Source organism: Hymenobacter sp. 5516J-16, from assembly GCF_022919335.1.
GTDB classification, from domain to species: Bacteria; Bacteroidota; Bacteroidia; order Cytophagales; family Hymenobacteraceae; genus Hymenobacter; species Hymenobacter sublimis.
This window is the reverse complement of record NZ_CP095058.1, coordinates 2,465,001-2,521,780: the sequence shown is the minus strand read 5'-3', so window position 1 is coordinate 2,521,780 and position 56,780 is coordinate 2,465,001. Positions and strand designations below refer to the sequence as shown.

Annotated in this window: 52 protein-coding genes, 4 tRNA genes and 5 pseudogenes (1 of these 61 only partly in view); 23 read left to right on the top strand and 38 right to left on the bottom strand. The window is 58.8% G+C overall.

Annotation, left to right across the window (positions count from 1 at the left end):
* The first annotated feature begins 71 nt into the window (after positions 1–71).
* Together MUN84_RS23835 and MUN84_RS23830 are read left to right on the top strand one after the other, a co-directional pair.
* Positions 72–833, top strand: a complete 762-nt coding sequence (locus MUN84_RS23835; protein ID WP_317238926.1) for a chromate transporter — start codon at positions 72–74, stop codon at positions 831–833.
* Positions 770–1,300, top strand: coding sequence for a chromate transporter (locus MUN84_RS23830; RefSeq protein ID WP_317238925.1), 531 nt, complete (start codon positions 770–772; stop codon positions 1,298–1,300). The genes MUN84_RS23835 and MUN84_RS23830 overlap by 64 nt, the downstream gene beginning before the upstream one ends.
* A gap of 105 nt (positions 1,301–1,405) precedes the next feature.
* Here the strand turns inward: MUN84_RS23830 and rfbA are convergent, their stop codons facing one another.
* The 7 genes from rfbA to prmC all read right to left on the bottom strand — a co-directional run bounded on the left by rfbA (position 1,406) and on the right by prmC (position 8,646).
* On the bottom strand, positions 1,406–2,284 hold the full coding sequence (gene rfbA, locus MUN84_RS12485) for a glucose-1-phosphate thymidylyltransferase RfbA (protein ID WP_244694385.1): 879 nt from the start codon (positions 2,282–2,284) through the stop codon (positions 1,406–1,408).
* Between the two features lie 48 nt (positions 2,285–2,332).
* A complete protein-coding gene (locus MUN84_RS12480; protein ID WP_244694384.1) occupies positions 2,333–3,340 on the bottom strand; it encodes an SDR family oxidoreductase in 1,008 nt (335 codons plus the stop codon).
* 80 nt (positions 3,341–3,420) lie between these two features.
* Positions 3,421–4,476, bottom strand: a complete 1,056-nt coding sequence (gene rfbB, locus MUN84_RS12475; protein ID WP_244694383.1) for a dTDP-glucose 4,6-dehydratase — start codon at positions 4,474–4,476, stop codon at positions 3,421–3,423.
* An 84-nt stretch (positions 4,477–4,560) separates the two neighbouring features.
* Complete coding sequence (gene galE, locus MUN84_RS12470; RefSeq protein ID WP_244694382.1) at positions 4,561–5,589, bottom strand: UDP-glucose 4-epimerase GalE; 1,029 nt, start codon at positions 5,587–5,589, stop codon at positions 4,561–4,563.
* Positions 5,590–5,682: 93 nt separating this feature from the next.
* On the bottom strand, positions 5,683–6,978 hold the full coding sequence (locus tag MUN84_RS12465; protein WP_244694381.1) for a nucleotide sugar dehydrogenase: 1,296 nt from the start codon (positions 6,976–6,978) through the stop codon (positions 5,683–5,685).
* Between the two features lie 75 nt (positions 6,979–7,053).
* Positions 7,054–7,686, bottom strand: a complete 633-nt coding sequence (locus tag MUN84_RS12460) for an acyltransferase (protein ID WP_317238924.1) — start codon at positions 7,684–7,686, stop codon at positions 7,054–7,056.
* Between the two features lie 96 nt (positions 7,687–7,782).
* Positions 7,783–8,646 (bottom strand): peptide chain release factor N(5)-glutamine methyltransferase, encoded by an 864-nt coding sequence (gene prmC / locus MUN84_RS12455; RefSeq protein ID WP_244694380.1) that lies wholly within the window; start codon positions 8,644–8,646, stop codon positions 7,783–7,785.
* A 102-nt stretch (positions 8,647–8,748) separates the two neighbouring features.
* Here prmC and ribD point away from each other — a divergent pair, with 102 nt between their 5' ends.
* From ribD to MUN84_RS12440, 4 genes and pseudogenes are all read left to right on the top strand, one after another.
* On the top strand, positions 8,749–9,711 hold the full coding sequence (gene ribD, locus MUN84_RS12450) for a bifunctional diaminohydroxyphosphoribosylaminopyrimidine deaminase/5-amino-6-(5-phosphoribosylamino)uracil reductase RibD (RefSeq protein ID WP_317238923.1): 963 nt from the start codon (positions 8,749–8,751) through the stop codon (positions 9,709–9,711).
* Positions 9,712–9,925: 214 nt separating this feature from the next.
* Positions 9,926–10,407 (top strand): annotated as a pseudogene (locus tag MUN84_RS12445) (GAF domain-containing protein).
* A gap of 102 nt (positions 10,408–10,509) precedes the next feature.
* Positions 10,510–10,632 carry a hypothetical protein gene (locus MUN84_RS22990; protein ID WP_262920511.1) on the top strand — a complete coding sequence of 41 codons (123 nt, stop codon included), beginning with the start codon at positions 10,510–10,512 and terminating at the stop codon, positions 10,630–10,632.
* Between the two features lie 44 nt (positions 10,633–10,676).
* Positions 10,677–11,060, top strand: coding sequence for a dihydrofolate reductase family protein (locus MUN84_RS12440; RefSeq protein ID WP_244694379.1), 384 nt, complete (start codon positions 10,677–10,679; stop codon positions 11,058–11,060).
* 96 nt (positions 11,061–11,156) lie between these two features.
* On the opposite strand, the gene MUN84_RS12435 is transcribed toward MUN84_RS12440, so the two are convergent.
* From MUN84_RS12435 to MUN84_RS12415, 5 genes are all read right to left on the bottom strand, one after another.
* Entirely contained in the window at positions 11,157–11,837 is a 681-nt protein-coding gene (locus MUN84_RS12435) for a phosphatidylserine decarboxylase family protein (RefSeq protein WP_244694378.1), read from the bottom strand.
* Between the two features lie 268 nt (positions 11,838–12,105).
* Positions 12,106–13,395 (bottom strand): Glu/Leu/Phe/Val family dehydrogenase, encoded by a 1,290-nt coding sequence (locus MUN84_RS12430; protein ID WP_244694377.1) that lies wholly within the window; start codon positions 13,393–13,395, stop codon positions 12,106–12,108.
* 317 nt (positions 13,396–13,712) lie between these two features.
* Entirely contained in the window at positions 13,713–14,681 is a 969-nt protein-coding gene (locus tag MUN84_RS12425; protein WP_244694376.1) for a phosphatidate cytidylyltransferase, read from the bottom strand.
* Between the two features lie 72 nt (positions 14,682–14,753).
* Entirely contained in the window at positions 14,754–15,611 is an 858-nt protein-coding gene (locus tag MUN84_RS12420; protein WP_244698862.1) for a CPBP family intramembrane glutamic endopeptidase, read from the bottom strand.
* Positions 15,581–15,805 (bottom strand): hypothetical protein, encoded by a 225-nt coding sequence (locus MUN84_RS12415; RefSeq protein ID WP_244694375.1) that lies wholly within the window; start codon positions 15,803–15,805, stop codon positions 15,581–15,583. The genes MUN84_RS12420 and MUN84_RS12415 overlap by 31 nt, the downstream gene beginning before the upstream one ends.
* Before the next feature lie 150 nt (positions 15,806–15,955).
* Here MUN84_RS12415 and dusB point away from each other — a divergent pair, with 150 nt between their 5' ends.
* The 3 genes from dusB to MUN84_RS12400 all read left to right on the top strand — a co-directional run bounded on the left by dusB (position 15,956) and on the right by MUN84_RS12400 (position 18,955).
* On the top strand, positions 15,956–16,945 hold the full coding sequence (dusB, locus tag MUN84_RS12410; RefSeq protein ID WP_244694374.1) for a tRNA dihydrouridine synthase DusB: 990 nt from the start codon (positions 15,956–15,958) through the stop codon (positions 16,943–16,945).
* Between the two features lie 108 nt (positions 16,946–17,053).
* A complete protein-coding gene (locus MUN84_RS12405; protein WP_244694373.1) occupies positions 17,054–18,013 on the top strand; it encodes a DMT family transporter in 960 nt (319 codons plus the stop codon).
* Between the two features lie 567 nt (positions 18,014–18,580).
* Positions 18,581–18,955, top strand: coding sequence for a hypothetical protein (locus tag MUN84_RS12400; RefSeq protein ID WP_244694372.1), 375 nt, complete (start codon positions 18,581–18,583; stop codon positions 18,953–18,955).
* Positions 18,956–19,104: 149 nt separating this feature from the next.
* Here the strand turns inward: MUN84_RS12400 and MUN84_RS12395 are convergent, their stop codons facing one another.
* From MUN84_RS12395 to MUN84_RS12385, 3 genes are all read right to left on the bottom strand, one after another.
* A complete protein-coding gene (locus MUN84_RS12395) occupies positions 19,105–23,214 on the bottom strand; it encodes a DUF3320 domain-containing protein (RefSeq protein ID WP_244694371.1) in 4,110 nt (1,369 codons plus the stop codon).
* Positions 23,215–23,243: 29 nt separating this feature from the next.
* Positions 23,244–23,951: a DUF4011 domain-containing protein gene (locus MUN84_RS12390; protein WP_244694370.1), complete on the bottom strand. Its 708-nt coding sequence runs from the start codon at positions 23,949–23,951 to the stop codon at positions 23,244–23,246.
* Between the two features lie 113 nt (positions 23,952–24,064).
* Positions 24,065–25,840: an amino acid permease gene (locus MUN84_RS12385; RefSeq protein ID WP_410780049.1), complete on the bottom strand. Its 1,776-nt coding sequence runs from the start codon at positions 25,838–25,840 to the stop codon at positions 24,065–24,067.
* Between the two features lie 193 nt (positions 25,841–26,033).
* Here MUN84_RS12385 and MUN84_RS12380 point away from each other — a divergent pair, with 193 nt between their 5' ends.
* The 3 genes and pseudogenes from MUN84_RS12380 (at position 26,034) to MUN84_RS24595 (ending at position 27,972) form a co-directional block, all read left to right on the top strand.
* A complete protein-coding gene (locus MUN84_RS12380; protein WP_244694369.1) occupies positions 26,034–26,807 on the top strand; it encodes a carboxypeptidase-like regulatory domain-containing protein in 774 nt (257 codons plus the stop codon).
* A 37-nt stretch (positions 26,808–26,844) separates the two neighbouring features.
* The gene (locus tag MUN84_RS12375; RefSeq protein ID WP_244694368.1) at positions 26,845–27,417 is read left to right on the top strand and encodes a carotenoid 1,2-hydratase; all 573 of its coding nucleotides are present in this window, start codon (positions 26,845–26,847) and stop codon (positions 27,415–27,417) included.
* Positions 27,418–27,550: 133 nt separating this feature from the next.
* Positions 27,551–27,972, top strand: a pseudogene (locus MUN84_RS24595) (lipocalin family protein).
* Positions 27,973–28,014: 42 nt separating this feature from the next.
* Here the strand turns inward: MUN84_RS24595 and MUN84_RS12360 are convergent.
* Together MUN84_RS12360 and MUN84_RS23825 are read right to left on the bottom strand one after the other, a co-directional pair.
* Positions 28,015–28,803, bottom strand: a complete 789-nt coding sequence (locus MUN84_RS12360) for a HAMP domain-containing sensor histidine kinase (RefSeq protein WP_317238922.1) — start codon at positions 28,801–28,803, stop codon at positions 28,015–28,017.
* A complete protein-coding gene (locus tag MUN84_RS23825) occupies positions 28,764–29,201 on the bottom strand; it encodes a hypothetical protein (RefSeq protein ID WP_317238921.1) in 438 nt (145 codons plus the stop codon). The genes MUN84_RS12360 and MUN84_RS23825 overlap by 40 nt, the downstream gene beginning before the upstream one ends.
* Before the next feature lie 276 nt (positions 29,202–29,477).
* Here MUN84_RS23825 and hemA point away from each other — a divergent pair, with 276 nt between their 5' ends.
* A complete protein-coding gene (gene hemA / locus MUN84_RS12355; protein WP_244694365.1) occupies positions 29,478–30,749 on the top strand; it encodes a glutamyl-tRNA reductase in 1,272 nt (423 codons plus the stop codon).
* 95 nt (positions 30,750–30,844) lie between these two features.
* Here hemA and MUN84_RS12350 read toward each other — a convergent pair whose 3' ends face one another.
* Entirely contained in the window at positions 30,845–31,153 is a 309-nt protein-coding gene (locus MUN84_RS12350) for an ArsR/SmtB family transcription factor (RefSeq protein ID WP_044003755.1), read from the bottom strand.
* A 328-nt stretch (positions 31,154–31,481) separates the two neighbouring features.
* Here MUN84_RS12350 and MUN84_RS12345 point away from each other — a divergent pair, with 328 nt between their 5' ends.
* From MUN84_RS12345 to MUN84_RS12335, 3 genes are all read left to right on the top strand, one after another.
* The gene (locus MUN84_RS12345; RefSeq protein WP_244698851.1) at positions 31,482–32,711 is read left to right on the top strand and encodes a Glu/Leu/Phe/Val dehydrogenase dimerization domain-containing protein; all 1,230 of its coding nucleotides are present in this window, start codon (positions 31,482–31,484) and stop codon (positions 32,709–32,711) included.
* 119 nt (positions 32,712–32,830) lie between these two features.
* Entirely contained in the window at positions 32,831–33,430 is a 600-nt protein-coding gene (locus MUN84_RS12340) for a hypothetical protein (protein ID WP_244694364.1), read from the top strand.
* Positions 33,394–33,939 carry a mechanosensitive ion channel family protein gene (locus MUN84_RS12335; protein ID WP_244694363.1) on the top strand — a complete coding sequence of 182 codons (546 nt, stop codon included), beginning with the start codon at positions 33,394–33,396 and terminating at the stop codon, positions 33,937–33,939. Before MUN84_RS12340 ends, MUN84_RS12335 begins: the two co-directional genes overlap by 37 nt.
* Before the next feature lie 79 nt (positions 33,940–34,018).
* Here the strand turns inward: MUN84_RS12335 and MUN84_RS12330 are convergent, their stop codons facing one another.
* From MUN84_RS12330 to MUN84_RS12315, 4 genes are all read right to left on the bottom strand, one after another.
* Positions 34,019–34,246, bottom strand: a complete 228-nt coding sequence (locus tag MUN84_RS12330) for a hypothetical protein (RefSeq protein ID WP_244694362.1) — start codon at positions 34,244–34,246, stop codon at positions 34,019–34,021.
* Positions 34,243–34,938: a TerB family tellurite resistance protein gene (locus tag MUN84_RS12325; RefSeq protein ID WP_244694361.1), complete on the bottom strand. Its 696-nt coding sequence runs from the start codon at positions 34,936–34,938 to the stop codon at positions 34,243–34,245. Before MUN84_RS12325 ends, MUN84_RS12330 begins: the two co-directional genes overlap by 4 nt.
* Positions 34,939–35,121: 183 nt before the next feature.
* Positions 35,122–36,531, bottom strand: coding sequence for an AsmA-like C-terminal region-containing protein (locus MUN84_RS12320; protein WP_244694360.1), 1,410 nt, complete (start codon positions 36,529–36,531; stop codon positions 35,122–35,124).
* On the bottom strand, positions 36,504–37,625 hold the full coding sequence (locus MUN84_RS12315; RefSeq protein WP_244694359.1) for a hypothetical protein: 1,122 nt from the start codon (positions 37,623–37,625) through the stop codon (positions 36,504–36,506). The genes MUN84_RS12320 and MUN84_RS12315 overlap by 28 nt, the downstream gene beginning before the upstream one ends.
* Before the next feature lie 184 nt (positions 37,626–37,809).
* Here MUN84_RS12315 and MUN84_RS12310 point away from each other — a divergent pair.
* Together MUN84_RS12310 and MUN84_RS12305 are read left to right on the top strand one after the other, a co-directional pair.
* Positions 37,810–37,884: transfer RNA gene (locus MUN84_RS12310), tRNA-Val, on the top strand.
* Between the two features lie 24 nt (positions 37,885–37,908).
* Positions 37,909–37,983 (top strand) — tRNA-Val (locus tag MUN84_RS12305).
* Between the two features lie 80 nt (positions 37,984–38,063).
* Here the strand turns inward: MUN84_RS12305 and MUN84_RS12300 are convergent.
* Positions 38,064–39,356 carry a hypothetical protein gene (locus tag MUN84_RS12300; RefSeq protein WP_244694358.1) on the bottom strand — a complete coding sequence of 431 codons (1,293 nt, stop codon included), beginning with the start codon at positions 39,354–39,356 and terminating at the stop codon, positions 38,064–38,066.
* 75 nt (positions 39,357–39,431) lie between these two features.
* Here MUN84_RS12300 and MUN84_RS12295 point away from each other — a divergent pair, with 75 nt between their 5' ends.
* Positions 39,432–41,075: a hypothetical protein gene (locus tag MUN84_RS12295; RefSeq protein ID WP_244694357.1), complete on the top strand. Its 1,644-nt coding sequence runs from the start codon at positions 39,432–39,434 to the stop codon at positions 41,073–41,075.
* 97 nt (positions 41,076–41,172) lie between these two features.
* Positions 41,173–42,294, top strand: coding sequence for a GNAT family N-acetyltransferase (locus MUN84_RS12290; RefSeq protein WP_244694356.1), 1,122 nt, complete (start codon positions 41,173–41,175; stop codon positions 42,292–42,294).
* Positions 42,295–42,417: 123 nt separating this feature from the next.
* On the opposite strand, the gene coaE is transcribed toward MUN84_RS12290, so the two are convergent.
* The 9 genes and pseudogenes from coaE to MUN84_RS12245 form a co-directional block, all read right to left on the bottom strand.
* Entirely contained in the window at positions 42,418–43,014 is a 597-nt protein-coding gene (coaE, locus tag MUN84_RS12285) for a dephospho-CoA kinase (protein ID WP_244698849.1), read from the bottom strand.
* Positions 43,015–43,046: 32 nt separating this feature from the next.
* Entirely contained in the window at positions 43,047–43,241 is a 195-nt protein-coding gene (locus MUN84_RS12280) for a hypothetical protein (RefSeq protein ID WP_244694355.1), read from the bottom strand.
* A complete protein-coding gene (locus MUN84_RS12275; RefSeq protein WP_244694354.1) occupies positions 43,202–44,011 on the bottom strand; it encodes a hypothetical protein in 810 nt (269 codons plus the stop codon). The genes MUN84_RS12280 and MUN84_RS12275 overlap by 40 nt, the downstream gene beginning before the upstream one ends.
* 144 nt (positions 44,012–44,155) lie before the next feature.
* Complete coding sequence (gene yajC / locus MUN84_RS12270) at positions 44,156–44,509, bottom strand: preprotein translocase subunit YajC (protein ID WP_317238920.1); 354 nt, start codon at positions 44,507–44,509, stop codon at positions 44,156–44,158.
* Between the two features lie 55 nt (positions 44,510–44,564).
* Positions 44,565–45,089, bottom strand: a complete 525-nt coding sequence (locus MUN84_RS12265) for a DUF1573 domain-containing protein (protein WP_244694353.1) — start codon at positions 45,087–45,089, stop codon at positions 44,565–44,567.
* A gap of 201 nt (positions 45,090–45,290) precedes the next feature.
* A pseudogene (locus MUN84_RS12260) lies at positions 45,291–46,293 on the bottom strand (isocitrate/isopropylmalate dehydrogenase family protein).
* Between the two features lie 272 nt (positions 46,294–46,565).
* Positions 46,566–46,877 carry a YtxH domain-containing protein gene (locus MUN84_RS12255; RefSeq protein ID WP_188557732.1) on the bottom strand — a complete coding sequence of 104 codons (312 nt, stop codon included), beginning with the start codon at positions 46,875–46,877 and terminating at the stop codon, positions 46,566–46,568.
* A 133-nt stretch (positions 46,878–47,010) separates the two neighbouring features.
* Positions 47,011–48,195, bottom strand: coding sequence for a transcription antitermination factor NusB (nusB, locus tag MUN84_RS12250; RefSeq protein ID WP_244694352.1), 1,185 nt, complete (start codon positions 48,193–48,195; stop codon positions 47,011–47,013).
* A gap of 116 nt (positions 48,196–48,311) precedes the next feature.
* Positions 48,312–49,400 (bottom strand): annotated as a pseudogene (locus tag MUN84_RS12245) (Glu/Leu/Phe/Val dehydrogenase dimerization domain-containing protein).
* Between the two features lie 558 nt (positions 49,401–49,958).
* Here MUN84_RS12245 and MUN84_RS12240 point away from each other — a divergent pair.
* Entirely contained in the window at positions 49,959–51,743 is a 1,785-nt protein-coding gene (locus MUN84_RS12240) for an ABC transporter ATP-binding protein (RefSeq protein WP_244694351.1), read from the top strand.
* A 168-nt stretch (positions 51,744–51,911) separates the two neighbouring features.
* Here the strand turns inward: MUN84_RS12240 and MUN84_RS12235 are convergent, their stop codons facing one another.
* Positions 51,912–52,238, bottom strand: coding sequence for a hypothetical protein (locus MUN84_RS12235; protein WP_244694350.1), 327 nt, complete (start codon positions 52,236–52,238; stop codon positions 51,912–51,914).
* Positions 52,239–52,531: 293 nt separating this feature from the next.
* Between MUN84_RS12235 and MUN84_RS12230 the strand changes: the two genes are divergently transcribed.
* Positions 52,532–52,605: transfer RNA gene (locus MUN84_RS12230), tRNA-Pro, on the top strand.
* A gap of 104 nt (positions 52,606–52,709) precedes the next feature.
* Positions 52,710–52,783, top strand: a tRNA-Pro gene (locus MUN84_RS12225).
* Positions 52,784–52,927: 144 nt separating this feature from the next.
* Here the strand turns inward: MUN84_RS12225 and MUN84_RS12220 are convergent.
* From MUN84_RS12220 to MUN84_RS12200, 5 genes and pseudogenes are all read right to left on the bottom strand, one after another.
* The gene (locus tag MUN84_RS12220; protein ID WP_244694349.1) at positions 52,928–53,452 is read right to left on the bottom strand and encodes a hypothetical protein; all 525 of its coding nucleotides are present in this window, start codon (positions 53,450–53,452) and stop codon (positions 52,928–52,930) included.
* 65 nt (positions 53,453–53,517) lie between these two features.
* The gene (locus MUN84_RS12215) at positions 53,518–55,296 is read right to left on the bottom strand and encodes an ABC transporter ATP-binding protein (RefSeq protein ID WP_244694348.1); all 1,779 of its coding nucleotides are present in this window, start codon (positions 55,294–55,296) and stop codon (positions 53,518–53,520) included.
* Positions 55,297–55,408: 112 nt separating this feature from the next.
* Positions 55,409–55,786, bottom strand: coding sequence for a hypothetical protein (locus tag MUN84_RS12210; RefSeq protein WP_244694347.1), 378 nt, complete (start codon positions 55,784–55,786; stop codon positions 55,409–55,411).
* On the bottom strand, positions 55,783–56,199 hold the full coding sequence (locus tag MUN84_RS12205) for a tRNA pseudouridine synthase A (protein WP_244694346.1): 417 nt from the start codon (positions 56,197–56,199) through the stop codon (positions 55,783–55,785). Before MUN84_RS12205 ends, MUN84_RS12210 begins: the two co-directional genes overlap by 4 nt.
* A gap of 303 nt (positions 56,200–56,502) precedes the next feature.
* Positions 56,503–56,780 (bottom strand): annotated as a pseudogene (locus MUN84_RS12200) (thiolase family protein) (it continues 921 nt past the right edge of the window).

The window sequence follows — 56,780 nt, the reverse complement described above, 5'->3', positions numbered from 1 at the left end:
GCCGGGGCCGGTTGTTTTTCCGGCGGCTTTCCGCTTCCTTGTTCGGTAGCCACCCGCCTTTGCCTTCGCCCTTGATTCCGCAAGAAGATATTCAGTTGGCCCCGCCTTCTCGCCGTTCGGAACGGGTAAAGCGGGTGCGCAACATCATTTTCCTCAAGGACGTGGCCGCCCTGGGGCTCTCGGCCTTTGGCGGGCCGCAGGCGCACTTGGCCATGATGCTGCGCCTACTGGTGGATAAGCGCCGCTACCTGACGGCCGCCGAGCTGCTAGAACTCACGGCCCTGTGCCAAATTCTGCCCGGCCCCACTTCCACCCAAACCATTACCGCCATCGGCTTCCGGCTGGGCGGACCTAACCTAGCCTACCTCACCCTTTTGGTTTGGATGCTGCCAGCGGTGTGCATCATGACTGCCGCGGGTCTGACCATCAGCTATTTAGACAAAGCCCAAGTGGCCCGACTGGTGCAGTATGTACAGCCGGTAGCTATCGGCTTTGTGGCGTACTCCGCCTACAAGATTGCCGAGAAGGTAATTCACACGAAGACCTCCGTGGCCCTGATGGTAGTAGCTGCCATGCTGGTGTACCAGTTTCAGGTGCCCTGGCTGATGCCGTTGCTGCTGCTGCTGGGTGGGTTGGTAACTACTTTCCGCTACCGGAAGCTTCCGCAGGAGCCCAAGGTGCCCCTGCGCATTGAGTGGTCGAACTTTGTGTTGTGGCTGGGTGTGTTTGTGGGGGCGGCCGTGCTGGGCCAGTACACTCAGCTGCTCCCGTGCGCCTGTTCGAGAACTTCTACCGCAACGGCAGCCTCGTGTTTGGGGGCGGGCAGGTGCTAGCACCCCTATTTTACACCGAGTTCGTGGAGTTTAAGCACTACCTCACGGCCGAGGAGTTTCTGTCGGGGCTGGGTATGGTACAGGCGCTGCCGGGCCCCAACTTCTCCTTTGCCGCCTACATTGGAGCCCTAGCCATGCGGCGCGACGGTAGCGGCCTGGATGGGCAACTGCTGGGGGCCTTAGTCGGGGCCGTAGGTATCTTCATGCCCGGCACACTGCTTATCTTCTTCCTGATTCGCTTCTGGGATCAGCTGAAACGCTACCGGGTTATCAAGGCCTCGCTGGAGGGCATCAACGCCGTATCGGCCGGGTTGGTGTGCGCCGCCACTTTTTTGCTCTACCACCCCTTGCCCGATACCTCCGTCAACCTGATTCTGATTGCCGCTACCTTTCTGGTGCTCCTCTGGGACCGGGTGCCTTCCTACCTGATTGTGCTGGTAGCACTCGGGGCAGGCATTGTATTTTAAGCGAGACTCTTGACAACAGCTCACGTTACCAGCCGGTAGCAAACCCAACGGCCCGGTTCTCAACTTAGAGGACCGGGCCGTTGGGTTTGCGAGTCAGTTACTGCGCTAGCCTTTCACTACCAGTTGTTCGGGCAGGTGCATGAGGTAGTCGCCGTAGCCGCTTTTGCGCAGGGGCTCGGCAATTTTGCGCAATTGGTCGGCGTCGATAAAACCCTGACGGTACGCTACTTCTTCAATAGAGCCAACCTTCAGGCCTTGCCGCTGTTCAATTACCCGCACAAACTCACCGGCTTGCATCAGGCTCTCGAAAGTACCGGTATCCAGCCAGGCCGTGCCCCGGCCCAAGATGCCCACTTTCAACTTGCCCCGGCGCAGGTATTCCTGGTTTACGTCGGTGATTTCGTACTCGCCGCGGGCGCTGGGCTTTAGGTTGCGGGCAATTTCCACTACCTCGTTATCGTAGAAGTAGAGGCCTGGCACGGCGTAGTTGCTCTTGGGCTGCTTGGGCTTCTCCTCAATGCTGAGGGCTTTGTTATTCTGGTCAAACTCTACTACCCCATACCGCTCCGGGTCGTGCACGTGGTAGGCATATACCACACCGCCGTCGGGGCTGTTATTGGCTTTGAGCAACTCCTCCATGCCTTCACCGTGGAAGATATTGTCGCCGAGCACTAGGGCTACCTTATCGTCACCGATAAAGTCGGCGCCGAGCACGAAGGCCTGGGCCAGCCCGTTAGGTACTTCCTGCACCACGTATTGGAAGTTGCAACCCAGGTTCTGGCCGTCGCCGAGGAGCTTACGAAACTGCTCTTGGTCGTGGGGCGTCGTGATGATGAGAATATCCTTGATGCCGGCCATCATCAAAATCGACAAGGGATAATAAATCATCGGCTTGTCGTAGACGGGCATGAGCTGCTTGCTCACGGCCAGGGTAAGCGGGTGCAACCGGGTGCCGGAGCCGCCGGCGAGGATAATACCTTTCATGGGGAGGGCGGTATGTCTGGGGCGCTGACTGCGCTGTTGAGTAAGTAGTTAGTTTCGCTCGGCAATAAACTCCTGATGGGTTTTAAACCATTCCAGGGTTTTTTGCAGGCCTTCTCGAATACGAATCTGAGGCTGGTAGTTGAGCAGGTTGTTGGCCTTACTGATGTCGGCCAGGGAGTCGCGGATGTCGCCAGCACGGTCGGGGCCGTACTCGGGGGTGATGTCGGAGCCGGCTTCTTCCTTCAGAATGTTGAACAGGTCGTTGAGCGAGGTACGGTCGGCCACGGCCACGTTGTACACCTGATTCACGGCCTCCGGGTTCTGCACCAGCGCCGCCTTGATGTTGGCTTGCACGCAGTTTTCCACGAAGGTGAAGTCGCGGGTCTGGCCCCCGTCGCCGTTCATGCGGGGCGGACGTCCCTCCAGCACGGCATCGATAAAGAGCGGAATAACGGCTGCATACGCCCCGTTGGGGTCCTGGCGCGGGCCGAAAATATTGAAGTAGCGCAGCCCAATAATCTCCATGCCGTAGGTTTTGCCAAACACGTCGGCGTAGAGCTCATTGGCATATTTGGTCACGGCGTAGGGCGAGAGGGGCTTGCCAATGCGGTCCTCAACTTTGGGCAGGGCCTTATGGTCACCGTAGGTAGAGGACGAGGCCGCGTATACGAAGCGCTTCACACCCGCTTCCTTAGCGCCCACCAACATATTCACGAACCCACCTACGTTCACATCATTACTGGTAATGGGGTCATTGATGGAGCGAGGCACGGAACCTAGAGCCGCCTGGTGGAGCACCACGTCAATGCCTTGACAGGCATCAATGCAGGTCTGCCGGTCCCGGATGTCGCCTTCAATCACGCGCAGAGCCGGATTACCTTCGAACAAGGCTACATTCTTGCGGAAGCCATTCGAGAAGTTATCCAGCACGCGTACTTCTTTGGCGCCGTACTTCAGCAGGTATTCCACCAGATTAGAGCCGATAAAGCCGGCCCCACCGGTTACCAAGAAGGCCAGGTTATCAAGCGGCTGGTCATGAAAAGGAGTGTTATACACGTCGTGTTAGGTAAGAAATGGGGAGTGAGAAAGGCAGAATGAGGGCTAGTGAACCGAGCTAAAGCCCTTCCCTTTCTCTTTTAGCGCGCGGCGTACTGCTGCTGGTAGTACGTTTGGTAGGCGCCGCTCGTCACGTTATTAAGCCACGCCTGGTTTTCCAGGTACCAGTCCACCGTCTGGGAAAGCCCTTGTTCGAAGGTTACGGAGGGTTTCCAGCCCAGCTCATTCATGATTTTGCTGGAATCAATGGCGTAGCGCAGGTCGTGGCCTGCGCGGTCCGTCACGAAGGTGATAAGCTTGCGCGAGGTGCCTTTCTCCTTACCGGTTTTCTCGTCCAGCGTATCGCACAGCAAGTGAATCAACTCCAAGTTGGCCCACTCGTTTACGCCCCCGATGTTGTAGGTTTCGCCTACCTTACCCTTGTGAAAAACGGCGTCAATGGCGGTAGCGTGGTCTTTCACGAACAGCCAGTCGCGCACGTTTTCGCCCTTGCCATATACGGGCACCGGCTGGCCGTGCTGGATGCGGTGAATGGCCAGCGGAATCAGCTTCTCGGGGAAGTGGTTGGGCCCGTAGTTGTTGGAGCAGTTGCTCAGCTTCACGGGCATGTGGTAAGTATGATGCCAGGCCCGCACAAAGTGGTCCGACGAGGCTTTCGACGCCGAATAAGGCGAACGGGGGTCGTAGGGCGTATCCTCCGTGAACATGTCCGGGCCGAAATCCAGGGAGCCGTACACTTCATCAGTTGACACGTGGTAGAAGACTTTGCCTTCGTAGCCCAGGGGCTTCCACAGATTTTTGGCCGCGTTCAGCAGGTGTACCGTACCCAGCACGTTGGTTTTCACAAATGCCAGCGGATCGGTAATGCTACGGTCCACGTGCGACTCGGCCGCCAAGTGAATCACGGCATCTGGCTCCTCGGTAGCAAACAAGTGGTCCACGAAGGCCTGATCCGTAATGTCACCCTTCACCAGCCGGTAGTTAGGTGCCGATTCAATGTCGCGCAGGTTTTCCAGGTTGCCAGCGTAGGTCAGGGCATCCAGGTTCAGAATCTGATACTCCGGATACTTCGTCACGAACAGGCGCACCACGTGCGACCCAATGAAGCCGGCCCCGCCGGTGATGATAATCTTCATGTTATTGAGCTATTGGCTAGTAGCTGACAGCTACTAGCCTTTTTTAGATGATGCGTAACGCAAAAAGCGAAGAGCTAACTGCTATCAGCCATTAGCTAAAGAAAGCTGCCACTTCCAGGCACTGGCTAGGGCTTCTTCCAAGGTAGAACTGGTCTGGAAACCAAGCTTCTGCACCGATTTGGTTACGTCGGCGTAGATGGCGGGCACGTCGCCGGGGCGGGGCGGACCGATGGTATAGTTCAGCTTCTGGCCGGTAGCGCGCTCGAAAGCCTGCACTACTTCCAGCACCGAGTTGCCCCGGCCGGTACCCACGTTAAAGGTTTCCACGGTGTCGCCAGTACCATCGAGCAGACGCTGCACGGCTACCACGTGCGCCTTGGCCAGGTCCACCACGTGCACGTAGTCGCGGATGTTGGTGCCGTCGGGCGTGTCGTAGGTATTACCGTGAATCGTGAGCTTCTCCCGGATGCCGGCCGCCGTTTGAGTAACGTACGGAATCAGGTTCTGCGGAACACCCAGGGGTAGCTCCCCAATTTTGGCCGAAGCATGGGCCCCAATGGGATTGAAGTAACGCAGCAGAATGGTGCGCAGCCCGCCAGCGGGCGCCGCGGCTACGTCGCGCAGAATATCCTCGCACATCTGCTTGGTAGCCCCGTAAGGTGAGTTAGCCTTTTTGGTCGGTGTCTGCTCGGTTACGGGCAGAGCATCAGGCACGCCGTACACGGTGCAAGAGGAAGAGAAAACCAAAGAAGCTACCCCAAACTCGCGCATCACTTGCAGCAAAGTCAGCAGGGAGCCCACGTTGTTCTGGTAGTATTCCAGCGGCTTCTGTATCGATTCGCCCACGGCTTTGTAGGCGGCGAAGTGGATAACGCCCTTGAGGCTACCTTCTTCGGCAAAGACGGCTCGCATGGCCTCTATGTCGTTGCAGTCGATGCCGTGAAAGGGAATTTTCACGCCCAGAATCTCCTCCACGCCAGCCAGAGCCGACTGCTGAGAATTGCTGAAGTTATCGATGATGACGGGCTGAAAACCAGCTTCGTACAACTCAACCACTGCGTGCGAGCCAATATAGCCAGCGCCACCTGTTACGAGGATTTTGGTTCTTTCCATCTGTCAAATTGTGAAGTGGCGAAGTAGTGAAATGGCGAGTTGCTGTGCAGATAACGAATCAGCAAACTCACCACTTCACAAGTTCACTATTAATTACAGGCTCCAGTAGGCCAAATCCTGAATTTTACCGCGGAACAAGCCTTTGATGTCAATTACTACGGCAGGCTGGTTGGTAATGCTTTTGAAGTAAGCCTCGTCAAGCTGGGTGTAAGGCTGGTGGCTTACCGCTACAATGATGCCGTCGTAGTCCTTACGCACCTCACTTTCGGGCGTCAGCCGGAAGCCGTACTCGTGCTGCAGCTCGTCGGAATCGGCGTGGGGGTCCACGATGTCCACGTTTACGCTGAAGTTTTTCAGTTCCTGAATGACGTCGGCTACCTTGGAGTTACGAATATCTTCCACGTTCTCCTTGAAGGTAGCGCCCATCACCAGCACCCGGCTCTTAGAGACGTCCTTGCCCTGCTTAATCATGGTCTGCACGGTCTTGCGTGCAATGTAGGCTCCCATGTTGTCGTTGGTCGTGCGGCCCGACAAAATCACCTTCGCGTCGTAACCCAGTTCCTTCGCCTTGTAGGTCAAGTAGTACGGGTCAACGCCGATGCAGTGGCCGCCCACCAGACCGGGCGAAAACTTCAGGAAGTTCCACTTGGTGCCGGCGGCCTCTAGCACCTCGTAGGTGTTGATGCTCATGCGGTCAAAAATCATCGACAGCTCATTCATCAACGCAATGTTCACGTCGCGCTGGGTGTTTTCGATGATTTTGGCGGCCTCGGCTACTTTAATGCTGCTGGCACGGTGCACGCCGGCCTGCACCACTAGCTCGTAGGTTTTGGCAATTTCCTCCAGTGACTCGGCGTCGCAGCCGGCTACTACCTTCACGATGCTGGAGAGGGTGTGCTCTTTGTCGCCGGGGTTGATGCGCTCGGGCGAGTAGCCTACCTTGAAATCCTGGGGGAACTTCAGGCCCGAAAGCTGCTCCATCACCGGAATGCAGTCCTCCTCGGTGCAGCCCGGGTACACGGTGCTTTCAAATACCACGTAGTCGCCTTTCTTCAACACTTTGCCTACCGAGGACGAAGCGCCGAGCAAGGGCTTCAAATCGGGTTGGACGTGCTCATCAATGGGCGTAGGTACGGCCACAATGTAAAACGTAGCCTCGCGCAGCACGTCCAGCGAGTCGGTAAACTCAATGTCACAGCCTTCGAAATCCTTGGCCTCCAACTCCCCGCTCGGGTCAATGTTGTTGCGCATCATCTCGACCCGCTTGGCGTTGATATCAAAGCCAATGACTTGGATTTTGCGGGCGAATTCGAGGGCGATAGGCAGGCCTACGTAACCAAGGCCGATGACGGCCAGCTTGGCCTTTTTCTGGAGAAGTTGCTCGTACACGATAGCGGAACTTAGGAACTTGAAGACTTAGGATCGGGGCTTGGTGAAAGCCGGAAAACTGAAACTTACCGCCGGCTAGCCGGGGCTGATACGGGAAACGCGGCCATCGGTTAGCTGGTACTGCTCCTGGCCCTCCGGACAGGTAGCGCGACCGGCTTCGTCGAAGGTTAGGCGGTGGCCCCGGGCGCTCATCCAGCCGCGCAAGCGGGCCGGATTGCCGTACACTAGGGCGTAGGCTGGTACGTTGCGGGTTACCACGGAGCCTGCGCCCACAAATGCATATTCGCCGAGGATAACCCCACACACTATGGTGCTGTTGGCTCCAATGCTGACTCCCTGGGCTAGGCGGGTAGGCTGGTAGTGGCCGGGGCCCCGGCGCGGCACCGCAGCGCGTGGGTTGAGCACGTTGGTAAATACTACGGACGGACCAATAAACACGTCGTCGGCGCACTCTACGCCGGCGTACAGGCTTACATTGTTTTGGACTTTCACGTTGCGGCCCAGCGTTACGCCTTCGGCCACAAATACATTCTGACCTAAGGAGCACTCCGGCCCCAATTCTGCGCCGGCGCTTACGTGGCAAAAATGCCAGATCCGGCACCCGGCACCAATACGGCAGCCCTCGTCGAGGACGGCAGTAGGGTGCGCATAGTAACCAGAAGCGTCGGGCATGCCGAAGGAATTGATGAGCAGAATTTCAGCCGGCAAAGGTAGGGGTTTTGGATGTGTGATAAGAATTTAATGCCACACTTCCGCCTGAATGCCGGCTGATTGCCTTCGTAATCTAATCCGGCGGGCAGTCGCCTACCCTAGCCAGGTAGCTCGTACCAGTCGGGCTTTTCCAAATAAATCGAGGCGGGGTTCGGCTTCTTGGTAGCCCAAACCCTGCAGCATGGCCACGGTTTCGGGAGCAAATTGCTCGTTTATTTCGAAGTACAGGGCGCCGCCAGCGGCCAGTAACTCGCGGCCTAGTTCTGCAATGCGCCGGTAGAACAGCAGCGGATCATGGTCGGGCACAAACAGGGCCGTGGCTGGTTCGTACTGCAGCACGTTGGGCCGCATCAGGGGCCGCTCTTGTTCCAGCACGTAGGGTGGGTTGCTGACCAGCACGTCCAGCGGTGCCTTTAGCACCGGCCGCTCCCGCAGAATATCTACCTGCTGAAAGTCGATGGCTACGCCGTAGGTAGTGGCGTTGCGCCGGGCCACGACCAGCGCTTCGGCTGAGATGTCAAGAGCAGTCAGGTGAGGCGTTAGGAGCTGCTGGGCCAGGGCTAGCGGGATGCAGCCCGAGCCGGTGCCCACGTCCAGCACGCGCAGGCCCGCGCGGTGACCTTGCTCCTGCACAATTAAAGCCACCAATTCCTCCGTCTCGGGCCGTGGAATGAGGGTAGCGGGCGTTACTTCTAGCTCCAGTCCGGCAAAGTAGGCCACGCCCAGCACGTATTGTAGGGGCTCGTGACGCAGCAGGCGGGCCTGCAGGGGGGCAAGGGCGGCTAGCTTATCGGCCGGCACCGGCTCGGGGGCCTGCACGCGGCGCTGTAGGGGCGAAAGGCCCAACAAGTGTTCCAGCACCTGCCCAGCTATGGCTTCGGCCTCCGGGGCCGGGTAAATAGCGGTAAGATTAGTGGCAAGGCGGGCCGTAAGCTGGCGAAGCGTGGGCGTAAGCATAAGGCAAAAGTACGCGGGATTTGCGGCCAGCCCGGCGGGTAGGTGGTGGTTTCGCGCGGGCCCGTATCTTCACCGCCTGACCTCTCGCCTACCTTCCCGCCCATGCCTACCCCTACTTCTTCCGATGAGCTATTCATGCGCCGCGCCCTGGACCTGGCCCGTCTCGGCACCGGCCACACCCGGCCTAACCCGCTAGTAGGCTGCGTTATTACGCACCAAGGCCGCATTATAGGCGAGGGCTGGCACCGGCAATATGGTGGCCCCCATGCCGAAGTCAACGCCGTGGCTGCCGTCACGGACTCGCAACTCCTACCCCAAAGCCGGGTGTACGTCACCCTGGAGCCCTGCTCCCACTTCGGCAAAACTCCACCCTGCGCCGATTTGCTCATTGAAAAGCAGGTAGCGGAGGTTGTTATCTGTAACCTCGACCCAAACCCACTGGTGGCGGGCCGGGGCATTCAGAAGCTGCGGGATGCTGGGATTCAGGTAGAAACGGGCGTGCTGGAAGCCGAAGGGCGGGCCCTGAACCGGCGCTTCTTCACGTTTCAGGAGCAGCAACGGCCTTATGTGGTGCTGAAGTGGGCCGAAACCGCCGATGGCTACCTGGCCGGCCCGTACTTTCAGCCCGTGGCCATCAGCGGCGAGCTGGCCCGGGTGGCCGTGCACCAGTGGCGAACCGAGGAACACGCTATTCTGGTGGGCACCCGCACGGCCCTGCACGACAACCCCCGCCTGAACGCGCGCGAGTGGCCCGGCCCCAATCCCATCCGGCTAGTCATCGACAAGAACCTGAGCCTGCCGCCTACCCATCACCTCTTCGATGGTAGCCAGCCTACCGTCGTGTTTACGTACCGGGAACGGGCATCCCAACCCAACAACCTGACCTACGTGACACTTTCGGAAGCCGAAGACCTGTTTCCGCAGATTTTGCACCACTTGTACCAGCAAGGTGTACAGTCGGTATTGGTGGAAGGCGGACCAACGGTGCTTAACTCCCTACTCAAGGATGGCTTGTGGGACGAGGTCCGGGTAATCCGCAGCCCCCGGCGGCTGGGTGGGGGGTAGCGGCCCGCGCATCGGACTAACCGGCCTGCGGGAACAGCTGACGCTGGGGCCGGACGAAGTGTTTATTTACCAGCGCTAAACGGTGAGCAGAACGGTGCTGTTAGCAACCAATAAACCCACCCCGGCTACTACCGCTACCTTTGTGTTGTTTACTGCCTGCATCGGAGCGTAGTCGCTCCGTCGTGCTTTTTACGTTTTTCTCTTTTCCTTCCTCATGGCTGAAGAACTTCACCTCGATACTACCGTCAGCAAGGCGGAACAATACCGTCAGCTTCTCCCCAAATTGTAGCCCTTACTACCGGCGAGCCCGACCGGGTAGCTAACCTGGCCAACACGGCAGCGGCGCTGCGGCAGGCATTTGGCTTTTTTTGGGTGGGTTTCTACCTGGTGCAAGGCCAGGAGTTGGTGCTGGGCCCGTTTCAGGGTCCGATTGCCTGCACCCGCATACGGCACGGCAAGGGCGTGTGCGGTGCCAGCTGGGCGCAGGCTGCTACCCTGCTCGTGCCCGACGTGGAGCAGTTTCCCGGCCATATCGCCTGCAGCTCCGATTCAAAATCTGAAATTGTTGTGCCTGTGCTTAAAAATGGGCAGGTAGTGGCCGTATTGGATGTGGACAGCGACCAGCTAAACGATTTCGACCAAGACGACCAGCAGGCTCTGGAGCAGCTGATGACGGTAGTGGCGGAGTGGTTTTAGCGGGTGAGGGGCGGCGAAAAATAGGATAATCCGCTGGCTGGTGCTGATCTACCGCGCTCGGCGGCTTAACTTACTCCGCACAACCCCACTCCACCCCCACCCATGCGTAAAGTAGTATTATACATTGCCACTAGCCTCGATGGCTACATTGCCTCCCCGACGGATCCGTTGAGTGGCTGCCCACGCCACCCCCGGGCGAGGATTACGGGTACGCCAACTTCCTAGCTACCGCCGACGCCACGCTGCTGGGCCGGGCCACGTACGAGCAGGTGCTTTCGTTTGGCGAATGGCCCTACCCCACCCTCACCAACTACGTATTCACCCACCGCCCACCCGCGGAGCCGGCCCACGCCTCGGTGCACTTCGTGACAGAAGACCCTACCCAGTTTGTCACCCAGCTCAAGCAACAGCCCGGCAACACTATCTGGCTGATTGGGGGCAGCACCTTGGCTTCCCCGCTGCTGGCCGCCGGCCTGATTGACGAGCTGATGCTGTTCATTGTACCCCAGCTGCTGGGCTCAGGCATTCCGCTGTGGCGGGAACAACCCCGGCCGCGCGTTCTTACCCTGCAACGCACCCAAACCTGGCCCGATGGCACCACTCTGCTGCACTACCTGCTGCCGGGTCTCGTGAAAAGTCAGGTAGAAAGCTAGCAAGCCGTTCTACACCAGCCCTATCTTCATTTCTACAAAAAAGCTGAGCCCCGCTACCTAGTAACGGGGCTCAGCTTTTTAACTTTATTCTTCTGTTTAAAACAGGCTGGGTGCGTCGGTTTTGAGCTGGGCAATGATGGTTTGGCCACCTTTTACTTTTTCCCCAATCTGCACCTTTACCTCCGTGTCCACGGGCACGAAAATATCCACGCGGGAGCCGAACTTGATAAAGCCGAACTCTTCGCCCTGGCTTACCTCGTCGCCCTCGTTCACGTACCACACAATGCGGCGGGCCATGGCTCCGGCAATCTGGCGGAACAGTACAAACGGGCCCGCCTCCGACTCCACTACCACCGTCGTCCGCTCGTTTTTGGTGCTGCTCTTGGGGTGCCAGGCCACCAAGTAGTTACCGGGATGGTACTTAAAGTAGCGCACAATGCCCGAAATAGGGTTGCGGGTGATGTGCACGTTAATCGGCGACATGAAGATGCTAATCTGCTTGCGCTGGTCGTCGAAGTACTCCGGCTCATGCACGTTTTCGATAACTACCACTTTACCGTCGGCGGGAGCAATTACCAAGTCTTCGTGGGTGAACAGGCGCCGGGCTGGGCTCCGGAAGAACTGCAGCAGCGTCAGGAAGACGATAACGGAAATACCCGCGAAAACTTTGTTAAAGCCGTCGTTTTCGGCGTTGTAGCGGAACAGCAGCAGGTTGGCGGCCAATAGGGCCAGCAGCGTAAAGAACAGAATACGTCGTCCTTCTTTGTGGATCTTCATATATCACTGATTAGCGCCGGATGAGCAGAACTTCCTGCCAGAGGCGTCAATACAAGCTAACGGGAAAGGCGGCAACGAAAGTTGCCCGGAGTGGGAAAACAACCGGTCCTCGGCTTACAAAGATAGCCCGAGCCGTGAGGCCCGGGCTATCGGAAAGCAAATATACGTGGCGAAAAGGTGAGATAGTGAATTAGTGCGTTTGTCGTACCAGCGAGTCAGCTTTGCTAGCCCGATAAGCTCACGAATTCCTCATCCAACCATTGCACGGCTAGAAGCCGCCGCGGAACTTGTAGGTCTGGGCTACTTTGTCGATGGCTACCACGTAGGCGGCAATGCGCATCGGAATGTTGTACTTCTGAGAGGTGGCGTACACTTTCTCGAAGGCCTCGTTCATGATGCGGTCGGCGCGCTCAGTCACCATGTCCTCGCTCCACTTGAAGCCCTGGCGGTTCTGCACCCACTCAAAGTAAGAAACCGTTACCCCGCCCGAGTTGGCCAGGATGTCGGGTACTACCATGATGCCTTTTTCATTGATGATGGGGTCAGCGGAAGCAGCCGTAGGGCCGTTGGCCCCCTCCACAATCAGCTTGGCCTTGATGGCGTGGGCGTTGTGCTCAGTGATTACGTCTTCCACGGCGGCCGGCACGAGCAGGTCTACCTCGGAGGTTAGCAAATCATCGGCGTTGTCCATGAGGGTAGCGCCGGTGAAGCCATCGAGGCGGCCTTTGTGCACGTTTTTGTACGCCACGGCCTCGTCGATGTTGATGCCGTTCTCGTTCCAGTAAGCACCGCTTACGTCGGAGATGCACTTAATTTTCACGCCCTGCTCGCTGAGCAGCTTGGCGGCCCAGGAGCCTACGTTGCCGAAGCCTTGTACCGCCGCCGAAGTCTGCGCGGGGTTCATGTCCAGCTTTTTCATGGCGGCCAGCGCCGATACCATTACGCCGCGGCCGGTAGCCTCGGTGCGGCCCAAGGAGCCACCCATTACCAGGGGCTTGCCCGTAACTACGGCCGGGGAGGTAGCGCCCACCGTTTTGCTGAACTCGTCCATGAGCCAGGCCATTTCGCGGGGGCCGGTACCCATGTCGGGAGCCGGAATGTCACGGTCGGGGCCGAACACGTCCTTCATGGCCAGGGTGTAGCCGCGGGTGAGGCGCTCAATTTCGCCGGCGCTCATGGTGGTCGGGTCGCAGATGATACCGCCCTTGGCTCCACCGTAGGGAATATCCACCACGGCGCACTTCCAGGTCATCCAGGCGGCCAGGGCCTTCACCTCGTCGAGGTGCACGTTCTTGTCGTAGCGAATACCGCCTTTCGAGGGGCCCAGAATGGTATTGTGCACCACGCGGTAGCCTTCAAATACGCGCACCTTGCCGTTGTCCATCGTCACGGGAATGTGCACGATGATTTGCTTGTCGGGCGCTTTCAGGACGTTGTAGGTTTCATCATCGAGCCCGAGGATTTCCGTGGCCACGTTGAAACGCGACATCATAGATTCCAGGGGATTTTCGGCATCGACGCGGGGAGCCGGCTCTTTGTACACCGTGGTGGCAGCCATACGGGGTTGGGGTTGGGGTGGGTGAGATTAAAAAGTAGGCGACTCAAGCGGTGGGAGCCGAAGTCGCGCACGAGAAAATTGGGTGGTCAAAGGTAGTAGGTTTATGCCATACGGCAGGTAGCGCGCGTAGGGTACAGAGGACCAGCCAGCTGCCAACTGATTACCTTCTCATCGAAGCCCGATGTTCGCTGTTAAGGTTTGCATCTGCCAGCACCAATACCTGCTCGTATTCACAAAATTTCTGGGTGCATCCTCCACGAAAAAAGCCGAACGCCCGGCGAGGCATTCGGCTTTTCTGTTTCGAGCGGAGAGCTACCCTACCCCAGCAGCAGCCGCAGCAGGGCCAGCACCGGCAGAATAAACAGGAAGGCATCGAACCGGTCGAGCAGGCCGCCGTGCCCGGGCATGATGCGGCCCGAATCCTTAATATCGACGCTGCGCTTGAGCATGGATTCGGCCAGGTCGCCCAGGGGCCCGAATACGGCCACCACGCCGGCTACTACCAGGCGGTAGGTTAGGGAGAGTTCGGGCAGGAGGTAGCCCAGGGCCCAGCCCATAACCAGGGTAAGCAGAAAGCCGCCCACGGCGCCTTCCCAGGTTTTACCGGGTGATATTTTCGGAGCGAGTTTGTGCTTACCGAAGGTTTTGCCCGCAGCGTAGGCTCCAATATCTGACGACCACACTAGCAGCAGTAGCGCGAAGATGCGGCGGTAATCGTAGCCGGTTTGGGTGAAAGCTAGCACGTTCAATAGACTCATCGGCAGACTCACGTACAGCAAGCCTAGTAGCGCCACACCCACGTTGGCAAAGGGCGAAAACTGCTGATTCTCGCGCGGCCACGCGGCCATTTCCCGCAGAATGAGGATAACGGGCAGGAGAAGAAAAAATCCGAACCCTAGTTTCAGCAACAGGACTTTATCTTCATCAATAAAATTGGGATTGAGTGCTCCCAAAGACTGTTCTCCTATATAAATATCGTTTAAGTAATCAGGTAAGGCGCATACGTATACTGCACCCATGAAAACGAATAAACTTATTGCTCCACCCAGCAGGGCTGCCGGCTTATAGCCTACCTCCCGCATCATGCGGTAAAATTCCCAAAGCATCCGCATCTGCACCAACCCGAAAAACAGCGCGAATGTCCAGGCGCTGTACCACACGCTACCCAGCAGCAGCACAGCCCCGATAACGCCGAAAATGATGCGCTGGGTTAGGTTCGACATGGCGGGCTTGCCCGCTGGGGGCTCCGTAGTAGCAGGGGAAACGGGCGTGGGAGAGGTCGACAAGCGGGCAGTAATAAAGGGTAGGAATATGGGTCGGGAAGGGGTTGTAGGAGGCAGTTCTACTGGCTGTGTAGGCTAGCCTTCTGAGCGGGTGGCATCCACGCCGTCGTGGCTGAGGGTACGGGCCACGGTGGGGGTAGCGGCGGCCTGGCGGGTAGCCACGCCGCTACTACCCAAGGTGCGCAAGTGGGTAGGCTCGTCCTCGGCGCGGGGCCCTTCCATCCGCTCCCGCAAGTACCAGAGCAGGACCGCGCCAACTACCAGGGACGCCAGTACCAGGTACCAGGGCATACTTTCCGTAGAGTCGGGGTCGAAGCTGGCCGCCGACCACTGGCGCTGCTGAGCGTATAAGATGAGCAGTTGGAAAGCATTTTGGGTGAAGTGTGCCGCCATGGGTACCAGAATGTTACCGCTCCACTCGTAGAGGTAGCCCAGCACCAGTCCCAGCACAAAGCGCGGAACAAAGCCAAAAAACTGCTGGTGAATGGCGCTGAAGATGGCCGCCGCCAGCCAGATGCCCACGTGACGGGAGTTAAACCACTGCACCAGATTGCGCTGCAAAACCCCGCGAAAGAACAGCTCCTCACTAAAAGCCGGAATAACGGCCAGCACCACCAGCGCCACCAGCAGCCGGGCGGTGGAGTTCAGGCGCGCCAGAAATTCCGTGGCCTTTTTCAACTCCAGTTCTTTGGCCTGAGCCCACTGCTCAAAGCCGCTTAAAAAGCCGGGAAAGTGAATTCCTTGATTCCACTCAATAAGCACGGCCATAGCCGGCAGGCTACTGATAATCAGGAGGGCCGCCGGCAGCAGCCACTGAACCCGCACCGGCCGGCGGGGCGTGAAGTACTCGGCCCAGCGGTAGCCGGTTACGGCCGCAAACCCCAGCGCCGCCCCGCCTAGCATCACCAGCAGCGTAACGCCCTGGGAAAGCATGAGCACACCCCAGCCGTTGGGGTGGTCCTGGGGTTTTGCGCTACGTTGCCCAACTCCTGCATCCCTACCCCAAACAGCAGCTTGTTAAACACCATGGTGAAGAAGCCGGCAATGCAAAGCGTAGCAACAGTAATGAGCAGCAGCAAGGCCAGATTGGCGAAGGGGTGCAACCGGCTGGAGACGAAACCTTTCATACAAAGTTGGGGTCTTGGGGGCTTAGGGCCTCGGGGCTCGGAAACCGTGCAACGACTCTACGCGAGTGCGTCAGCCAAGAACCTAAGCTCCCAAGACCCTAAGACCCTGAACTAATCGTAAATTTGCGCAAAATACTAGAATAGACTGCCGTGGTACACATCCGCAATATTGCCCTGCCCGATTTCCCCTTACTGCTCGCGCCCATGGAGGACGTGTCGGACCCGCCGTTCCGGGCCGTGTGCAAGCAGGGCGGCGCCGATTTGATGTACACCGAGTTTATTTCCTCGGAAGGCCTGATTCGGGCGGCGGCCAAAAGCCGGCAGAAGCTAGACGTGTTCGATTACGAGCGACCCATTGGCATTCAGCTGTTTGGCTCCGATGTAAACACCATGGGCGAGTGCGCCCGCATCAGCACCGAGGCTGGCCCCGACCTCATCGACATCAATTATGGCTGCCCCGTGAAGCAGGTAGCCTGCCGGGGCGCCGGCGCGGCCCTGCTGCGCGACATCCCCAAAATGGTGGAAATGACCTCGGCCGTAGTAAAGGCTACCCACCTGCCCGTCACGGTAAAAACCCGCCTGGGCTGGGACGAAACCACCAAGAACGTGGAAGAGGTAGCCGAGCGCCTGCAGGACATTGGTATTGAAGCCCTTACCGTGCACGGCCGCACCCGCGTGCAGATGTACAAGGGCGAGGCCGACTGGCGGCTGATTGCGGCCATCAAAAACAATCCACGCATCAAAATCCCCATCTTCGGCAACGGCGACATCGACTCGCCCCAGAAGGCCGTGGAGTACAAAAACCGCTACGGCGTAGATGGCGTGATGATTGGCCGCGCGGCCATCGGCTACCCCTGGATTTTCCGGGAGGTAAAGCACTACAATGCCACCGGCGAGCTACTGGCACCGCCTACCGTGGAGGAGCGGGTGCAGGCCTGCCGCATGCACTTCGAGAAAAGCCTGGAGTGGAAAGGCCCGCGGGCCGGCGTGTTCGAGATGCGCCGCCACTACGCCCAGTATTTCCGGGGCCTGGAAGGCGCCCGCCAGTGGCGCAGCCGCCTGGTAGAAAGCAACGACCCACTAGAAATCCACGCCATCATGGATGAAATTATTGCCGCCGAGCCAGTTTTGGTGGGGTAATTCGTAGTTGGCTTGTATCCGTTTGAACGTCATGCTTCGGCTGCGCGGACGCCAGCTCACGCATGACGTTCTTTTGTTGCTCATATTATAGTTCGCTCTGACCACCCCATGCCTACCGCCCCCACCCCGGCCGTTGCTACCGCTCCTACCGCACCGGTTGTTGCGCCGCCCCCACCCCACCGAACGCCCGCCTCGGCCTGGGTACTGCTGCTGATTCTGGCCAGCATTTGGGGCACGTCCTTTATTCTAATGAAAAAAGGTCTGGTCGTGTTTTCGGCCCTGGAGCTGGGAGCTACGCGGGTGAGCGTGGCGGCGTTGCTGCTGCTGCCGTTTGCCCTGAAGCACCTTAATAAGGTAGACCGCAGCCATTTCAAGTGGCTGATATTGAGCGGGGTAGTTGGCACGCTGGTTCCGGCGTTTCTTTTTGCTTACGCCGAAACCCAGCTGGCTTCGGGCCTGGCCGGCGTGTTGAATGCCCTAACGGCCGTGTTTACCCTGGTGGTAGGCGCCTTGTTTTTTGGGCAGCAATTGACGGGCCTACGAGTGGCCGGTATAGCCCTGGGTCTGGTGGGTACGGTGGTGCTCATGCTGCTGGGTGGCAGCGGCGGCGACGCTACCCCGACCGGCGAGGGCAACGCCTGGTACGGTTTGTACATTGTGCTGGCCACCCTGGGCTACGGCGTGAGCGTGAATGTCATCAAGCACCGCTTCCACGGTATACCGTCGGTGGCGGTTACGGGGCTGTTGCTGCTGTTTATTGGCGGGCCGGCCCTGGCCTTTCTGCTGGTGGGCACCGAGTTTGTGCATAAGCTAGCCACTGTGCCCGGCGCCTGGACTGCCTTTGGCTACATTGCCCTGCTGGCTACCATGAGCACAGCCGTGGCCATGGTGCTTTTCAATAAGCTTATTCAAAGCTCCACGGCATTGTTTGCAGCCTCCAATACCTACCTCGTGCCGGTGGTGGCGCTGGGTTGGGGGTTGCTGGATGGGGAAAGTTTCAACCTATGGCATCTGCTGGGCATGGGTATTATTCTGCTCAGTGTATTCATTATCAACCGGGCCCGGTAACCACGAAGCGCCCGGTGCGTCTTACATAAGCCTACCCATCTACCATACACCGTAGATGGGTAGGCTTTTCTGTTGATGCAGTGGCGTAACTACTACACTCGCCAACGGCCAGACGACAGCAAAAAGAATGTACCCTGCTCACGCTAAACGGAGTGGGTAGCAAGAACTGTGGAGTCAGACAAGAATGTCATGCAGAGCGCAGCGAAGCATCTCGCGCGCTGAGGTTGGGGTAGCACTGCAACAATTCGAGCGAGATGCTTCGCTGCGCTCTGCATGACGGGCTATTGGCTTAATATCCACACAGCCTAGTGGGTTAAAATCTATGCTCGAAGGCGGGGTGCGCAGGCTACATTCAGCAGGTAATTACCTGTATTACATTGGTTTGCTGATTATTTTTCAGACTCTGGAAACCAGCTTACTAGAGTTGAACTGAACGCCCTGTTGGGCCGCGTAAAACATGGCTCAAAATCAATAGCTTATCAATAATATAGGTATGCTTACCGCTAATTTTGTGTATATTATCCCTTCTACTCTGCGTCACCATGCTCTACTCCGCTGCACACACCTATGTCACATGTTTCACCGGCTGCCACGGCCTTCCCCAACCCCGAGCTGGTTGTCAGTTATGCTGACGGCCTACGCTACGTAAAGCACCGACTCAACTCCTTTGCGCATGGTGCGCTCAAGCCCTGGGCCGAAAGCCAGAGCATGAACTACACCATGGTAGTAAACCTGAAGAACTCCCAGCTGACCAAGCAAACCCCGCTGCTGGTGCAGCGCATTTTGCTCACGTTCGGCTTTGACACGGACCCGATTCGGCTAATGCAGGGCGGACAGCAGACCTACCAATTTTTGTTTCGCACGCCCGAACAGCTGCAGCTGTTTCACGCCCAGCTTTCGTTTTACGAACCAGAAGGGCCGGCCCCTTCCCAACCCCACTAACCCCACCACCTCACTACCCATCCGCTTTCGCAGCAGCCAGCTTACCTCCTCGATGACGCAGAGCAGGTGGTTGCTGCCCAAAGCCGCTACGGGTAGGTCGTGCGTTCTGCAAGGGCTCTACTGCAGCTGCGGTAGAGCCCTTTTGCATGTTAAACGGCCGGTTTTAGCACGCCGTTCACCTCTAGCAAGCTGCCTTGCTCCAGCAAACTGGTCAGCACGGGCTCCAGTTGCTGCCGCATTTCTTCACTGAGGCGGGCAAAGCCGAGCAGGCGCACCGCCGGCAGAAACACCGCCTCTCGGGGCAGGGCAAAGCTTTGCTCCACCACGGTGCGCAGGGCACGGGCTAGCTCCTCGGGGGCCACGAAGGCCAGCTTGCGCGAGATGGCCGGCAGCTGGCTTCGGTCCCGGAGCGGGGGCTGCTGCATGCTGTTGTCCCAAAGAAAATCACCTTCCCGGCGCAGATGTCGCAGGTTATGGGCTAGCAGAGCCGCGTCTTGGCCAGCCTTGCGAATGCGGGCCCCTACTTGCGTGGCCCCGCTGGCCTGGGCCAGCCGTCGGGTGGCCTCCTCCAAGTGCACCGGACTTTCAATGCGGACTACCTGGGCCAGCCACAACGCCAGTTGGCCCAAGCTATGCTGGTGCAGTTCGCGGTGGCCCACGGCGGCTGGCAGCTGAGCCACCTGATAGGGTTCGGCCAGGGCTACGGGGGTAGTGGGTGCTTGCTCCCGCGCAATGCCCGCAGGCGTTTCGAGCTCCAGCGCCGGTAGTTCTTCCGGCTCATCGGTCTCATCGAGGGTAGTCAGGCGGCGGGCTTCCTCAATGGCCTGTACGGCGCGCTCGGTTTCGGCGGTGGGGTCCCGGAGCCAGTCGGTGCTCCAGATGCGGTGCAGGCGCCAGCCCACGTTTTCCAGTACCTGCTGGCGCAGCCGGTCCCGGTCGCGGGCCGAGCGGGCGCTATGGTACATGGCCCCGTCGCACGCAATGCCCAACACGTAGCGCCCCGGCTGGTCGGGGTCGACGACGGCTAAATCGAGGTAGAAGCCTTGAGAGCCAATTTGGGGGCGCACCACGTAGCCGCGGGCCGTGAGGGCGTGGTGCACGGCCTCTTCAAACGGCGACTCCATCGCCCAGCCGGTTTCCACGTTCTGGTTGAGGCGGCCGTGCTGGGCAAAGCCTAGAAACGTTTTGAGCGCCGCTACGCCCCGGGCTTTCGTGCGGCCCAGGTCCAGGTCGTCGGCAGTAAGGTTGGTGAAAACTTCGCAGCGCTGCTTGGCCCTGGTGATGAGCACATTCAGGCGCCGCTCGCCTCCCTCGCCATTCAGCGGCCCGAAGCTCATGCTCAGGTAACCCTCCCGGGTGCGGCCGTAGCCGATGCTGATCAGGATGACGTCCCGCTCGTCGCCCTGCACGTTTTCCAGGTTTTTGACGAAGAAAGGCTCGTGCGGATGGCGGTTAAAAAACTCCTCGGTTTCGGGGTGCTGGCGGCGCAGCTGTTCCAGCGCATCCTGAATGGCCTGGCGCTGGGCCGTGCTGAAGGCCACTACTCCCAGCGTGAGGCGTGGGGTAGTGCGAGCATGGAGCAGTACGGCTTCAGCCACGGCCTGGGCCTCCAGGGGGTTGGTGCGCGTGGTGCCCCGCTCGTAGTGAGTGCCGGGCAGGTGATGGTAGACCAGCCCCAGTTGGCCCTGCCCGCCGGGGCTCGGGAAAATCACCAGCTTGTCGTCGTAGAATAAGTGGTTGGAGGCGGCAATCAAGCTTTGGTGCAGGCTGCGGTAGTGCAAGCGCAGCATCCGCTCGGGCATCTGGCGGGCCTTGCACAGCTCCAGAATGCTCTGGATATCAGCCGTTACGTTTTCCTCATCGGTATCCTCGCCGGCTCCCGTCAGCAAATCGAAAAAGGAGGTAGGCGGCAGCTGCTTAGAGTCGCCGACGACGACTAGCTGGCGGCCGCGGGCAATGGCGCCCAGCGCTTCCACTGGCTTCACCTGGGAGGCTTCGTCGAACACCACCACATCGAACTCCACGGCGCCGGGCGGCAGGTAGCTGGCCACGGACAGCGGCGACATCATGAACACCGGCTTGATGGCCTGCACCGCCCGCCCGGCCTGCTGCATGAGCTTGCGCAGGGGCAGGTGGCGGGCTTTCTTGGCGAATTCGTTGCGCAAGAGCAGCATTTGGCCGCCGGCTTGCTGGTTGGGCAGCTGCTCGAAGTGCTGCTGCATGGCCCGCACCCGATTGTGATAAAGCGAGTCCTGGTCGGCCTGCCGGAAGCGGGCAACTACTTCCTCGTGGCTGGCGCGCTCAAACTGCCGCAGGGCCGGGTGCTGCTCATAGGCCAATTTCTGCAGGTACTCCAGCCAGGTTTGGCGCAGGGCCGCTACCAAGTGGTGGGCGGCCGGCTCCCAGCGCTCGGCCAGCAGAAGCAGTTCCGGCAGCCCTTCGGCCTGCACCGCCGCCATGTTGTTCCACTCGGTGGTGAGGTGCAGGGCCGGCAAGTCAGCTTGCCAGGCGGCAAGGGTGGCGAGCTGGACGGCGAAGGGCTGAAACTGCAGGCGACCATCGGGACCAAACCGGCGGGCTTCATTGAGCTGCAGGGCGTTGGCTAGAGCTTGCAGGGTAGTGCGGTGCTGCGTTAGGGCAGCTTCGAGAGCCGCCAGCTGGGGCGCCAGGGTTTCGGGCTGCGGCGGCCGGGCCAGGTAGTCAAGCAAAGCTGCGGGCAACTCCTTCCGACTGATGCGCTGGTAGGTGCGCGACAGGTACTCGTGGGTTTTTGCCAACATCGGCCACTCCGAGCGTACGCCCTGCCACGCATGACCGAACAAACTGCGCATCAGCCCACTAGCTTCCGTAAGAAGCTGCTCGTGGCGGGCGGTTTCATGAATAGCATCGATGGTGCTGATTACCGCATCCGCTTCAGCGGGAAGCGGGCCGCGCCAGAAGCTTTGCAGGCGCTTTTTGGCTTTGCGATAGTCGACATTCAGAAATTTCCACCACTTGTCACCGTAGCTCAAGTAGGCCGCGCGTTCCGGAAGCAACTCCTGGCCCCAGGCTTCGGGTAGCAGGGTGGCCTCGTGCTGCTGATGCAGGCTAGTGTAGGTTGCCCCGGCTGCCAGTGTTTCTTGGATGCGGCCGGCCTGATCCAGCCAGCTTGTGTTAGTTACGGCGACTCCGGCCAGGTTGGGCGCCAGCAGGGCGTGGCGGGCGGCGGGTAGCAGGGCTTCGGCCGCGGCGCGGTCAGCGGGAACAGGTAGCAGGCCCAGGTGTTCAGCCAGAGCGGCGGCAGCGGCCTGCAGGGCTGCTACTGCTTCCTGGGCTTCGCGCAGGTGGCGTGCCAATTGCTCCTGCGCGGCGGGCAACAGCACCAGCAGCTCACTACCCCAGAACAGCAGATCTTTGGGTCGGCCTACCTTCTGCAGGGTAGCCTGCACGCGGGCAGCCAGAGTTTCGGCGTGGGCGGCGTCGGCATCAGTCCATTCGGGCAGGCGAGAAATTCCGAGCCGGGGCAGCTCCACGGCACCCCGCGCTTCACGTAGCCGTGCCAGCTCACCAACTACCTGCTGGGCGGTGCGGCGGCTGCGGCCCAGCGGAGCATTCACGGCCAGGGCGTAGTCGTTGAGGACGGCCCGGTAGCGGGGGAGTTGGGCCACTTGGTCTTCCACCAGGGCCGCTGCGGCCGGACGGCCGAGACTTATGGTTTGCTTCAGTTCCTCGTGAAGGGCTTTCTTGTTGGCTTTGTGGCTGTGCAGTTCCAGGCAAGCCACGCCCAGACCCAGGGTATCGAGGCGGCGCTTCACCACTTCCAAGGCCGCCATTTTTTCAGCCACGAACAGCACCTTCTTGCCCGCGCCAATGGCTTCGGCTAGCAGGTTGGCAATAGTTTGCGACTTGCCGGTGCCGGGCGGCCCCTGAATCACCAGGTTACGGCCTTCGTGCACGGCTAGCAGGGCTAGCAGCTGCGAGGAGTCGGCATCCAGCACTTGGTGCAGCTCGTGAGCGGGGCTTTCGGTATCGAGAAACGTGGTATCGTTGAGGGTAGGTGGAGCATCCTGAAAACCCGTGTCGGGGCCGAGCAGCGCGGCGATAGCCGGGTGGCTGAGCAATGGAGCATCGGCGGGCCAGAGCGCGGGGTCTAGGTCGCGGTAGAGCATGAACTTGCCGAAGGAAAAGAAGCCCAGGGCAATGCTGTCGGGCTGCACTTGCCAGCGCGGCAAGCCAGTCACCAGACGGCTTACGCTGGCGAAATACTCGGCTGGTCGCAAGTCATCTTCGGCTTCGGGCAGGGGCAGCGCTACCCGAAGCTGACCCGCAGCTTGGCCTGCAAGGAGAGGTTGCCTTCTATTTCGGCGCCGGTGTGGCGCAGCCGAAACCGCTCGGCGGCGGTGCCGCGCTCCAGCAGCACGGGCACCAGCAGCAGCGGCGCGCAGTGAGGTTCCAGGCTACTATTAGCCTCATACCAAGTGAGTTGTCCCAGGGCCAGGTAGAGAATATTAACACCGGTTTCCTCTAGGCTGGTGCGGGCCGTGTAATACGTATTGAGCAGCCGATTCTCCAGCTTATCCACTGGGTCGGCGGTTTGCAGCTTGTTGTCGGTGAGCAGGGCGTGGCGCTCCACTTCGGTTAGTTCCGTTGGCGACGGTACTGGCTGCTGGGCGGCTTTATAATACGCGTCCCGTTGGGCTTGAGCTTCGGCCTCACTCAGTCCCGCTGCGGCCGCTTCCAGGGGGGTAAAGCCACTCATGAACTGCACCGAGTCGGGAGACTTTATGGTCTTTCGAGAACCGGGCGCGCCCTGGAAGTACATGGTTTTGCCCTGGCGCACCAGCACCTCGTACACCGCCCCGGCCTCCTCGCCCACCACCAGCACGCCCCGGGCAGGTGAGGGCCGAAAGTTGAGCAGGGGGTTGCGTAGGCCCAAGTCCAGCAGCTCCTGGCGGGCGGCTTCTAGGCGGGTAGCAAGGGTAGCAGAAGGAGAGGAAGCAGTAGCAGCAGCCGACATAAACCGTATAGATACAAGTCGAAAATTGATCAGGCTAGAAAGTAGCGGACATACAAAACCCGCCGGCTGCCAGCGCCGGCGGGTTCGGGAAAGGTACCGGACAACGGCTGAATTTACCGGCTTACGGCTACTTTTTTCAGGCCTAATCGGCTGTGCTTGTAACCGTAGTTGAAGTATAGCACCAGACCCAGAACAAGCCAGCCAAAGAACAGCAGCCAGTTGTTGATGCCCAGCTGGGTCATCAGATACAGGTTAGTGAGCAGGCCCAGGGTAGGCAGCAGAGACAGGCGCTTGCGAAAGGACAGCCAGGCCAGCCCTAGACAGAACCCAATAAACACCAGCATGGGAATGTAGTGGCGGAACTCCTCGTAGCCTCCGTCGCCGCGCACGGCGCTGCCGAACGCCTGGAGCCCCTCCTGGTTATAGACAAACAGCAACCCCAGCCCCAGCAGCATAACCAAGGGCACCAGAAACTGCCCGTTGATGTAGGGCACCTTGAAGCGGGCCTCGCTCTGGCCATGAGGGTCAATGATAAGAATGCCGCCACATACCAGCGCAAAGGCAAATAGGGTCCCGATGCTGGTCAGGTCAATTACCAGGTCCATGTTCAGCAGCAGGGCCGGCACGCCCACAAAAAAGCCCGTGACAATGGTGCTAAACGAAGGCGTGTGAAACTTGGGGTGCACCTTGGCAAACACCGGCGGCAGCAGCCCGTCGCGGCTCATGGTCATCCAGATGCGGGGCTGCCCGATCTGGAACACGAGTAGCACGGAGGCCATGGCAAACACCGCCGATACGGCCACTACCCCCGCCAGCCAGTTCAGGCCCACTTTCTGGAACACAAAAGCCAGCGGGTCGCCCACGCCCAGCTCCTTATAGGAAACCATGCCCGTGAGTACCAGCGTGATAATAACGTAGAGCACAGTGCAGATGATGAGGGCGTAAATCATGGCCCGGGGCAGGTCGCGCTGGGGATTTTTACACTCCTCGGCCGTGGTGCTGATGGCATCAAAACCGATGTAAGCAAAGAACACGGCCGATACGCCCTTCAGCACCCCACCTACCCCATTCGGGGCGAAAGGAGTCCAGTTGCCGGGCTGCACGTAGAAGGCACCCACGCCAATGACGGTGGCCACCACAATCAGCTTGAGCAGCACCAGCAGATTGGAGGCGTTCTTAGACTCCTTAATGCCGATGTAGACAATGGCCGTAATTAGCAGCGTAATCAAGCCGGCGGGCAAGTCGACCACCAAGCGCAGGCCTCCAAAAAGCTCGGGCGCCGAGGTCCAGGTCTGGTAGCCAGCCAGTTGAGCCGGCGAGGCTTCGGCCAGCGGTTTGCCGGCCTGCATCAGGGCCAACACCTCGTTGTAGTGCTTGTGGGCGCTTTGCATGCCCATGGTCAGGTAGCTCGGAATATGCACCCCAATGCCATCCAGCAGGCCCGTAAAGTAATCGGACCAGGATATGGCCACTACGATGTTGCCCACGGCGTACTCCATAATCAGGGCCCAGCCGATAATCCAGGCGGCCAGCTCCCCGAAGGAGGCGTAGGCGTAGGTATAGGCCGAGCCGCTCACGGGAATAGTGGCCGCAAATTGAGCGTAGCACAAAGCCGAGAAGGCGCAGGCAATGGCCGTAAACACGAACAGCAGCGACACGGCCGGCCCGCCGTCGTGGGAGGCGTTGCCGATGGTGCTGAAGATGCCCGCTCCAATAACGGCGGCAATGCCCAGAGCCGTTAGGTCGCGCACGGTTAGGTGCCGGGCTAGGCCCCCACTCTCGCCGGGGCCGTGGCCTTCGGCATCAGCGGGCGGATTATGCAGAATATCAGTCAGGCTTTTGCGGCGAAACAGGCCGCTGAGGCGCGAGGGCGGGAGAGGTGTAGACAAGGCCGTAGTGAGAGGTTAAGGGGGCAAAAGATACAGAATAATGCGCGGGGCTGCACGCCAGGGCTCCGCCCCGCTACCTCAGCCGCCCCGAAAGAAGATGCGCTGCTCTCGTCTTACGGAAGAAGTTTGGCGGTTTGGTGTGGAATGTAGTCGGGCGCGGCATCAACCCAGCAGACCCTTAATTTTCTCGTTTATGCCCCGCCCTACTCTCTCCGTTCCTAAGCCTTGCCACGAAAGCTGGCAGGCTATGACGCCCGCCGTTCAGGGCCGCCACTGCGCCGCTTGTGATAAGGTAGTCGTAGATTTCACTCGCATGTCAGACGCCGAGCTGCTGGCTCACCTAGGGCAGCCCAAAGGCTCTGGCTCTACTTGCGGCCGCTTCCGGGCCAGTCAGCTCGAGCGGCCGTTGCTACCCGCAGCACCAGCCCCATACTACTCCCGCCTCATGGCCGCGGTTCTGGCTTTTGCTGGAGTAGGCGCGGCGGTGGCCCCGGCCGCGGCACAGTTGCGGCCCAGCACGCCGGTGGAGCAGCGCCGCATTACCATGGGCATGATGGCCGCCGCTCCAGCTCCCCGCCTGGCCCTACCGCCCGTGGTGGTGCGGGGCATTGTGCTGGATTCTGCTACCCAGGAGCCGCTGCCAGGCGTTACGGTGCTGGTGCAGGGCACAATTACCGGCGTCAGCACCGGGTCTGATGGAAAGTTTGAGTTACAACTGCCGGCCAGCACTGAGCCAGCCGGCCTGGTAGAGGTACAGGTTAGCTCTGTTGGTTACGTCAGCCAGCTTCTTACGCTGCGTTCTGCGGCGCTACATCAGCCCCTGACCGTGACGCTGGCCCCTGACGGACGCGTGCTTGGTGGAGAAGTAATCATTGTAGGCGGCTACAGCATGCCCCCCTGGTACACGCCCGCGGCTTGTGGTGGAGGCTTACGCAGCCGTTTCGGCGGTAGCAAAACGCGCCGGTAGTCAAACCTTTCGGCCCCGAAAAACCTTATTGCGGGGTATGAAGAATTTGCTGTTTGCTACCCTGCTGCTCCTGTTTACTACTGCCGGCTGCGCCCTCAAGCCCACCAACAAGCACGATGTATTTTCCGAGCGCGCCCAGCTGCCCCAGGAAGAGGCGGTGCATAAACAGAACTCCTTGGAATGGTGGTACTTCACGGGCCACTTGCGCGACAAAGCCACCGGCGAAACGTTCGGAGTAGAGTATGTATTCTTCCACTTCAACATCACGGGCAAGAAGGACTGGCAGATGGTGAACTTCGCCCTCACCGATCCGCAGCAGCAGCAATTCCGCTACGATTATAAAGTGGAGCGCCTGCCCCAGTTGCTAGCTCCTACCCTGCCACTCCGCTTAGTGACCCAGAAACAGGCCCAGCGCTGGACCCTCAGCGGGCAGGAAGGCACCTACCACTTGCAGGCCCGCATGGCCGCCCACACCGGCCACGCCATCGACCTAACGACTACCCCCACCAAGCCCGTACTACTGCACGGGGCACTGGCTACGAGCACTATGGGCCCACCGCCACGGCTGGCTACTACAGCTACCCCGCCTGCAAGCCAGCGGCTCGGTTGAAATCAACGGCAAGGTGCGGCAGGTAGAGGGCGAGCTGTGGTACGACCGGCAGTGGAACTGCAACAGCGTAACCACCAAGGACCTGGGCTGGGACTGGTTTAGCATTCAGCTCGATGAGCCCCGCGAGGAAATTATGGCCTACCAGCTCTACAATAAGGCCACCGGGCAAAGCATTGGGGGCGGCTCGCACTACGGAGCTCAGGCCCAGAACATCCACCTTGGCCAACAGGACTTTCAGCTGGAGCCCCTGGCTTACTGGACCAGTCCGCACTCCAAGCTGCGCTACCCCAACAAGTGGCGCCTGCGCATTCCCAGCCAGGGCTACGACCTGACCATTACCCCGTCATGCAGGATCAGGAGTTGACCCTAAAACTATTTGCGGGCATCAAAATGCACTATTGGGAGGGCATGTGCCGGGTAGAAGGCACCCACCACGGCAAGCCCGTGCGCGGCAACAGCTACGTAGAAATCACCAACCGCTCGGAAGTAAAGAAGATCAGGGAAGGGGCCGAAGAGGTGGCAACCCAGGACCAGAAAACCGGCCGGAGCGAGTAGCGCACTGGCCGCGGTAGCAGGGTAGGCTAACTAGCTGCTAGGTTACCCGTTCAGTATCACCCGGAAGGTAGTGCCGCGGCCTACCTCGCTCCACTTCACGAAGAGGCGCCCCTTGTGGTAGTTCTCGATGATGCGCTTCGCCAGAGCCAGCCCCAGGCCCCAGCCCCGCTTTTTGGTGGTGTAGCCGGGCAGGAACACGCTTTCGAGCTTGCTTTTGGAGATGCCCTTGCCCGTATCGGTGATGTCGATGGCAATTTGGGACTTGTTGCGCACGGGGCGGCGCAGGTGAATGGTAATGCTGCCGCGGCCGTCCATGGCATCCACGGCGTTTTTGCAGATGTTCTCAATGACCCAGTCGAAAAGCGGGATGTTGACTTGGGCGGGCGTATCAGTGGGCAGGTCGGTTTTTATCTCGAAGCTCACCTTTCTAGACACCCGGCTCTGCAGGTAGCTGATGGCATTCTGGGTGACGCGCAGGATGTTTTCGTCCTTGAGCACGGGCACCGAACCGATGTTGCTGAACCGCTCCGTAATGATTTCCAGCCGCCGAATGTCCTTGCCCAGCTCCTCCACAATAGGCTCATCCTTAAACCGTTCCGACTCGCGCAGGTAGGCCTGCCAGCCCACTAGGCTGCTAAGCGGGGTGCCCAGCTGGTGGGCCGTTTCCTTGGCCAAGCCCACCCACACGCGGTTCTGCTCGGCGCGGCGAGAGTAGCTGAACGCGAAGTAGGCAATAACGCCCAGGCAGCCGATAATAGCCAGCTGCACCAACGGGTAAAACCGCAGCTGCGTCAAGAGCGACGACTCCTTATAGTAAATGAAGTTGCGCACCCCGCCCCAATCTCAATGACAATGGGTGGGTGCTGCTCCTTCATCTTTTGCATTTCCCGTTGCAGGTAGGTCACGCGGGCCGTCTCGCTCAGACCCTTCGGAACGGGTAGGTTCTGGGCGTCGAGGGGGTAGCCACTGTCATCGGCCCAGATGACGGGAATGGTGGTGTTGGCCTCAATAATCTCATCATACAGGAAGGACACGTTCGATTCTTCCTCGGTGTTGATGAGGTAGCGCTGGGTTTTGGCGTAGAGGTCAATTTGCTTTTGCTCCCGTTCCGAGAGGCGCTGCACCAGCAGGTTGGTGTAGATAACCGTGGCCGCCCCAATCAGCAGGGCCACGCCTACAATTACGAGCTTGATGCGGGACTTTTGGTCGTAAATCGGGATGGGCAGCACAGGGCAGAAACAAGCGGATGGGAAGGTGCAGCATACGGCCCGCACCCCTACGAAGATACGGCCTCGCCAACGGGCAGCTCAACAGTAGAGAGCCTAGGCGTAACGCAACGAAATGATTTTTGTCTAATTAAACGAGAATAACCTTTCTTTAATCTGCTTAAACCCCTCTTTCAACGCCAATATAGGTTTGCCCGAACCACTAGGGGGTAGCAACTGTTTTTACGCTAGCAATTTGTACTGTATTTTTGCCCTCTGATTCTCGCACTAGCACAAGCTATGCTCCATCCATTCAAGGCCGTTAGTCTTTCCTTTAAAAAAGCTCCCCTGGAAATCAGGGAGCTGATTGCCTTGGACGAGGCTGCCTGTCGCCGTTTCCTGCACACCCTCCACCACGAGCTGGCCCTCACCGACCTGCTTGTGCTGAGCACCTGTAACCGCACAGAAGTATATTATTCCGCTGCGCGCGACCAAAGCCCCGCCATTATTGAAGCCCTGGGTCAGCTCAAGAATCTGCCCGAAGTAGCCGAGTACTTCCCTTACTTCGATATTCTCGATCAGCATACCGACGCCGTACGCCACCTCTTTGAGGTAGCCATGGGCCTTGACGCCCAGGTAGTTGGCGACATGCAGATCAGCAACCAGGTCAAGCAGGCTTACCAGTGGTCGGCTGATGCCGATGCCGCGGGCCCTTTCCTGCACCGCTTACTACACACTATCTTCTTCACCAACAAGCGCGTGCAGCAGGAAACCTCCTTCCGCGACGGGGCAGCCTCTACCTCCTACGCCGCGTTGGAGTTGGTGGAAGAGTTGACCGCCGACCTCGCCAACCCGCGCGTACTGGTGGTAGGCTTGGGCGAAATTGGAGCCGATGTTTGCCGCCACTTCGGCGACAGTAAGCTGTTTCAGGACGTGACCATCTGTAACCGCACCCGCTCCAAGGCCGATGAATTGGCCCAGGAGTGTGGCCTGAAGGTTATTGATTTCGAAAGCTTGGTACCCGGTCTTAAGGAAGCCGACATTATCATCAGCAGCATTGCCCGCGACGAGCCCTTCTTCACCCGCGACATGGTGGAGCGCCTCGACGTGCTGAGCTACAAATTCTTCATCGACCTGTCCGTGCCCCGCAGCATTGCCACCGATGTGGAGCAGGTGCCCGGCGTGCTGGTGTATAACATTGACGCCATCCATAGTAAGGCCTCGGCCGCGCTGGAGCGCCGTTTGGCCGCCGTGCCCCAGGTACGGGCCATTATCGAAGAAAGCATGATCGGCCTACAGGACTGGACCAAGGAGATGATGGTGTCCCCGACCATTCAGAAGCTGAAGAACGCCCTGGAGCAGATTCGGCTGGAGGAAATGGACCGCTTCCAGAAGAAAATGAGCCCCGAGGAGGCCAAGCGCATGGACGACATCACCCGCTCCCTGATGCAGAAGATTCTGAAGCAGCCCGTGCTACAGCTCAAAGCTGCCTGCAAACGCGGCGAGGCCGACCAGCTCATCGATGTACTGACGGACCTGTTCGACCTGGAGCGCCAGCCCGACGTAGCTTAGCTACTCCACCATTGGATCCATACAAAAAGCCCTTCTGACTTTCAGAAGGGCTTTTTGTATATCGATAGTTACCGTTGCTCCTTCGAAGCCGGCACTTACATGGTGTCGCAGCAATCCTCCAACGAATCGATTACGTCCAGTAGCTTCGGAATGGAAAGAGAATAGTAAATCTTAGTGCCCACCTTGAACGAGGACAGGATGCCCCGGTCTTTGAGGGTGATGAGGTGCTGGGAGGCAATGGCCTGGGGCAAATCGAGGGAGCGGTAGATTTCCGTGACGGTCATCTTCTCCTCTTTACCGAGCAGATCGACGATGGCCAGGCGCTTCGGGTGCGCCAATACCTTCAGCATGGCGGCCGCCTTGTCTACTTTTTTGGACTCTACTCTTGAAAGCAATGGTTTCATATGTCGTTACAACGGTGGTACCAGGGTGGGGCAGGCAGGAATATGGCTAATACGATATTCTACGGCTGCATAGTTCCTTTTAACGTACCAGCTGCCAAAAAAATTTACAAATCCAACAGATTTGCATCCTCTTTCCCTTAAACGTGGCAATTCCCGGCAACAGTACCCTTGCCTTTGTAATACGCTCATAGTCAGCGAATGGGCTACACTGGCCACGAAATCAGCGGCGGTGACCTTCCCAAGCCGTGTCCGCACGCTATAACCACGGGCCCAAAGCCGCTGCTTACCTTTGCGCCGAAGCTCCTACCCTACCCCCGACTATTTTTCGATGAAAGACCTGCTCACCAAGTTTGAAAACAAGCGCCCCGAAATTGTTTTTGAGTGGAAAGACGCCGAAACCGAAGCCGAAGGCTGGGTGGTGATTAACTCCCTGCGCGGCGGGGCAGCCGGCGGGGGCACCCGTATGCGCAAGGGCCTCGACAAACGCGAGGTGGAAAGCCTGGCCAAGACCATGGAAGTGAAGTTCACGGTCTCGGGTCCGGCCATTGGCGGCGCAAAGTCGGGCATCAACTTCGACCCCCAGGACCCGCGCAAGCGCGGCGTGCTGGAGCGCTGGTACCGGGCCGTAATTCCCTTGCTGAAAGCCTATTACGGCACCGGCGGCGACCTAAACGTGGACGAGATTCACGACGTTATTCCCATTACGGAGGACTACGGTCTCTGGCACCCGCAGGAAGGTATTGTGAACGGGCACTACCGCGCCACCGAGCCCCAGAAGATACAGAAGCTGGGCCAACTGCGCCAGGGTGTGGTAAAAGTGCTCGAAGACGCTACCTTCTCTCCGGACCTGAGCCGCAAATACACCGTCGCGGACCTGATTACGGGCTACGGGGTAGCTGAAGCCGTGCGCCACTACTACGAGCTGTGGGGCGGCCGCTCCGTAGCAGGCAAGCGCGCCATTATTCAGGGTTGGGGCAACGTGGGCGCGGCGGCAGCTTACTACCTAGCCACCCAGGGCGCCCGCATCACAGGCATCATCGACCGGGCTGGCGGGCTCATCAAGGAAGACGGCTTTTCGCTGGAGGAAATCCGGACGCTTTTTTTGCAGCGCGAAGGCAACGCCTTGGCAGCCAGCAACCTGCTTTCTTTTTCGGAAGTAAATCAGCGCATCTGGAGTAGCGGGGCTGAAATCTTTATTCCGGCGGCGGCCTCCCGCTTGGTAGCGCGCGAGCAGGTTGAGCAGCTGGTAGCAGGCGGACTGGAAGTTATTTCCTGCGGAGCCAACGTGCCCTTCCAAGACCCAGAAATCTTCTTCGGCCCCACCGGCGAGTTTGCCGATGCCAATGTCAGCGTGATTCCCGATTTCATTGCCAACTGCGGCATGGCCCGAGTATTCGCCTACCTGATGGAATCCAACGCGGAAATTACCGATCAGGCTATTTTTCAGGACACTTCTACTATCATTCGGGCGGCCCTGCAACGCACGCGTCACCAGAGCGAGGCCACTACCGGCATTGCCCAGAAGTCGTTTGAAATGGCGCTGCGCCAGTTGGTGTAATTGAATCTTGGGGTCTTAGGGACGCAGGATCTTGGATAATGTTCACGGAAGCAAGAAGCTAGCAGAACAGTAGTCAAGACCCGAAACTCACAGGACCTCAAGGCCCCAAGACCTTACTCATGACCCTTCAGGAGATTCTGAACTACCGCTTCCTCGGCAACAACGTGGGGGCCTACCTGACGTGCCTGGGCATTTTGCTGTTTGGGTACGCTTTCAAGACGCTGCTTTCGCGCCTGCTTTCCAAGCTGGTATTTCGCTTCATTCGCAAGCGCACGGAGGGCGTTAGTGAGCAGCAGTTCCAGGCCTTGCTGATTCAGCCTGTGTCCATCGTGGTGTTCTTCGTCACGATATACCTAGCCTTTCAGGTCCTGGACTACCCCGTGCGCAGCGCCGACATCACCAAGCACGAGCCCTGGCCCCAGGTGGCGCTGTTTCGGCTCTACCAGATTGCCATTATCACGGGTGTCGCCTGGATTGGGCTGCGGCTGATTGATTTTCTGGTGCTGGTGTTCCGCCGCCGGGCCGAGACGCAAGTTTCCCGCCTCAACGACCAGCTGATTCCCTTCGCCAAAGACCTGCTCAAGGTTCTGGTCCTGACGCTAGCCTTTCTGGTGATGCTCAGCAAGGTGTTCGGGGTCAATGTAACGGCCCTTATTGGGGTTTGGGTATTGGCGGCCTGGCCGTGGCCTTTGCTGCCAAAGAAAGCCTCGAAAACCTGATTGCCTCCTTTACTATCTTCCTTGATCGGCCCTTCGCGGTCGGCGACCTGGTGGAAGTGGGCGCCGTGACGGGCACCGTAGAGAAGGTTGGCTTCCGGAGCACGCGCCTGCGCACGGCGGAGAAAAGCTACGTCACGGTGCCCAACAAGAGCATGATCGACAAGCCCCTGGACAACCTCTCGCTACGCACGGCCCGGCGCGTAAGCTTCACGTTGGCGTTGAGCCACACTACCACCAGCCAGCAGCTCCACCGCATTGTGGAAGAAGGCAAGCTGGCCCTGGAAGAAAACCCGCTGGTAACCAAGGAGGTGCAGATTCAGTTTGCGGCCCTTACCCCCGCGGCCAAAGAGGTAACCGTGCAGTATTTCGTAGAAACTACAAACTACGACGAGTACCTGCATGTGAAAGAGCAGCTGAATTACCGCCTGGTGGAGGTGGTAGAAGCCGCCGGCGGTGCCTTCGCCAGCACGGGCACCACGGTGGTGCAGCTGGTTGGCTCCCCGAGCTAATACTATCCTGCTTTCAGGTTGGCGTAATAAACAAGCGGGCTGCCCCAGTTGGAGCAGCCCGCTTATTGTTGTATTGTTTTTAGAAGGTAAGGTTACCGGCCCCGAGCAAACCGCCGAGCAGGCCACCCATACCGCCGTTCATCAGGCCACCCAGCCCGCCACCGCCAGCACTGCGGGGCTGCGAGTTAGGCTGTCCGCCCAGGCCTCCCAGAATCGACATTAGGGAGCCTAGGCCCCCGCTGCCCACGTGCGAGCTTTGCTGCGGATAATTGCCGTAGGAGCTTTGCTGGCCCCCGCCGCCCATCATGCCGCCAAGTAGGCCCCCGCCGAGCAGGCCACCGAGCAAACCGCCCATGCCGCTTTGGGCCGCTCCCCCGAGCAGGCCCCCATGGTACCACCGCCGGTCATGCCGCCGAGCAGGCCACCGCCACCACCGGGCATTCCGCCGCCGCGGTTCATCACTCTGGAAATAACCATGGGAGCCACTACCCCGAGCAGGCCCGCCATTAGGGCTCCTTTAGGAATTCCTACGTTCGACAGCTTGTCGGAAATACCGCCCAAGAAGCCTTGTTTGGCCGGGTCATTGGCATCGTGGGGTACGTGCGCAGCTTGGTCAACTACTTGTTCCAGAACCTGCTTTTGCTGCTGGTTGATGCCAAGGTAGGCGGCAATTTTGTTTACCATTTCCTCCTCCGTGTTGGAGTAAGCACCATCGGCGCGGGCAAAGCTGATCAGGTCGGTTACCAGGGAGAAACGCAGGTCGCTGGAGCGCAGGGCATCCAGGTTGCCTTTGATGCTTTCGTTAGAGGCATCTTTGGCTGCGCTCAGTACCTGTTGGGTAGCGCCGCCGCTCAGGTTGGCCTGGTGGGCAAGTTGCTGCAGGAACTCTATTTCGGCAGCCGATGCTTCGCGGTCAGCAGAAGCGAGGCTAGCAATAACGCTCAGGTAAGCGGCTTTCTCTTGGTCGGAGTAGTTCTGCAGGAGTTGGGTATCATTCATAATAGCAAGGAAAGTAGGTGGAAATAAACTAGCTACCCTTAACGCAAGCTCTTCGGATAGGTTAGCCCCGCCTCCTGTCCAGAAGCAACTCGCGCTTATCCGGGCCCAACCATCAATCGGCCACGCTTTTCACCTGATCCACAGATGTTTACTTGGTACGCCAGAGCTTGCACTACCCCAGTTTTAGAAATCAAAGTACTCGCCTGTTTGCGGCTGGGCCGGTTTTTTCACTGGTTTTTTTATCTCGAAACTGGGTTTTGCTACGGCGGCGGGGCCGATGGGAGCAGCCGTGGTTCTGGGGGCACTGCTTGCACTACTGGGCCGGGTGCCGGTGGCTGGCCCCGCCACAACCGGCGCGGTGGGCTCCCGGGCCGCCCGCTCGTAGCGAATGGTAAAGTCCCGCTCGTTGCCCTGAATAGCCAGGCGCAGCATAGGTCCTTCCGCCCCGGCCCGAACCTGGGGCAGCAGCCCAGGCAACAAGGGAATTCGAACGTGGTAGTCCATTTGCTGATCAAATGTGTGGGTGCCCGTCACCCGAATCAGAGAGGCGGCTTTCACGTTAGACCGAATATCCATTTCGGGCACATACACAGTCCGGCTTTGCACGTAGAGGCGGTTTTGCAACTCGGCAAACCGCAAATGGCGCAGGGTGGCTCGGCTGGCTAAAAAGCTCAGCTTCTGCATGGGCTCGAAATTAAGTAGCTCGCCTTGCCGGACGGTAGCGTGCACTTCCGCCTCCAGGCGGTCGGTAAGTGGGGTTAGATGCTGGTCGAAGTAAGAATCGACCTCGGCTGTCGCCGTGAGGCGGCCCCGCAAGTGGCGCTGGGTGATAAACTGCTGACCGAAATCCTCGAACACGTAGAACAAGCTGTCCAGCGGCACTTGCTGGCAGCCTACCACGGTACTGGCCTTCACAAGCTGGGGCTGGCGCACATCTACGCGGCCCCGTACGCTCACTTGGCCCCCGGCAGCGAGCAACGTTAGGCCAGGGGAAGTAAACACCCGGTCCTGTAGGTGTAACGTGCCGCGCAGGGTACGCCCCCGCAACCGCCGAAAACGCAGCTGGGCGGCCGTCGTCTGCAGGTTGAGGGCAATGCTGGCCGGTACGCGCAAGCCATCCCCTTTTGTAGTACTACCCTGTTTCTGGCCGGCAGATGGGGTAGCCGCGGGCTGGTAGGCGTAGAGGAGCTGATTGAAATCCAAGAGGCGGCTGGCTACCACGGCCTCCAGCCGGAGGGGCTGACCGGGCTGGAGCAGCCACCGGGTTACGTTGCGCAGTGTGCCTCGGCCCCGAAAATCGGAGTTTCCCAGCTCCCCGCTCAGGGCAGGTACGGCCACATCCGAGCCTTGTAGCTGCAAGCGGCCAGTTAGGTGGGTGAAGGGCTGCCGAAAGTCGCGCAGCTGCAGGTACACGTCTCGCAGGGCTAATTCCCCACTAGCCTGAGCCGCAGTGGGCCGATGACGCAGGTCTTGCAGGCGCCCGTTCAACCGTAGCCGCACCGTGGCATTGCCGCGGGCCTGGCGCACGGTAGCAAGTGGGAAGAAACGCACCGCCCGGGCCACGTCTAACTCCGCCCGGGCCTGCAGCTGCACCCGGGGGTCGGGGAAATTGCGAATTTGCAGATTACCGCTGAAAGGCCGGCCACTAAGTTGCCCCGCACATTGTTCAGGGTTAGCTCGGCGGTACGGGCGGCCTGGGCACTTCCGTTGGTGAAAGCCCCGGTAAGGCTGACGTGGTCAATGGCCTGCTGGTAGCGCGGGTGGTAGAAAGAGGCTTCCTTGCAGCCAAACCGCACCGCTACCGTGGGGTTACGGGCGGCAGACAACTCACCGCGCACCGTACCCCCAAAATATACAGTGCCCCGGCTCCGGTAGCCCGCCAGCCGCTGGGCCAGGCGGGGCGGCAGTAGCGCCAGCACCGATTGCACATCAGCTCCAGTGGCCTCGCAGCGCACATCTAGCACAGCCGCCCGCTGGTAATCAATGGTGCCTGCTACCGCATAGGCGGCGGGTCCGATATGGATTTGGGAGGGTTCAATAGTCAGCTTCTGGCCGGGCCGGTCGATAACCAACGTCGTACTCACCGTCAGCTCTTTGCGCTGAAAGTACTCGTCATTTCCCAGGCGTAGGGCTGCCACCTGCGCTACCCCTTGGGCGGTAATATCCAAGCGGGCGTCGGTGATGCTTAAGGCCGCGCGCAGCTGTGGGGTGTGCAGGCTGAAGTGCTGATGCCGGCTGGCATCTTCGTACAGCACCCGCACCCGCTGCAGTTCAATACCTTCCAGCTCCATGCCGAAAGGTGAGGTAGCGGCGGGAGCCGTGGTATCAGGGCGCAGAACGTGGTAGTTGCCCCGGCCCTGGGCGTTGCGGCGCACCCGCACCTGCGCATCGGCCAGCGTAACGGCCCGGATGTGGTAGCGGCCGGCCAGCAGGTCCCAGGCATCAAAGGCGCAGTAGAGCCGTCGGGCCCGGGCCAGCTTCACGGTATCGGTAGGCTCGGAGCCGGCCACTACTACGTCGTGCAGGGTCACGGACAAGCGCGGAAACTGATCTAGTACTGATACCTCCAAGCGGCTGGCCTGCACGGGTACTTGCAGGTACCGGTTCAGGGCCTGCACAAACAAGCCGATGATTCGATCCTGCCCCAACCACACGCCGCCTACCGCACCAACCAGGAGCGCAAGCAAGGTTAAAAAAGAAATTTTGAGAAATCTGCTCACCGTGTTTACCTCCTGAAACTTCTGACTGGCAATCAGTTTCCCGCACAACGCGCACCAGACAGCAAAATTTCTTGACCCAAAGATGGGATAAAGTGTTGCGTATTCGAAAATGAACTCCCATATTTGCCATCCCAAACGGGATACGCCCAACGGGAGATTAGCTCAGCTGGTTCAGAGCATCTGCCTTACAAGCAGAGGGTCACTGGTTCGAACCCAGTATCTCCCACTTACTTTTTTACGCATACCCCTCGGGAGATTAGCTCAGCTGGTTCAGAGCATCTGCCTTACAAGCAGAGGGTCACTGGTTCGAACCCAGTATCTCCCACGAAAGGACAGTCGGTAACGGCTGTCCTTTTTTGTTTTGGTACAGGAGTGGCAACCATCCGGGTCGATAAAGTCCGCATCTTATCGATTTTCCGGCGGCAGGGTCAGCCGCTGGCGCAACCGGTGTCCCACTATTAGGGGAAATAAAAGCAGGGCCGGCTCGGCGAAGAACCGCCACCGAAAGCCCACGAAAAACACCAGGCTGATAGCCCAGGTAGCCAGCAGTGGCAGCAGCAACAGCCAGTCGCGGCTTTCGAAGCGCAGACCTCGGTAGTGCAGCACAGTAAGAGTCAGAGCCGCGAAAAAGGCCAAGTGCACTAGGGCCGTGAAGGGGTTCCAAGGAGTGCGGGGAGCATCGGCTACAAAGTTTTCCGGTGAAAAGAACAATGCCGTTTTCTTTATCCACAACCGAGCTTCTTTCAGTGGGTGTGCTGCTACCCATTGCCGAGCCAGTTGGGCACGAGCCTGGCTTTCTTGGTACTGATTTAACGAGTCGAGGTGAGGAATGGCGGCGCGGACGTACTGGTCGAAGGGGCCCGTGCGCTCGTCCCAGTCGAACATAAAGCGCCCCTGGGCCACCGGATTATGGCCCTGCAGCAGCTCGAAGCCCGCTTGATTGCTGAGCGTGTACGCCCCAAACTGCCGGTAATTTTTTAGCAGAATAGGCATGTGGCTCAGCACCAGCAGCACGAGCACAACGGCCCCAAGGCCCCAGGCCGCCCGGCGGGTAGCGGCTGGCACGGAGCGGCGCAGCATCAGCAGCAGGAATACAGCAAACAGGCTACCATACACGGCCAGCAAATAGCCCCGCAGCAGGCACGACAGCACTGCGGCCGCCGTAACCCAAGCTGCATCTGGCCAGCGCAGCGGCCGGCCGCCGTGCAGGCGCAACAGCTTATACACCACCACAATCAGCAGGGGTAGCGTAATATTTTCAAACCACCAAAAGGCGCCCACATAATAAACTACCCCCGGCGAAATAGCCCAGAGCCCGGCCCCGGCCCACGCCACCCCGGGAGCTAGCCCAAAGTAGCGCAGGGTGCGCTGCACGTAGAGGCCGCCGAGCAGGTAGCAGCCAGCCGCCGCCGCGTACACCAGCAGGGTTAGGTAGTGGCGGGGCAGGCCCGCCTTGCTCCAGCCCATGTACACGAATACCGGAAAGCTGGCGTGGAAGGCATCGGGGCGCAGTTGCTGGCGCTCCGGGTCGAGGCTAACGTAGCCGCGGCCGGCTAGGTAGTTGTCGGCAATGCGGCCGTTGCGGCGCTCATCGTAGTTCCACTCCAGACCCGGATTCAGGCCCAGATTAAGCGCCAGACGAATAACCAGCAGCAAAACGGCCACGGGCCAGATAAAGCGAGGAATGGAGCGTAACACCAGCGGAGCAGAACGTGAGTTGGCAATGAATTGCCGAATTTAGCCGCGTTTTCTGCTTTCCTTGCCACTTCGTTTATGCCCATTTCCGTTCTGCCTCGCCTTCCTGCTTCCTCTGGCCCGTGGGCCCGGTGGGTAGTAGGAAGTTTCTTTGGGGTGCTGGTGCTGCTGGGCGTGGTTCTGCACCGCGACTATGGGGTAGGCTGGGATGAGCAGCTCGACCGGCTGAACGGCATCATCAATGCCAAATATGTGGCTCTGCACCTGGACCCGGAACTGGCCCGACGACAGCCTACCTTCGCTGCAATTCCGGACATGCGCGAAAACTCGGACGCCGACCACGGGGTGCTGTATCAATTGCCGTTGGTGGTGCTGGAAAAAGTGGTGGGCGCCGAGGATTCCCGGGACGTGTACTTTCTGCGCCACCTGGTTATCTGGCTGACCTGCGTGGCCGGCACCTACGCCCTGTACCGGGTAGCAGCGGGCTACCTTGGTAGCTGGCGCTGGGGGTTGCTTGTTGCCGCGGCCCTGGTACTTTCTCCGCGGCTGTTTGCCGAGTCGTTCTACAACTATAAGGACGTGGTGTTCCTGGGGTTCTTTACATTGGGCATTGGCACGCTGCGGCGCTGGCTCCGGCAACCTACCGGGTGGCACGCGGCCCTGCACGCCCTGGCCGTGGGGGCGGCCATTGATGTGCGCACCATGGGCGTGCTGCTGCTGGGCCTTACCATCGGGTTTGCGGGCTTGGAAGCCTGGTTTCGGCCCGACGTGCGGCAGCGGCTGGCTACTGGCCTTGCGCTGTTTGTTCCGCTGACGGCGGCCGTGGTAGTGCTGGGCTGGCCTTACCTCTGGGAACACCCGGCGGGCAACTTCTTGGCCGCCTTCCAGAGTTTCAGCCGCTACCGGGCCGAGATGCTGACCGTGTATCTGGGCCAGGAAATTTCTATTCAGCACCTGCCCTGGCACTACGCCCCTGTGTGGCTGCTGGTAACTACCCCCCTGCCCTACTCAGTACTATTCGGCGTGGGCGTAGGAGTAATAGCGTGGCGGGCACTGCGCCGGCCCTGGGCGTGGCTAACCTCGACTATTGGCCGGGTCGATTTGCTGATGTTAGCTTGGTTTTTCGGGCCGTTGGGAGCTGTTATTCTGCTAAACTCCGTGCTGTATGATGGCTGGCGGCACCTGTACTTCATCTACCCGGCCTTTCTGCTACTGGCGGGCCGAGGCCTGCAAGCTGCGTGGAACTACTGGCGGGCTACCCCTACCTCTCGGGTGATAACGCGGCGACTGGGGTACGGGGCGGTGGGGCTGCTGACGCTGGGGCTAGCTCACACGGCCTTGCGCATGGTGCTCGATCATCCTTACCAGAACATGTACTACAGCTTTCTGCCTGGTCCCGTTGCCGGGCGCCTCTTCGAGCGGGATTATTGGGGCCTTTCGGGTCGGGAAGGATTGCAGTGGATCATGGACCACGACAGCAGCGCCACGGTGCCCGTAGCCACGGACCCGCGCACGGGCCTGATGCTGCACAATGCCCAGCTGTTGCTGCCCCCCGCCCAACGGGCCCGCCTGCGCATGGTGCCCGTAGAGCAGGCCCGCTACTTTCTTACGACCTACCGTTGGCACCCGGCCGCTTACCCCAGCAGTTTGGGCCCGGAGGTATATTGCCGCCGCGTACGGGGCATCACCCTGGTTTCCGTTTTTCGAAGGCCTGGCCGGTAACATACGCTGCTGAAGCCGTCCTTCCCCTTATTCTGCTTTCCTTTTCCATGCCCCTGCTTGAAGTTTCTTCCCCCAGCACATTCGTCAGTTCCTGGATTTGCCCGCGCGCCTGTACCAGGATCAGCCCAGCTGGATTGCGCCCCTCGACCACGAAATAGAAGCCGTTTTCGACCCGCAGCGCAATCATAACTTCGCCCACGGTGAAGCCATCCGTTGGATTCTGACCAATGAGGCCGGCACGGTTATCGGGCGGGTTGCGGCCTTTATCAACCACGAAACACCCCAAACCGACCCAACTCTGCCCGTGGGCGGCATGGGCTTTTTTGAATGCATCGATGATCAGGCGGCGGCCAACGTGCTGTTCGAAGCCTGCCGGCAATGGTTAAGCCAGCGTGGCCTGCAAGCCATGGACGGTCCCATCAACTTCGGGGAGCGGGACCGGTACTGGGGCCTGCTAACGACAGGCTTCACGGAGCCCAACTACGGCATGTTCTACCACTTGCCCTACTACCAGCAACTGTTTGAGCAGTACGGTTTTCAAGTATTCTTCAAGCAGTATACTTGCTACCGCGAGGTAGCCGCTCCCTTGCACGAGAGCTTTAGCCGGGCGGCGGTGAAATACGCTCAGCAGTATCCGGAGTTCCGCTTTCAGCACGCGCAAAAACGTGACGCCGAGAAGCTGGCCCAAGACTTTCACCACGTCTATAACCTGGCTTGGGCCAACCACAGCGGCGTTAATCCCATGTCCCTGGACAAGGCCCGGGCCTTGGTGAAGGAGATGAAGCCCGTAGTGGATGAGCGCCTGCTCTGGTTTGCCTACCACCACGACGAGCCCATTGCCTTCTTCGTGAGCCTGCCCGAGCTAAACCAAATTTTTAAGCACGTAGGCCGCAACTTCAACCTCTGGGGCAAGTTGCGTTTCCTGTGGGAAAAGCGGAAGTACGACCAGCGCTCCGACAAGAAAATGTTCGGCGTCATTTTCGGGGTAGTGCCGGAGTGGCAGGGCAAAGGCATTGAGTCGGCGCTGATGGTGCACGCCCGGGCCGAGTTTATGCGCGCCGGCTACACCGATATCGAAATGAACTGGATTGGCGACTTCAACCCCCGCATGCTGGCCGTTACCCGTTCCATCGGGGCCCGCATTCACAAAACCCACGTCACCTACCGCTACCTCTTCGACCGCGCCCGCCCCTTCGAGCGCAGCCCAATTATCCGGTAGGTGGTAAGGTGGTGAACTAGTGAATTCGTGAGTAATAATAAGCTCTAACACTCACCCTTAAGCCGTCATCCTTCGCAAGCGCAGGATGACAGATGGGTTTAACTAGTTCACCATTTCACCAACCTAATACTGTCTGAATTCCTTATCCAGCTGCAGGACCTGCGGGATTAGCAGATGATGGTCGTCGTTGTGGATGACGTAGTTGGCCCGGCGGATTTTTTCTTCCTCGCTGAGCTGCTTGCCGATGATGGCCAGGATATCATCGGGGGTGCGGTGCGGGTCGCGGTGGAGCACCCGGGCCTGACGAATTTCCAGGGGCGCAAATACGGTGATGATGCGGTCTAGCTGCTGATAGGCGCCGGACTCATACAGCAAGGCGGCTTCCTTGAGAAGGTAGGGGTAGCCTGCCGCTTGTTGGGCGGCGGCCCAGGTCTCAAAGTCGCGGCCTACGTGGGGGTGCACTAGGGCATTGAGGCGGGCCAGTTGGGTCGGGTTGGGAAATGCTACGCGGGCCAGATACGTGCGGTTTAGCTGGCCCTGGGTATCGAACGTTTCGGAACCGAAGGCGGCCGTGAGTTCTTCCCGCAGCTGCGGGTGGTGCGCCATAACCCATTTAGCGCGAGCATCAGAATCATACACCGGAGCGCCTAGCACTTGAAACAGTCGGCATACCATGCTTTTCCCGGACCCTATCCCGCCGGTAATCCCGATTTTCAGCATCATTTGCACTAGTTGAAGTATACCAATTAGCCTTATTGCTCGACCCTGTGCACCTGCACCCCGCGGGTGAGGACTAGGTAGCCCCGGGCCTGGGCCGGCTTCTCGGCTAGAAACGGACGCAGGCTGGAGTCTCGATTAGTGAACTGCCCGTAGTGTAGCTGCACCCGCACCTGCTTGCGCTGAAAGCCTACGGTATCCTCGGGGAAAAACTGCAGCCGCACCCGCACGGTAGCCGGCGAAAAGTGATAAACATGCCCCGCGGGGCGTCCAGCAGCTCCGGCACCACCTCCACGGGCACCGTCACCACGGGCCGGCGCAGCAAGCGGACCCGTACGTCCTGCACGTTGGTGTGCACCAAGTCGGGCCCGCCAATGGGTACTCGAATATCTCCGGTGGAGGAGCCCGCGGGAGCCTGGGGCAGATGCACGGGGTAGGGACTAGGCAGGTAATTTACCTTGCTAGCCGGGCCCCGAAATACCACGCTGGCGGGCTCAAATCGGGCATCGTAGGGTAGCGCCGCCCCGTCGGTGGCCGGGCTTAGGGCCAGCGGCAGCCGCCGGCTCACCAGGCGGTCCAGCTCCACCCACAGCGTGTCCGAGAGTAGGTAGTTAAACTGCAACCCTTCCATGGCCTGCTGCAGGGCCGGCCGAATGGCCCGGGTGGTGACGTAGCGGGTAGAGGCCGGGGCGCTTAGAGTCAGCTCGGCTGGTTTTACGTCCAGCATCAACTGGCGGCGCAGCAGCTTCCAGCCCCGGCCCGTCACGTTCACAGGTACCTCTTTAGGGAGGGGCTGCACTGGAATGAAGTGGCTGTTATCGTAGCGCCACGCCAGGGGGTAGGTAATGCGGGTGGTGTACGTCTTGTTCAGGGCGTTGAGCAGCCAGAACGTGCTGGCCACCAGAAAACACGCCGTAACGGCCCGCCAATAGCTCCGCTCCTGCCCGTAAAACGGGTTCACAAACCAGCGCAGCACACGGTCGGGACGGGCAGATGGCACGAGCAGCAGAATTAGGTCTTGAAACGAGTATCCCGAAGCAGGGCTCCTGCTCGCTCCAACCAGCAGATACTGGTGCAACAAGGTACTAACCTTGCCGCTTTGGTGCGAGCGAAACTTCTGCTTCGGGATGCTGGCCAGTAGATATTAAGCGGCGGGGGTAGCGTTTTTGCTGACTACCTCGCGGGCAATGGCTGAGCGGTCAAAGCGCAGACGCACTCCTTTGTCTACTTCCACCGTCACGGTGTCCTCGTTCACATCTACCACTCGGCCGTGCAACCCACCGATAGTCACCACATTGGCGCCCTTCGCAAGGGCCGCCCGAAACTTTTTGGCTTCGGCGGAGCGGCGCTGCTGGGCCGGATCATAAAGAAGTACATCACGACTACCATGGCCACGAGTGGCAGGTAGGAAATCAGGCCGCCGGAGGTAGGCGAGGCTTGGAGCAGAAGCGTGGCAAACATGAGCTGTAGCATCAGGAAGGAAAGAAAAACCTGTCATCGGCAGCAAACCCTGAAGCTTACTGCCGATGACAGGCTATTACGCAAACGCCGGATTAGCGCGTAGGACCGTTCTGGCCGTCGGAAAGGATGTTGGCCTTAATTACCACTTTCGTGATGCTAGGCTGGGTGTTGGCCTGAATAGCTACTTCCTTGTTCTGGATGCCGCTTTTGCCGTGCGAGTCAAACTGCACATCAATGGTGCCTTTGGCGCCGGGCGCAATGGGTTCCTTGGTCCAGTTGGGGGTAGTACAGCCGCAGGAAGCCGTGGCGTTTTCAATCAGCAGCGGCGACTTGCCGGTGTTGGTGAACTCGAAGGTGTGCTTTACCACGTCGCCGGGCTTGATGTCGCCGAAATCGTGCTCAGCAACGGCGAAGTTCATGACGGGGGCGTTCGGGTTCGGGGCCTCCGTTTCGTTGGTTACGTTGGGGTTATCAACGACCGGGTTAGCTACCGCCTCGTTGGCGTTGGCGGCGGCGGCGTTCATGCCCTCGGCCCCAACCTCGGCCTTGTTGTTGTTACAAGCACCCAGCAGCAGCGCGCCGGAAAGCAGGAAAGCTGAAAACAGATTGCGTTTCATGTTGATCGGAAAAAGAAGCCAGCTTAGGTGTAAGCCAGCAGCTTAGTAGAAAGACGTTTATGGCCGTGAAAGTACGGCATTATTCGTTGCCGATTAAGGAACTGTCCTTCCGGCCCAGGAGGAATCTGGGGTAGTATCACGTGAGTAACTTAGAATCCTCTCGCCGCTTGATGCGCGGAATGTCGGAAGAACAATTCCTGCCTACTTGTTCAGATTATCGATGATGGCCTGGGCAAACTCGCTGGTGGAAGCGGAGCCGCCTAGGTCGCCGGTGCACTTTTCCTTGTTTTGCAGCGTCGTTTCCAGGGCCCGCTCGATGTTGTTGGCGTGCTCATGCTCGCCAATGTGGTGCAGCATCATCAGGGCCGAGCGCAGCAGGGCAGTGGGGTTGGCTTTGCCCTGACCGGCAATGTCGGGGCCGAGCCGTGCACCGCCTCGAAAATGGCCATGTCGTCGCCGATGTTGGCACCCGACACTACCCTAGCCCGCCCACGAGGCCGGCGCAGAGGTCGGAGAGGATGTCACCGAATAGATTGGTGGTTACAATCACATCGAATTGCTCCGGCTTGGTTACCAGCTGCATGCACATGTTGTCGATGATCTTGTCCTCGTACTGAACCTGCGGAAACTCACGGGCGGCCTCTTGGGCGGCATCCAGCATGATTTTGCCGGGCACTTTCAGAATGTTGGCCTTGTGGGCCAGCGTTACCTTTTTGCGGCCGTGTTTGGCAGCGTAGGCGAAGGCGGCGCGGCAGATTTTGCGGGCACCCGTCACCGACACGCGGGCAATGGAGTCGCCGATGCCGTTGTGCTCGTCGAAGATTTCCAGGCCGGCGTACAGACCCTCGGTGTTTTCGCGAAACAGCACCAAGTCAATGCCCGCGTAACGCGTCTGGATGCCTTCGGTGGTTTTGGAGGGCCGCACGTTCTGGTACAGGTCGTACTTCTGGCGTAGCGTCACGTTGATGGAGCGGAAGCCTTTGCCGACGGGGGTCGTAATCGGGCCTTTTAGGGCTACTTTGTTTTTCTCCAGCGACGTGAGCAGAGCCTGCGGAATCAGCTCCCCCGACTGGTCGAAGGTGGTCTGGCCCGCGTTCTGCTCCTCCCACTGCACCGGCACCTGCGCTGCCGCGAAAATATCGGTTACTGCTTTCGTGATTTCGGGGCCAATGCCGTCGCCGGGGATGAGAGTGATGAGATGCATTCTATTGAGTTGGGGTTAATGGGCAATTTCAGGTTGTGGGCCAACCAAGAGGTAGTGCTTTGGCTGCATTATCAGCTAGCTAGCTGAGTCAGTTAAGCCTATGCGTCCTTCTTGGAAGTGTCAGCGGCCCGCATTGCTACACATTCCGGGCACCCCACCATTGCACAAAGGTACCCATCCTGGGCGGTACTAAAAACGATGATGTGCTGATAAGCTGCCGGCAGGAATCTGCCTATCAGCTTATCAGCACATCGGGTACTCAGGGCATGGAGTTATACTGTTTTCCGGGAGTTGATCTGGTTGATAAGCTGATCAACATCGCCCAGTAGTTGCTCGGCCTTGCTCTTGGCGTCTTGAATTACGCGCTGGCCTTCGCTCTTAGCAGAGCTAGGGCCCTGATCGGCGCGGCTGGTCACCAGATTTTCGGTTAGTTCAGCCAACGTTTCGCGGTACTTTTCCAGCTGATAGCTCAGCCAGCTGCGCGTTTCGCGACCTTTTTCAGGTGCGTATAGTAGTCCGATAACGGCCCCAGTGAGGGCGCCGCCGGCAAAGCACAGAATGCCGGTAGTGGTTTTGCTACCCATGATGGAAAGAAATGAGTACGGAGGGTGAGAAGTAAAGACAGGGAGTACGGGTACGTACGTAGAACTCGGATGCAGGATATAGAAAAAAACGAATATTCGCTCTATTTCCGCCTCACAAGCCTACCCCATCGGCTTACTGGTTGTCCAGCAAGCCTCGGCCCGATTTGCGGATAGCGCCGCTAGCCGTCAGATCCTGCGCCAATTTATCCAGAATCCCGTTTACAAATTGCTTGCTCTTGGGCGTGGAGTACATCTTGCTGATTTCGATGTACTCGTTGATGGTCACTTTCACCGGAATAGCCCGGAACAGGTGCATCTCGCAGAGGGCCATTTTCAGCAGAATCTTGTCGGTCAGGGCTACGCGCTCCACATCCCAGTTCTGTACCGACTCGGCAATCAGCTTCTCGTACTTCTCGTCGTCGGCCAGGGTCTGCTTGTAGAGGCTTTCAGCAAACTCCTTGTCTTCCTGCCAGTTAGCCGACAGCGACATGAGTACCAGGTTTTCGTCGGCCGCCTCGTCGAGCATCTTGATGGTTTTCACCACCAGGTTTTTCACGATGGCGCGGTTTTCCTCCCAGTTCAGGTCATCCTCCTCAATGTAGGCCGGCAGACTTTCGCCCTTGAACACGTAGGTTTTGTAGATGTGCTTGAGGATTTCCTGATCCTGCTGGTAGTTACCGGCGGGGGCTGCCAGGTAGCTCAGCAGCTCCGGGTCCTGCTTCATCTCGTTGCGCCAGGCGTTGCGCAGGGCGTCCAATTCGTCCTCGCCGTGCCACTTCAGGGAGCGGCGAATGGTTAGATCTTGGAGTTGCAGGTTGTTGATGAGCTTCTCGATAACCGGATTCTCCTGCAGGCGTGTGGCATCGAGCAGGGGCTCCTTAGCGGCCGTAAACCGGCGCGAGTCACGCACCTTTTCCTCCTCAATCACCTGAAGCAGAGCTTCCGGGATGTTGAGCAAGTGAATGTACTGGTCGTGAATGCTCTCGGCGGCGTGCACCATCTGGCCTCCGTAGTAGGTAGCGTCCTTGGCTACGGCCTTCTGGTAGTACTTGATGGCCTCTTTCACGGCGTCGTTCACGTCGGCATCATTGGTAGGCTCCGGTTGCTCGGCGGTTTTGTGCCACTCCTTGAAAATGACCTCGGCCATTTTGCGCTGGCCCTGCAGTTGCTTGCGGTCCTGGGGCTCGGGCGAGTTCAAATCGGGCGCGAAGGCATCCGCAATCTGGTCGAGGGCCAATAGAAAATCGGACCCGACGGCCTGATGGTAGGCGTACAGGGCCTGCATGACCTTGATGCGAAGCGTGCGACGGTTGAGCATGTTGTCGAAGATGGTGAAATGGTGAGATGGTGAATTGGTGAGTTGAGGTTTTGTCTGCGCAGGTCCGCGCCAGCGGAACGACAAACTCACCAGTTCACCATCTCACCATTTCCCTGCTAGTATGTTGATTTAACCTTGCCGATGGCTTTGATACGCTCCTCGGCCTGGCGAGTAGCGGCGGCTTGGGGTGGCTGCCTTCCTGGGCGGCGCGGTTCAGCACCTGGGTGGTAATGTCGTAGATGCGCTCCGTCTGGGTCATCACCGACTCGCGGTTGCCGCCCTGCACTTCGGAGCAGACGTTGATCAGGCCGCCAGCATTGATGAGGAAGTCGGGGCATAGATGATGCCGCGCTCTACCAGGGCCGGACCGTGCACATTCTCGTCGGCCAGCTGGTTATTGGCGCAGCCGGCTACTACCTGGCACTTTAGGCGGCGTAGGGTGTCGTCGTTGAGGGTAGCTCCCAGGGCGCAGGGCGAGTAAATGTCCACATCCTGGTCGTAGATTTCGTCCAAGCCGACTACTTTGGCCCGAAACGAGCCGCGGCTTCTAAGGCGCGGTCCTCGTAGTAGTCAGTCAGCACCAGCTTAGCGCCCTCCTTCTGCAAGTACTCCAGCAGGTAGGTACCCACGTGGCCCACGCCCTGCACGGCAATGCGCTTGCCGGCCAGCGAGTCGGAGCCAAACGCCTTGTTAGCAGCAGCTTTCATGCCCATGTAGGTGCCGTAGGCCGTAACCGGCGACGGGTCGCCGCTACCGCCCATGCTCTCGGGCAGGCCCGACACGTGCTTGGTTTCCATCCGAATGTATTCCATGTCCTTGGTGGTCATGTTCACATCCTCGGCCGTGATGTATTTGCCGTTCAGGTTCTGCACGAAGCGGCCGAACTTACGCAGCAAGGCCTCCGTCTTCATGGTTTTGGCGTCGCCGATGATGACGGCTTTGCCCCCACCCAGATTCAGGCCGGAAATAGCAGCCTTGTACGTCATGCCGCGCGAGAGGCGTAGCACGTCGTTCAGGGCTTCGGCCTCCGAGGTGTAGTGCCACATGCGCGTGCCGCCCAAGGCCGGGCCCAGCACCGTGTTATGAATGCCAATGATGGCGCGCAGACCCGTCTCGTGGTCGTGGCAGAATACTACCTGCTCATGCTGGTGCTCGGCAATTTGCCCGAAGACCGACGTTTCGGTCAACACTTTCGTTTCTACCATACGTAGGGTGGAAAAAGAAATGGGGTGGGGTGGTTGTTGTACCTTTGCGGCAGCTCCTGCAGGGGAAATTCGCTTCGCATTTCGGTTAAACGAATGGCAACGCCCCGTGGCTATTTCCCCGTCGTTCAATGATCTACGCAGTTTGACTCTCCCAGGGGCTCCCGCAATGCGGGTGCAAAAGTACTCCGATTTTCTGACTTCAACCATCAGCTAGCTGTCTTTTCCCGGGGAGCAGCGTGGTGGGCCCGAACCCATTAGGCCACCCAAAGAGTCCTAGGTAAAACCCTTTCGCAGCATTTTAACTTTCTAGTTGCCAACCTACTAGTTTTTGCGGGGTATGATTGAAAAGTTGGTGATAGTTTTTCCTTGCCCGTAGTTCCGAGCTTGCCGAAGAATCTGACGTGCTGGCTTCGGGAGTGACTTAGTTACCCTTGCAACGTTAGCCTACCAGATGCCTCGGCAAGCTCGCAAGGACGTTCTGTAATATTTTCCTTGCCTTCTACCCCTTAGCAACGGTCCGACGGTCTTCCTCGTCCTTGTACTTTCTAACTTCCCCTCGTGCGCGCCCTCTCTGCTACCAATACCTACCTGTTGCGTTACAAGTGGCACTTCCTCGGCGGGGTGCTTTTCGTGGCACTCAGCACGCTGCTAGCCATTTTTCCGGCCCAGATTGTACGCTACGCCTTTGACCTCGTTAGTGAAGGCATTGACCTCTACCACCTTTACGCCGGCACTCAGGCCCAAAGTAAGGTGTACGAATTGTTTGGGCGTAACGTGCTGCTCTACGGCGTGCTCATTCTGCTGATGGCCCTGCTGCGCGGCATCTTTCTGTTCTTCATGCGCCAAACGCTTATTGTGATGAGCCGGCACGTAGAAAACGACCAGAAAAACGAAATCTACCAGCATTACCAGAGCCTGCCCCTCTCCTTCTACCGTCGCCATAGCACCGGCGACCTAATGTCCAGGATATCCGAGGACGTAGGGCGGGTGCGCATGTACATCGGGCCGGCCCTGATGTACTTTATGCAGCTCGTGATTCTGTTCGTGCTTATCGTGCCGCTTATGCTTATGGTGAACGTGAAGCTGACGCTCTACACGCTACTGCCCCTACCTATCCTGAGCGTGAGCATCTTCTACGTTAACAACCTGATTGAGAAGAAGTCCGATGAGATTCAACGCTCCTTGGCTTCCATGACCACGTTTGTACAGGAGGCATTTTCCGGAATTCGGGTATTGAAGTCCTTCGTGCGGGAAGAGGACTCTCACCGACAGTTTGCCGAGGCCTCGGAGCACTACAAGCAGAAGTCCTTGAGCCTGAACTTCGTGAACTCCCTGTTTTTCCCGCTGATTCTGTTTTTGGTGGGCATTAGCACCATTGTTACGGTGTGGCTGGGCGGGCAGGAAGTGATTCGCGGCACCATTACTACGGGCAGCATTGCCGAGTTCCTGATTTATGTGAACCTACTCACCTGGCCCGTTACGGCCCTGGGCTGGACCAGCTCCTTGGTGCAGCGCGCCGAGGCTTCCCAGGCCCGCATTAATGAGTTCATGCACCAGCAAACCGACATCGTTTCTCGGCAAAATCTTGAGTTGGAGTTGAAGGGCGACATCGTGTTTGAGCACGTCACTTTCACCTACCCTGATACGGGCATCCAGGCCCTACGTGACGTGTCGTTCCGCATCCGGCCGGGCCAGACGCTGGCCGTTATTGGCAACACTGGGGCTGGCAAAAGCACCGTAGCCGCCGTGCTCTCACGCCTCTACGACGTAACCAGCGGCCGCATCCTGATTGACGGGGTAGATGTGCGCGACTTGTCGCTTCGCTCCCTGCGCAGCCAGATTGGGTACGTACCCCAAGATGTGTTCTTGTTTTCCGATTCCATCCGTAACAACATCAACTTTGGCCTTGATGCGCCCGATGAGGAGCGCATGCTCCAAGCCGCCAAGGATGCCAACGTGTACGAGAATATCCTGCGCTTCCCGGAAGGCTTCGACACGAAAGTTGGGGAGCGGGGCATCACTCTCTCCGGCGGCCAGAAACAACGCGTCAGCATTGCCCGGGCCCTGGTAAAAGAGCCCAAAATCCTGATTCTGGACGATGCTTTGTCGGCGGTGGATACCAACACGGAAAATGCTATTCTGGGGGCCCTCCAGCGCATTATGCACAACCGCACCAGCCTGATTATCTCCCACCGCGTGTCGTCGGTAAAGCTAGCCGACGAAATTCTGGTGCTCGATGACGGCCAGATTGTGCAGCACGGCACCCACGAGAACCTGATGCAGGACGACACCGGCCTGTACCGCGCCCTTTACGAACGGCAGCTCCAGAGCGAGGAAGCATAAACCTCGCAGCTAGCCCGGCACGCAAACGCCCCCTGCACCAGACGTGCAGGGGGCGTTTGCGTGATAAATAACAGCTAGGGGAAATTTACTGGCCGATAACAACCCGCTTCATGCCCCGCCGCTCACCCGAAGTGCACTGTACGATATAGGTACCCTCCGGCAGTCTGCTTACGTCCAGCACCGCCGCATCATCCCCGAAATCAAGTCGCGGGTAATAACGGGCCGGCCGTCAGTTCCATTGACCTCTACCCGGGTAGGACCGGTAGCGTTGGTGCGCACAGTCAGGCGCTTGGTCAATGGATTGGCTTCAGCCCGGACTTTAAGCGCGTCGGTATTCGGGGTAGGGTCGGCTAGCTTGTCGGTGATAAGGGCTGGGGGTGCTACGGCCGCAGATGCTACTGCTGCAGTAGGCGCCGGTTTGGTAGTTTGTGCCTGCGCCGGGCGCAACAGCGTGAGCATGGCCAGCAGACAACCCAGAAAAGTAAAAGTTTTCATACGCGTTCCTAAACGAAGATGATGAACGATACGGTGATGATAAAGCGAGAAGGTGTTCTTCCAGCCGCAAGAGAACAGGCCAAGAACGTATGTGGCGGTACGGAGCAAGAAACGCGCCAGCCAACGGGGTTATTTTATTTTCAGCACCTGATTTCTGCAACTACCACACCACTAGCCTTCTGCCATGGCGCAGGACTCCCGAAACTACGAAATACTGACCACAGGTAATAAATTTAGCGGGTAAAGCTTGCGTGGTAGCACCCAGCCTGCTTACATTTGTGCCATAATTCTATCGGGGTGTAGCGTAGCCTGGTATCGCGCCAGCATGGGGTGCTGGAGGTCGTAGGTTCGAATCCTGCCACTCCGACCGAAGAGTTAGTTGCTCGAAAAGCCTCTGGGAACCCCACCCGGAGGCTTTTTTCGGACAAAAGCATAAAGTAAATACCCGTGGTGCCCAGCGGCACTACTCCTCGGGGTGTAGCGCAGCCCGGTAGCGCGCGTCGTTCGGGACGACGAGGCCGTAGGTTCGAATCCTGCCACCCCGACACAAGTACTCTCCTTAAAACCGCCCGCTGAACTTTGGTTTAGCGGGCGGTTTTGCTTTGTTCTAAGTCCAAACCGCTTTAAAAGCAGAAAAGCCAGTTCTACCCACTGGTGAGACTGGCTTTTCTGCTTTTGAAGCGGTTGTCTTACTTCACCACCGCCAACACCTCTGGCTCGCCCTTATCAGGGAAGCGCTCCAGGTAAATATTCTGCAGGGTGAGCTTATTGGCCGCGGCGTACTCTTTGATGCCGGTATACAATTTATCCGGCGCGACTAGGAAACTGGCGTCTACGCGGGCATGCACCACCCGTTGGCCAGCGGCAAAGGTGCGGTAGCGGTAGTTGGTGGGCAGCGTTTGTGAGGTGGTATCCGCCACAACAACCCCAACGAACACCTTGGCGGCATCACGCGAGCTTTCAGGGCTGTTATAGAAGATGTTGCCGAAGTCGCCGCGCAACTTCCCATCCTTGCGGTATTGGTAGGCGTCGCGGGTTAAGTTGCCGAAGGCTTCATCGTTGGCAGGACCTTCGTAGTAGCGGCCGGCCAGGTAGTAGGGCTTGGCCGTTGTTTCGAGGGTAATAACGGGTGCTTTGAAGCCGCCCATCTTCCAATATGCCACGGCGAAACCAGCGGCCAGTAACAAGGCCAAAGCCAGGAAAATCTTATTCATGCAATCCGAAAGGCAAAAAGTAGGAGAACCGCTGCAAAGGTAGCAGCCAAGGCACGCCAAGCGGCTTATTCTGCCGACAGCACGTCTTTGTACTGCATCTGGTAGAGTGTGGCGTAGAAACCTTGGTGCCGCAGCAGTTCCTCGTGCGTACCCGCCTCTTGAATCTCCCCCTTGTCCAGCACGATAATTTGATCGGCCTTTTGGATGGTGCTCAGGCGGTGGGCAATAACCAGGGAAGTCCGGCCCTGCATAAGCTTCTCAATGGCCTGCTGAATCAGTTCCTCGGTTTCGGAGTCGACGGAGGAGGTAGCCTCATCCAGAATGATAATACGGGGCTGGTACACCATAGCCCGTACAAAGCTGATAAGCTGGCGCTGCCCCACCGACAGCGTGGCCCCGCGCTCCATCACCTGGTAGTCAAGGCCACCGGGCAGGCGCTCGATAAAGCGGCGGGCTCCTACTAAGTCCGCTGCTTCCCAAATTTGCTCGTCGGTAATATCAGTTTTGCCCAGGGTGATATTGTCGCGGATGGCACCGGCGAACAGGAACACATCCTGCAGCACTACCCCAATGTGGCGGCGCAGGTCCTTGAGGTCATACTCGCGCAGGTCGCGGCCATCGATGCGGATAGCGCCCTTATTGATTTCGTAGAAGCGGCTCAGCAGGTTGATGATGCTGGTTTTGCCCGCACCGGTGGCACCTACAAACGCGTACGTCTGGCCGGCTTTGATGGAGAAGTTCACGTCGCGCAGCACCCATTCCTCATCGTTGTAGGCAAACCAGACGTGCTCAAAATCTACGTTGCCCCGCAGATCGGTAGGGATATAGGTACCGTTGTCGGCAATCAGCTCCTTACTGTCCAGCAGCTTCAGCAGGCGCTCAGTGCTTACCAGACCCAACTGCAGCGTATTGAACCGGTCGGCAATCTGACGGATGGGACGGAAGAACAGGGCGTTGTACATGATAAAGGCAATGAGTGCCCCTTTCGAAATAGTGCCCTCAATCTGTCCCTGCGCTGCATACCACACCAACAGCCCTACCCCGGCGGCGGCGAGCACCTCGGCCACGGGAAAGTAGATGCTGTAGTAGAGCACCGAGCGAATGTTGGCGCGAGTGTGCTCCTGGTTGATGGCCTTGAACTTGCGCAACTCCCGCTCCTCGTTGTTGAAAATCTGCACCACGTTCATGCCGGTGAGGTGCTCCTGCACAAATGAATTTAGGTTGGCTACTGCCGTCCGCACTTCCTGAAACGACTTTTTCACCTTCTCCTTGAAGACGTAGGTGCTGAACAGCAAGGGCGGAATTACCGAGAGGCTCACCAACGTTAGACGCCAATCGATGTAAAACATAAAGCTGACGATGAACACCAGCTGCAAAATGTCGCCAATCATTGCGGCCAACCCTTCGCTAAATACATCCGACAAAGTTTCTACATCGGAGATATTACGCGTCACGAGTACGCCAATCGGGGTCTTGTCGAAGAACTTCAGCCGCAGGTCCAGGATGTGCTTGTAGAGGTCCACCCGAATGTCGCGCACGATGTACTGACCCAGCCAACCGCCAAAGTAAGTTTGCAAGTAGCTGACAATGGCGTGGGCTACTAGCAACACTAGCAGAAGTCCGAACATGCGGTTCAGCCCCGCCCAGTCGCCCTGCTCGATGGAGACGTCCACCATTTGTTGAATCAGGAAGGGCCGGAGCGTACCGAGTATGGCGGTGGCAACCGTCAGGAAAATTAGGAAGTAGAACACGCGCTGGTAGGGCCGCACGTACGCTACAAGCCGGCGCAACACTTGCCAATCGAAAATATTGCCGCTCTTAGTGGCCGTGGTAGCTTGCTCCATTGGGGTGGGTAGCGGTGGGAAAGGTAAGTGGGTAACAAGGCAGCCGGCAGATTGTGAGATGCCTCAACACAGCCCGTACAAGGCAGTTAATAGGCTCTGGCAATAGACGTACCTACACCCGGGAGAAGTACGGCAAACCGGTAGGTAACGCAGCAGCAGGCACCATATCGGCTGGATATTCTACTCGGCACAGAAATAACCCATTAGCCAGTGCTGCCCCGCTTGCGTGCACCCGGTTCAGTCTCCGAAACACTTCCCCAAATTCCTGCGGATTCATTTTTCCTCGCCCGACCGTTAGAAGCGTCCCAACCACCAGCCGGACCATGCCTCGAACAAAGCGGTTGGCTCTAATCCGGAAGACCAGGCCGCCGGGCACCTCGTGCCACCCAGCCTCAAAGCAGGTGCAGAGGTAGTGTTTCTCGCTGCCCTTTACCTTGGAGAAGCTCGTGAAGTCGTGCGTACCCAGCAGCATAGCAGCTGCCTCGTTCATAGCGGCGAGGTCGGGGCACGGTCTAGGTAAAGGCTGAAGGTAGGCGCGAAAGGGTCCGGCACGGTACGCACGTGGTACTCATAGGTACGTGCTACGGCATCAAAGCGGGCGTGAGCCTTATCAGGTACTTCATGAACCAGTTGGGCCCGAATGTCGCGGGGTAGTGCCCGGTTCAGCCGGTACAGGAAGGTAGGCAGGTCAAGTCCTGACGGCAGTTCGGCATCAAAATGCGCAACCTGGTGGCTGGCGTGCACGCCGGAATCAGTGCGGCCACTTCCTAGGCAGTACACGGGCTGCCGCAATACCTGCGACAAGCAGCGGTCCAATTCCTGCTGCACCGTGAGGGTACGTGGTTGAATCTGCCAGCCGTGATATTGAGTGCCATCGTAGGCTAAGTGAAGGAAGTAGCGCACGTAGTATAGCAGAAAAGAAAAGTGAGGCTACCTGTCGGCGAGCATGGAAAGGCACCAACTAACAACTAGTCAGGCAGCCGCCGTCCGCAAGGCGTACAGCGGCCGGAGAGCAGTTGCAGCTACTGGTTGCCCCGTTGTGCTCAGGTCAACCAGTAGCCGATTCCTGCCGAACGCCGCCGGGCTTTCGCACCATACAGGCGCGCAACAGCGGCCCTGCTACGAGTAGGGCAACAGCTGTAGTGACTAGGCAAGAAGCAGTGGTGGCAACGTAAGCCCAGGCAGTTGGAAAAAGCCGCTGCAGGTTTAGAGCTTCTCGTAGATAACAGCGGCGCCCTGGCCTACACCCACGCACATAGTTGCCAGTCCGTACCGCACATTTTCCCGGCGTTGCATTTCATGTAAGAGGGTAGCCGTGATGCGGGAGCCACTGGCGCCAAGCGGATGCCCGATGGCAATAGAGCCACCGTTCACATTCACTTTTTCGCTATCCAGGTCCAGGTCCCGGATGCACGCAATTGTCTGTGCGGCAAAAGCCTCGTTAAGCTCAATTAAATCGATGTCGTTGAGTGTTAAGCCAGCCC

Excerpts from the sequence above, each read along its gene's own strand:
- MUN84_RS12215 (WP_244694348.1), bottom strand. The coding sequence starts at position 55,296 with ATGGAGCAAGCTACCACGGCCACTAAGAGCGGCAATATTTTCGATTGG.
- MUN84_RS12210 (WP_244694347.1), bottom strand. The coding sequence starts at position 55,786 with ATGAACGAGGCAGCTGCTATGCTGCTGGGTACGCACGACTTCACGAGC.
- MUN84_RS12405 (WP_244694373.1), top strand. The coding sequence starts at position 17,054 with ATGCCTACCGCCCCCACCCCGGCCGTTGCTACCGCTCCTACCGCACCG.
- galE (WP_244694382.1), bottom strand. The coding sequence starts at position 5,589 with ATGGAAAGAACCAAAATCCTCGTAACAGGTGGCGCTGGCTATATTGGC.
- nusB (WP_244694352.1), bottom strand. The coding sequence starts at position 48,195 with ATGCTCAACCGTCGCACGCTTCGCATCAAGGTCATGCAGGCCCTGTAC.
- yajC (WP_317238920.1), bottom strand. The coding sequence starts at position 44,509 with ATGACAGGTTTTTCTTTCCTTCCTGATGCTACAGCTCATGTTTGCCAC.
- MUN84_RS12350 (WP_044003755.1), bottom strand. The coding sequence starts at position 31,153 with ATGAAACCATTGCTTTCAAGAGTAGAGTCCAAAAAAGTAGACAAGGCG.
- MUN84_RS12330 (WP_244694362.1), bottom strand. The coding sequence starts at position 34,246 with ATGATGGGCGGCGGGGGCCAGCAAAGCTCCTACGGCAATTATCCGCAG.
- MUN84_RS22990 (WP_262920511.1), top strand. The coding sequence starts at position 10,510 with ATGCGTAAAGTAGTATTATACATTGCCACTAGCCTCGATGGCTACATT.
- MUN84_RS12295 (WP_244694357.1), top strand. The coding sequence starts at position 39,432 with ATGCCCATTTCCGTTCTGCCTCGCCTTCCTGCTTCCTCTGGCCCGTGG.
- MUN84_RS12420 (WP_244698862.1), bottom strand. The coding sequence starts at position 15,611 with ATGCTTTCCCAGGGCGTTACGCTGCTGGTGATGCTAGGCGGGGCGGCG.
- MUN84_RS12380 (WP_244694369.1), top strand. The coding sequence starts at position 26,034 with ATGCCCCGCCCTACTCTCTCCGTTCCTAAGCCTTGCCACGAAAGCTGG.
- MUN84_RS12265 (WP_244694353.1), bottom strand. The coding sequence starts at position 45,089 with ATGAAACGCAATCTGTTTTCAGCTTTCCTGCTTTCCGGCGCGCTGCTG.
- hemA (WP_244694365.1), top strand. The coding sequence starts at position 29,478 with ATGCTCCATCCATTCAAGGCCGTTAGTCTTTCCTTTAAAAAAGCTCCC.
- MUN84_RS12220 (WP_244694349.1), bottom strand. The coding sequence starts at position 53,452 with ATGAATAAGATTTTCCTGGCTTTGGCCTTGTTACTGGCCGCTGGTTTC.
- MUN84_RS12430 (WP_244694377.1), bottom strand. The coding sequence starts at position 13,395 with ATGGCTGCCACCACGGTGTACAAAGAGCCGGCTCCCCGCGTCGATGCC.
- MUN84_RS12340 (WP_244694364.1), top strand. The coding sequence starts at position 32,831 with ATGACCCTTCAGGAGATTCTGAACTACCGCTTCCTCGGCAACAACGTG.
- prmC (WP_244694380.1), bottom strand. The coding sequence starts at position 8,646 with ATGCTTACGCCCACGCTTCGCCAGCTTACGGCCCGCCTTGCCACTAAT.
- MUN84_RS12390 (WP_244694370.1), bottom strand. The coding sequence starts at position 23,951 with ATGTCGGCTGCTGCTACTGCTTCCTCTCCTTCTGCTACCCTTGCTACC.
- rfbA (WP_244694385.1), bottom strand. The coding sequence starts at position 2,284 with ATGAAAGGTATTATCCTCGCCGGCGGCTCCGGCACCCGGTTGCACCCG.
- MUN84_RS12435 (WP_244694378.1), bottom strand. The coding sequence starts at position 11,837 with ATGAAGATCCACAAAGAAGGACGACGTATTCTGTTCTTTACGCTGCTG.
- rfbB (WP_244694383.1), bottom strand. The coding sequence starts at position 4,476 with ATGAAGATTATCATCACCGGCGGGGCCGGCTTCATTGGGTCGCACGTG.
- MUN84_RS12400 (WP_244694372.1), top strand. The coding sequence starts at position 18,581 with ATGTCACATGTTTCACCGGCTGCCACGGCCTTCCCCAACCCCGAGCTG.
- coaE (WP_244698849.1), bottom strand. The coding sequence starts at position 43,014 with ATGCTGAAAATCGGGATTACCGGCGGGATAGGGTCCGGGAAAAGCATG.
- ribD (WP_317238923.1), top strand. The coding sequence starts at position 8,749 with ATGCCTACCCCTACTTCTTCCGATGAGCTATTCATGCGCCGCGCCCTG.
- MUN84_RS12375 (WP_244694368.1), top strand. The coding sequence starts at position 26,845 with ATGAAGAATTTGCTGTTTGCTACCCTGCTGCTCCTGTTTACTACTGCC.
- MUN84_RS12415 (WP_244694375.1), bottom strand. The coding sequence starts at position 15,805 with ATGAAAGGTTTCGTCTCCAGCCGGTTGCACCCCTTCGCCAATCTGGCC.
- MUN84_RS12325 (WP_244694361.1), bottom strand. The coding sequence starts at position 34,938 with ATGAATGATACCCAACTCCTGCAGAACTACTCCGACCAAGAGAAAGCC.
- MUN84_RS12345 (WP_244698851.1), top strand. The coding sequence starts at position 31,482 with ATGAAAGACCTGCTCACCAAGTTTGAAAACAAGCGCCCCGAAATTGTT.
- MUN84_RS12255 (WP_188557732.1), bottom strand. The coding sequence starts at position 46,877 with ATGGGTAGCAAAACCACTACCGGCATTCTGTGCTTTGCCGGCGGCGCC.
- MUN84_RS12235 (WP_244694350.1), bottom strand. The coding sequence starts at position 52,238 with ATGAAAACTTTTACTTTTCTGGGTTGTCTGCTGGCCATGCTCACGCTG.